Source organism: Paracoccus sp. TRP, assembly GCF_000185925.1.
GTDB lineage: Bacteria > Pseudomonadota > Alphaproteobacteria > Rhodobacterales > Rhodobacteraceae > Paracoccus > Paracoccus kondratievae.
The window spans coordinates 1-52,294 of the sequence record NZ_AEPN01000026.1 but is presented as its reverse complement, the minus strand read 5'-3'; the positions used below and the strand labels follow the sequence as shown (position 1 = coordinate 52,294).

General features: G+C 64.3%; 50 protein-coding genes and 1 pseudogene. 21 read left to right on the top strand and 30 right to left on the bottom strand.

Features of this window, described 5'->3' with window-relative positions; all coding sequences use genetic code 11:
- Positions 1-262, top strand: a 262-nt coding sequence (locus PARACOCCUSGL_RS22445; RefSeq protein ID WP_237701520.1) for a hypothetical protein, incomplete at its 5' end; no start/stop codon positions are given.
- 95 nt (positions 263-357) lie between these two features.
- Here the strand turns inward: PARACOCCUSGL_RS22445 and ychF are convergent.
- Positions 358-1,455, bottom strand: coding sequence for a redox-regulated ATPase YchF (gene ychF / locus PARACOCCUSGL_RS0114220; RefSeq protein ID WP_010397835.1), 1,098 nt, complete (start codon positions 1,453-1,455; stop codon positions 358-360).
- 126 nt (positions 1,456-1,581) lie between these two features.
- On the opposite strand from ychF, the gene trpA reads away from it, so the two are divergent.
- The 4 genes from trpA (at position 1,582) to PARACOCCUSGL_RS0114200 (ending at position 5,457) form a co-directional block, all read left to right on the top strand.
- Positions 1,582-2,379, top strand: a complete 798-nt coding sequence (trpA, locus tag PARACOCCUSGL_RS0114215; protein WP_010397833.1) for a tryptophan synthase subunit alpha — start codon at positions 1,582-1,584, stop codon at positions 2,377-2,379.
- A gap of 119 nt (positions 2,380-2,498) precedes the next feature.
- The gene (locus PARACOCCUSGL_RS0114210) at positions 2,499-3,116 is read left to right on the top strand and encodes a glutathione S-transferase family protein (protein WP_029372312.1); all 618 of its coding nucleotides are present in this window, start codon (positions 2,499-2,501) and stop codon (positions 3,114-3,116) included.
- 11 nt (positions 3,117-3,127) lie between these two features.
- Positions 3,128-4,657, top strand: a complete 1,530-nt coding sequence (locus PARACOCCUSGL_RS0114205; RefSeq protein WP_010397829.1) for a VOC family protein — start codon at positions 3,128-3,130, stop codon at positions 4,655-4,657.
- Between the two features lie 206 nt (positions 4,658-4,863).
- Positions 4,864-5,457 carry an NADPH-dependent FMN reductase gene (locus tag PARACOCCUSGL_RS0114200; RefSeq protein WP_010397827.1) on the top strand — a complete coding sequence of 198 codons (594 nt, stop codon included), beginning with the start codon at positions 4,864-4,866 and terminating at the stop codon, positions 5,455-5,457.
- Between the two features lie 30 nt (positions 5,458-5,487).
- Here PARACOCCUSGL_RS0114200 and PARACOCCUSGL_RS0114195 read toward each other — a convergent pair whose 3' ends face one another.
- Positions 5,488-5,889 carry a DUF1801 domain-containing protein gene (locus PARACOCCUSGL_RS0114195; protein ID WP_010397825.1) on the bottom strand — a complete coding sequence of 134 codons (402 nt, stop codon included), beginning with the start codon at positions 5,887-5,889 and terminating at the stop codon, positions 5,488-5,490.
- Positions 5,890-6,028: 139 nt separating this feature from the next.
- Positions 6,029-6,973: a ring-cleaving dioxygenase gene (locus tag PARACOCCUSGL_RS0114190; protein WP_010397823.1), complete on the bottom strand. Its 945-nt coding sequence runs from the start codon at positions 6,971-6,973 to the stop codon at positions 6,029-6,031.
- A gap of 119 nt (positions 6,974-7,092) precedes the next feature.
- Between PARACOCCUSGL_RS0114190 and PARACOCCUSGL_RS0114185 the strand changes: the two genes are divergently transcribed.
- The 3 genes from PARACOCCUSGL_RS0114185 (at position 7,093) to PARACOCCUSGL_RS0114175 (ending at position 10,903) form a co-directional block, all read left to right on the top strand.
- A complete protein-coding gene (locus PARACOCCUSGL_RS0114185) occupies positions 7,093-8,046 on the top strand; it encodes a LysR family transcriptional regulator (protein ID WP_010397821.1) in 954 nt (317 codons plus the stop codon).
- On the top strand, positions 8,043-9,062 hold the full coding sequence (locus PARACOCCUSGL_RS0114180; RefSeq protein ID WP_010397817.1) for an LLM class flavin-dependent oxidoreductase: 1,020 nt from the start codon (positions 8,043-8,045) through the stop codon (positions 9,060-9,062). The genes PARACOCCUSGL_RS0114185 and PARACOCCUSGL_RS0114180 overlap by 4 nt, the downstream gene beginning before the upstream one ends.
- 68 nt (positions 9,063-9,130) lie before the next feature.
- Positions 9,131-10,903 (top strand): monovalent cation:proton antiporter-2 (CPA2) family protein, encoded by a 1,773-nt coding sequence (locus tag PARACOCCUSGL_RS0114175; protein ID WP_010397815.1) that lies wholly within the window; start codon positions 9,131-9,133, stop codon positions 10,901-10,903.
- Here the strand turns inward: PARACOCCUSGL_RS0114175 and PARACOCCUSGL_RS0114170 are convergent.
- From PARACOCCUSGL_RS0114170 to PARACOCCUSGL_RS0114140, 7 genes are all read right to left on the bottom strand, one after another.
- Positions 10,900-11,463, bottom strand: coding sequence for a HutD family protein (locus PARACOCCUSGL_RS0114170; RefSeq protein WP_010397813.1), 564 nt, complete (start codon positions 11,461-11,463; stop codon positions 10,900-10,902). The two genes, PARACOCCUSGL_RS0114175 and PARACOCCUSGL_RS0114170, sit on opposite strands and share 4 nt — an antisense overlap.
- Positions 11,464-11,494: 31 nt before the next feature.
- Positions 11,495-12,523 carry an AbrB family transcriptional regulator gene (locus PARACOCCUSGL_RS0114165; RefSeq protein ID WP_010397811.1) on the bottom strand — a complete coding sequence of 343 codons (1,029 nt, stop codon included), beginning with the start codon at positions 12,521-12,523 and terminating at the stop codon, positions 11,495-11,497.
- 64 nt (positions 12,524-12,587) lie between these two features.
- Positions 12,588-14,357, bottom strand: a complete 1,770-nt coding sequence (locus tag PARACOCCUSGL_RS0114160; protein WP_010397809.1) for a biotin carboxylase N-terminal domain-containing protein — start codon at positions 14,355-14,357, stop codon at positions 12,588-12,590.
- Positions 14,354-15,907 (bottom strand): urea amidolyase family protein, encoded by a 1,554-nt coding sequence (locus tag PARACOCCUSGL_RS0114155; RefSeq protein ID WP_138918356.1) that lies wholly within the window; start codon positions 15,905-15,907, stop codon positions 14,354-14,356. Before PARACOCCUSGL_RS0114155 ends, PARACOCCUSGL_RS0114160 begins: the two co-directional genes overlap by 4 nt.
- Before the next feature lie 2 nt (positions 15,908-15,909).
- Entirely contained in the window at positions 15,910-16,701 is a 792-nt protein-coding gene (locus tag PARACOCCUSGL_RS0114150) for a putative hydro-lyase (RefSeq protein ID WP_010397804.1), read from the bottom strand.
- Positions 16,698-17,471, bottom strand: coding sequence for a LamB/YcsF family protein (locus PARACOCCUSGL_RS0114145; RefSeq protein ID WP_010397801.1), 774 nt, complete (start codon positions 17,469-17,471; stop codon positions 16,698-16,700). The genes PARACOCCUSGL_RS0114150 and PARACOCCUSGL_RS0114145 overlap by 4 nt, the downstream gene beginning before the upstream one ends.
- Before the next feature lie 55 nt (positions 17,472-17,526).
- On the bottom strand, positions 17,527-18,762 hold the full coding sequence (locus PARACOCCUSGL_RS0114140; RefSeq protein ID WP_010397799.1) for an NRAMP family divalent metal transporter: 1,236 nt from the start codon (positions 18,760-18,762) through the stop codon (positions 17,527-17,529).
- A 304-nt stretch (positions 18,763-19,066) separates the two neighbouring features.
- Between PARACOCCUSGL_RS0114140 and PARACOCCUSGL_RS0114135 the strand changes: the two genes are divergently transcribed.
- The 4 genes from PARACOCCUSGL_RS0114135 to PARACOCCUSGL_RS0114120 all read left to right on the top strand — a co-directional run bounded on the left by PARACOCCUSGL_RS0114135 (position 19,067) and on the right by PARACOCCUSGL_RS0114120 (position 24,239).
- Complete coding sequence (locus PARACOCCUSGL_RS0114135; RefSeq protein ID WP_010397796.1) at positions 19,067-19,744, top strand: GntR family transcriptional regulator; 678 nt, start codon at positions 19,067-19,069, stop codon at positions 19,742-19,744.
- A 106-nt stretch (positions 19,745-19,850) separates the two neighbouring features.
- A complete protein-coding gene (locus PARACOCCUSGL_RS0114130) occupies positions 19,851-21,047 on the top strand; it encodes an HPP family protein (RefSeq protein WP_010397794.1) in 1,197 nt (398 codons plus the stop codon).
- 135 nt (positions 21,048-21,182) lie between these two features.
- The gene (locus PARACOCCUSGL_RS0114125) at positions 21,183-22,145 is read left to right on the top strand and encodes a glycosyltransferase family 2 protein (RefSeq protein WP_010397792.1); all 963 of its coding nucleotides are present in this window, start codon (positions 21,183-21,185) and stop codon (positions 22,143-22,145) included.
- Positions 22,146-22,154: 9 nt separating this feature from the next.
- Positions 22,155-24,239, top strand: coding sequence for an NAD-dependent epimerase/dehydratase family protein (locus tag PARACOCCUSGL_RS0114120; protein WP_010397790.1), 2,085 nt, complete (start codon positions 22,155-22,157; stop codon positions 24,237-24,239).
- Here the strand turns inward: PARACOCCUSGL_RS0114120 and PARACOCCUSGL_RS0114115 are convergent, their stop codons facing one another.
- From PARACOCCUSGL_RS0114115 to PARACOCCUSGL_RS0114095, 5 genes are all read right to left on the bottom strand, one after another.
- A complete protein-coding gene (locus tag PARACOCCUSGL_RS0114115; RefSeq protein ID WP_010397788.1) occupies positions 24,240-24,752 on the bottom strand; it encodes an AmiS/UreI family transporter in 513 nt (170 codons plus the stop codon).
- Between the two features lie 135 nt (positions 24,753-24,887).
- Positions 24,888-25,826: a hypothetical protein gene (locus PARACOCCUSGL_RS0114110; protein ID WP_040602151.1), complete on the bottom strand. Its 939-nt coding sequence runs from the start codon at positions 25,824-25,826 to the stop codon at positions 24,888-24,890.
- A gap of 92 nt (positions 25,827-25,918) precedes the next feature.
- Entirely contained in the window at positions 25,919-27,013 is a 1,095-nt protein-coding gene (locus PARACOCCUSGL_RS0114105) for a DUF475 domain-containing protein (protein WP_010397784.1), read from the bottom strand.
- 134 nt (positions 27,014-27,147) lie between these two features.
- On the bottom strand, positions 27,148-28,578 hold the full coding sequence (locus PARACOCCUSGL_RS0114100) for a sensor histidine kinase (RefSeq protein WP_010397781.1): 1,431 nt from the start codon (positions 28,576-28,578) through the stop codon (positions 27,148-27,150).
- On the bottom strand, positions 28,575-29,246 hold the full coding sequence (locus PARACOCCUSGL_RS0114095; protein ID WP_010397778.1) for a response regulator transcription factor: 672 nt from the start codon (positions 29,244-29,246) through the stop codon (positions 28,575-28,577). Before PARACOCCUSGL_RS0114095 ends, PARACOCCUSGL_RS0114100 begins: the two co-directional genes overlap by 4 nt.
- 78 nt (positions 29,247-29,324) lie before the next feature.
- Here PARACOCCUSGL_RS0114095 and PARACOCCUSGL_RS0114090 point away from each other — a divergent pair, with 78 nt between their 5' ends.
- From PARACOCCUSGL_RS0114090 to PARACOCCUSGL_RS0114065, 6 genes are all read left to right on the top strand, one after another.
- On the top strand, positions 29,325-30,404 hold the full coding sequence (locus PARACOCCUSGL_RS0114090) for an ABC transporter substrate-binding protein (protein ID WP_227493392.1): 1,080 nt from the start codon (positions 29,325-29,327) through the stop codon (positions 30,402-30,404).
- Positions 30,405-30,588: 184 nt separating this feature from the next.
- Positions 30,589-31,530, top strand: coding sequence for a tripartite tricarboxylate transporter substrate binding protein (locus tag PARACOCCUSGL_RS0114085; RefSeq protein WP_029372301.1), 942 nt, complete (start codon positions 30,589-30,591; stop codon positions 31,528-31,530).
- Positions 31,527-32,021 carry a tripartite tricarboxylate transporter TctB family protein gene (locus PARACOCCUSGL_RS0114080; protein ID WP_010397771.1) on the top strand — a complete coding sequence of 165 codons (495 nt, stop codon included), beginning with the start codon at positions 31,527-31,529 and terminating at the stop codon, positions 32,019-32,021. The genes PARACOCCUSGL_RS0114085 and PARACOCCUSGL_RS0114080 overlap by 4 nt, the downstream gene beginning before the upstream one ends.
- A 3-nt stretch (positions 32,022-32,024) precedes the next feature.
- Positions 32,025-33,542: a tripartite tricarboxylate transporter permease gene (locus tag PARACOCCUSGL_RS0114075; RefSeq protein WP_010397769.1), complete on the top strand. Its 1,518-nt coding sequence runs from the start codon at positions 32,025-32,027 to the stop codon at positions 33,540-33,542.
- 154 nt (positions 33,543-33,696) lie between these two features.
- Positions 33,697-33,852, top strand: a complete 156-nt coding sequence (locus tag PARACOCCUSGL_RS22190) for a hypothetical protein (protein WP_010397767.1) — start codon at positions 33,697-33,699, stop codon at positions 33,850-33,852.
- 216 nt (positions 33,853-34,068) lie between these two features.
- On the top strand, positions 34,069-35,067 hold the full coding sequence (locus PARACOCCUSGL_RS0114065) for a glycosyltransferase (protein ID WP_010397765.1): 999 nt from the start codon (positions 34,069-34,071) through the stop codon (positions 35,065-35,067).
- Here PARACOCCUSGL_RS0114065 and PARACOCCUSGL_RS0114060 read toward each other — a convergent pair.
- From PARACOCCUSGL_RS0114060 to PARACOCCUSGL_RS0114030, 7 genes are read right to left on the bottom strand one after another with little or no spacing between them, the layout of a single operon-like run.
- The gene (locus PARACOCCUSGL_RS0114060) at positions 35,064-35,939 is read right to left on the bottom strand and encodes an alpha/beta hydrolase (RefSeq protein ID WP_010397763.1); all 876 of its coding nucleotides are present in this window, start codon (positions 35,937-35,939) and stop codon (positions 35,064-35,066) included. The two genes, PARACOCCUSGL_RS0114065 and PARACOCCUSGL_RS0114060, sit on opposite strands and share 4 nt — an antisense overlap.
- Positions 35,936-37,552 carry an ABC transporter ATP-binding protein gene (locus PARACOCCUSGL_RS0114055; protein ID WP_010397760.1) on the bottom strand — a complete coding sequence of 539 codons (1,617 nt, stop codon included), beginning with the start codon at positions 37,550-37,552 and terminating at the stop codon, positions 35,936-35,938. Before PARACOCCUSGL_RS0114055 ends, PARACOCCUSGL_RS0114060 begins: the two co-directional genes overlap by 4 nt.
- 3 nt (positions 37,553-37,555) lie before the next feature.
- Positions 37,556-38,374 (bottom strand): ABC transporter permease, encoded by an 819-nt coding sequence (locus PARACOCCUSGL_RS0114050; protein ID WP_010397757.1) that lies wholly within the window; start codon positions 38,372-38,374, stop codon positions 37,556-37,558.
- Positions 38,375-38,378: 4 nt separating this feature from the next.
- Entirely contained in the window at positions 38,379-39,359 is a 981-nt protein-coding gene (locus PARACOCCUSGL_RS0114045) for an ABC transporter permease (protein WP_010397755.1), read from the bottom strand.
- Positions 39,356-40,810: a carnitine 3-dehydrogenase gene (locus PARACOCCUSGL_RS0114040; protein WP_010397752.1), complete on the bottom strand. Its 1,455-nt coding sequence runs from the start codon at positions 40,808-40,810 to the stop codon at positions 39,356-39,358. Before PARACOCCUSGL_RS0114040 ends, PARACOCCUSGL_RS0114045 begins: the two co-directional genes overlap by 4 nt.
- On the bottom strand, positions 40,807-42,366 hold the full coding sequence (locus PARACOCCUSGL_RS0114035) for an ABC transporter substrate-binding protein (RefSeq protein WP_010397750.1): 1,560 nt from the start codon (positions 42,364-42,366) through the stop codon (positions 40,807-40,809). The genes PARACOCCUSGL_RS0114040 and PARACOCCUSGL_RS0114035 overlap by 4 nt, the downstream gene beginning before the upstream one ends.
- A gap of 45 nt (positions 42,367-42,411) precedes the next feature.
- The gene (locus PARACOCCUSGL_RS0114030; protein WP_010397748.1) at positions 42,412-43,299 is read right to left on the bottom strand and encodes a 3-keto-5-aminohexanoate cleavage protein; all 888 of its coding nucleotides are present in this window, start codon (positions 43,297-43,299) and stop codon (positions 42,412-42,414) included.
- Positions 43,300-43,386: 87 nt separating this feature from the next.
- Here PARACOCCUSGL_RS0114030 and PARACOCCUSGL_RS0114025 point away from each other — a divergent pair, with 87 nt between their 5' ends.
- Positions 43,387-44,340 carry a GlxA family transcriptional regulator gene (locus PARACOCCUSGL_RS0114025; RefSeq protein ID WP_010397745.1) on the top strand — a complete coding sequence of 318 codons (954 nt, stop codon included), beginning with the start codon at positions 43,387-43,389 and terminating at the stop codon, positions 44,338-44,340.
- Between the two features lie 4 nt (positions 44,341-44,344).
- On the opposite strand, the gene PARACOCCUSGL_RS0114020 is transcribed toward PARACOCCUSGL_RS0114025, so the two are convergent.
- On the bottom strand, positions 44,345-44,605 hold the full coding sequence (locus PARACOCCUSGL_RS0114020) for a DUF1127 domain-containing protein (protein WP_010397743.1): 261 nt from the start codon (positions 44,603-44,605) through the stop codon (positions 44,345-44,347).
- Between the two features lie 104 nt (positions 44,606-44,709).
- Here PARACOCCUSGL_RS0114020 and PARACOCCUSGL_RS0114015 point away from each other — a divergent pair, with 104 nt between their 5' ends.
- Complete coding sequence (locus PARACOCCUSGL_RS0114015; RefSeq protein WP_010397739.1) at positions 44,710-45,594, top strand: LysR substrate-binding domain-containing protein; 885 nt, start codon at positions 44,710-44,712, stop codon at positions 45,592-45,594.
- Here the strand turns inward: PARACOCCUSGL_RS0114015 and PARACOCCUSGL_RS20665 are convergent.
- Positions 45,591-46,040: a PACE efflux transporter gene (locus PARACOCCUSGL_RS20665; protein WP_010397736.1), complete on the bottom strand. Its 450-nt coding sequence runs from the start codon at positions 46,038-46,040 to the stop codon at positions 45,591-45,593. The two genes, PARACOCCUSGL_RS0114015 and PARACOCCUSGL_RS20665, sit on opposite strands and share 4 nt — an antisense overlap.
- Before the next feature lie 83 nt (positions 46,041-46,123).
- On the opposite strand from PARACOCCUSGL_RS20665, the gene PARACOCCUSGL_RS0114005 reads away from it, so the two are divergent.
- Complete coding sequence (locus tag PARACOCCUSGL_RS0114005; RefSeq protein ID WP_010397733.1) at positions 46,124-47,017, top strand: LysR family transcriptional regulator; 894 nt, start codon at positions 46,124-46,126, stop codon at positions 47,015-47,017.
- Between the two features lie 3 nt (positions 47,018-47,020).
- Here the strand turns inward: PARACOCCUSGL_RS0114005 and PARACOCCUSGL_RS0114000 are convergent, their stop codons facing one another.
- From PARACOCCUSGL_RS0114000 to PARACOCCUSGL_RS21535, 6 genes and pseudogenes are all read right to left on the bottom strand, one after another.
- Positions 47,021-48,568, bottom strand: a complete 1,548-nt coding sequence (locus tag PARACOCCUSGL_RS0114000; RefSeq protein ID WP_237701519.1) for an ABC transporter permease — start codon at positions 48,566-48,568, stop codon at positions 47,021-47,023.
- Complete coding sequence (locus tag PARACOCCUSGL_RS0113995; RefSeq protein ID WP_010397730.1) at positions 48,534-49,193, bottom strand: ATP-binding cassette domain-containing protein; 660 nt, start codon at positions 49,191-49,193, stop codon at positions 48,534-48,536. Before PARACOCCUSGL_RS0113995 ends, PARACOCCUSGL_RS0114000 begins: the two co-directional genes overlap by 35 nt.
- 9 nt (positions 49,194-49,202) lie before the next feature.
- The gene (locus PARACOCCUSGL_RS0113990; RefSeq protein WP_010397729.1) at positions 49,203-50,081 is read right to left on the bottom strand and encodes a putative selenate ABC transporter substrate-binding protein; all 879 of its coding nucleotides are present in this window, start codon (positions 50,079-50,081) and stop codon (positions 49,203-49,205) included.
- A 63-nt stretch (positions 50,082-50,144) separates the two neighbouring features.
- Complete coding sequence (selA, locus tag PARACOCCUSGL_RS0113985; RefSeq protein ID WP_010397728.1) at positions 50,145-51,530, bottom strand: L-seryl-tRNA(Sec) selenium transferase; 1,386 nt, start codon at positions 51,528-51,530, stop codon at positions 50,145-50,147.
- 62 nt (positions 51,531-51,592) lie between these two features.
- Entirely contained in the window at positions 51,593-51,721 is a 129-nt protein-coding gene (locus PARACOCCUSGL_RS22620) for a hypothetical protein (RefSeq protein WP_010397727.1), read from the bottom strand.
- A 115-nt stretch (positions 51,722-51,836) separates the two neighbouring features.
- Positions 51,837-51,953, bottom strand: a pseudogene (locus PARACOCCUSGL_RS21535) (ATP-binding protein); the annotation flags it as partial.
- Between the last annotated feature and the right edge of the window lie 341 nt (positions 51,954-52,294).

Below are 52,294 nucleotides of genomic sequence, written 5' to 3'. Positions count from 1 at the left end.
CCGGGTCACGTCTCGACGGAAATCAACATTCCTTGCCTTGAAAGCAGTACCTTCACCGTCAGAGCTTGCCGCCGGTCAGCTTGATGAGCAGGAACAGACCGCCACCGTCAGACAGTTTCCGGTCGTGATCAGTGGGTCTGACCGACCTGACCTTGGTGTCGATGGGCAGGTCTTCGGGGCATCGTTGGACTCCACTATGGGGAGAAGCACCCCCACGGTTGAACACGAGTACCCCCCAACTTTTCTGGATGCGGATAAATGACAGGAAACCTCAGCAGACCGGATTTAACTATATTTTAAATAATAATCTTAATTCAACGAGCACTGCTGAGGTTTACTGAACTCCGCAAGAAATCGTCAGGCGTTGAACAGGAAGTGCAGCACGTCGCCGTCCTGCACCACATAGGACTTGCCTTCGACACGCAGCTTGCCAGCCTCGCGCGCGCCGGCTTCGCCCTTGTAGGTGACATAATCCTCATAGGCGATGGTCTCGGCACGGATAAAGCCGCGCTCGAAATCGCCATGGATCACACCCGCCGCACGCGGGGCCGGCGTACCCTTGTGAATGGTCCAGGCGCGGGCCTCCTTGGGGCCGATGGTGAAATAGGTCTCAAGGCCCAGCAGCTTGTAGCCTTCGCGGATAAGACGGTCGAGACCGGCCTCATGCAGGCCCATTTCCTCAAGGAACATGGTCGCTTCCTCGGCGGGAAGCTGGCTGATCTCTTCCTCGATCCGGGCGGAAATCACCACATGACCCGCACCCTGCTCGGCCGCCATCTGCGCCACGCGGTCGGATTGAGAGTTGCCGGTTGCGGCCTTGTCCTCTTCGACGTTGCAGACGAAAAGCACCGGCTTTGCAGTCAGAAGCTGCAGCATGTCCCAAGCCTTGCGATCCTCATCCGCAACCTGAACGGTGCGGGCGGGCTTGCCCGATTCCAGCGCGGCCTGCGCGGCCTTGAGCAGCTTTTCCTGCGCCACGGCATCCTTGTCGCCACCCTTGAGCTTGCGCTGGATATTGGCCAGCCGGCGCTCGACAGATTCGAGGTCTGCAATCATCAGCTCGGTCTCGATGGTATCGGCATCGGCAAGAGGATCGACGCGGCCCTCGACATGGGTAACGTCGTCATCTTCGAAACAGCGCAGCACATGGGCTATGGCATCCACTTCGCGGATATTGGCCAGGAACTGGTTGCCCAACCCCTCGCCCTTGCTTGCGCCCTTTACCAGACCGGCAATGTCCACGAATGTGATGCGGGTCGGGATGATCTGCTTTGAGCCCGCGATCTCGGCCAGCTTGTCCAGCCGCGGGTCGGGCACCGCCACTTCGCCGACGTTCGGCTCGATGGTGCAGAAGGGAAAGTTCGCAGCCTGAGCGGCTGCGGTTTTCGTCAGCGCGTTGAACAGCGTCGATTTGCCCACGTTCGGCAGGCCGACGATCCCCATGCGAAAGCCCATGATGCACCCCTTTTTCCCGGAATTTCGCGCTTATTATGGGTCCATGACGCCCAAGTCCAGTGGCGGGCCGTTGATCTTGCCCCTCAAGCCGGGCTAGGGCTGTGCGGAACAAGAGGGAACAGGCGCATGACCAGAATCGACGACACTTTCGCGCGGCTGGCCGAAACCGGCGGCAAGGCCTTTGTCGCCTACATGATGGGCTGCGACCCGGATTTCGACCGCTCACTGGAAATCATGCGCGGCCTGCCCGACGCAGGCGTGGATATTATCGAGCTGGGCATGCCCTTTACCGACCCGATGGCGGATGGCGCCACGATCCAGGCGGCGGGCCAGCGTGCGCTGGCCGCTGGGGGCAGCGTCAGCCGGGTGCTGGAGATGGTGCGGGCCTTTCGCGCCGACAACAACAGCACCCCAATCGTGCTGATGGGTTATTACAACCCGATCTATGCGCGTGAAGGTGGCGTTCCGCGCTTTCTGGCCGATGCGGCCGAGGCCGGGGTTGACGGGCTGATCGTCGTCGACCTGCCGCCCGAGGAAGACGCCGAACTGTGCCTGCCCGCGCGCGAGGTGGGGCTGAACTTCATCCGCCTTGCTACGCCGACCACCGACGACCGTCGCCTGCCAGCGGTGGTCAAGAACACCAGCGGCTTTGTCTATTACGTCTCGGTCACCGGCATCACCGGCGGCCCCGCTGCCAATGCCGCCGAGGTCGCGCCCGAAGTCGCCCGCATCCGCGCCAGCGCCAACCTGCCAGTGGTGGTCGGCTTTGGCATCTCGACCCCCGAAGCGGCGCGGGCGGTGGCAAGCGTTGCCGATGGCTGCGTCGTCGGCTCGGCCATCGTCAGGCTGATCGGCGAGGGGCGCCCCGTGCCCGAGATCCTGTCCTTTGTCGCCGAACTGTCAGCCGGCGCGCATAGCGCCTGAGGGCTGAACCGCTCCTCCGTCGGCGCGTTCGATAGGGCAGAACACCACGTTCCCTCCCTTGCGGGTTGGAGAAACACGGTGCAACGCTATCTTGAACGCATCTGATGACGGAGGATTTCATGCCCACCCTGTTTTATCACGCCGGCGCATGTTCGCTTGCACCGCATATCGTGCTGGAATGGACCGGAACGCCCTATGAGGCTGTGGCGGTCGAGTTCGGCTCGCCCGAACTGTTGGCCGTGAACCCGGCCGGCGCCGTTCCGGTCCTGCGCGAGGACGACGGCTGGACCCTGACCCAGGCGGGCGCGATCCTGCATCACCTCGTGCGCAAGCACCCGCAGGCCGATCTGGGCGGCGGCGACGATCTGCACGCCTCGGCCGAATTTGACCGCTGGTCGAGCTTTTTCACCGGCGATTTGCATCCGGCCTTTTTCCCGGTCTTTACCCCCCGGCGCTATACCACCAGCCGCGAACAGGCCGACCACGACGCGGTACAAGAGGCCGGGCGCAAGCTGGTGCGCAAGCGGCTGGCGCAGCTTGATGCGCATCTTGAGGGGCGGGAATGGGTTCTGGACCGCCGCTCGGCGATCGACGCCTATGCTTTCCCGATGCTGCGTTGGGCCATGAAAGTGCTGCCCGAAGGCATCAGCGGCTGGGCCAATGTACAGGCCCTGCATGACCGTATTGCGGCCGATCCGGCCGTACAAACCGTTCTCGCCCGCGAAGAGAGCGCCTGAGGAGACAAACCATGCTGTCTGGCATCCATCACGTCACCGGCATTACCCGCCGGGTTCAGGCCAATGTCGATTTCTACGCCGGTTTTCTGGGCCTGCGTCTGGTCAAGCGCACCGGAGGCTATGAGGATGCCGAACAGCTGCACCTGTTTTATGGCGATGCGCTTGGCTCGCCCGGCTCTCTCATCACTTTTCTGGTGTGGGAGGACGGCGCACCCGGCCGCGTCGGCCATGGGCAGGTCTCGGAAATCGCGCTTGCCGTGCCCCCTGACAGCATCGGCGACTGGCTGACCCGCGCCATGACCGCGCGCGTGCCGGTCGAGGGGCCGCTGCGCGAACAGGGCGAAACCGTATTGCGGCTCAAGGACCCCGATGGCGTGATCGTCAAGCTGGTCGGGATAGCCCTGCCTGCGGCGGCTCCCCTGCCTGATCCGATCGCCCCGACGCGGCTGCGCGGCGTGACCATCCTGACCGAACAGCCCGTCGCGACACGTGAGTTTCTGACCCGCTTTGGCTATCAGCCCGGCGCGGCAGGCGGCGCGATCCAGCGTATGGAATCGGACACGGATATCATCGACGTCCGCGATGCCACCGGATTTTTCCCCGGCATCCCCGGCACCGGCATTCTGGATCACGTCGCCTTTCGCGCAGCCGATGCCGATGCGGTGCGTCAGATGCGGCTTGCGCTTAAGGGCACCGACGCGACCAGCGTGCACGACCGGAAATATTTCCTGTCGCTTTATGTGCGCGAACCGGCGGGGACACTTTTGGAATATGCGACCGACGCCCCCGGATTCACCGTGGACGAGGCCCCCGAACATCTGGGCGAGACGCTGTTCGTCCCGCCCCATGACGCGGCCCGCGCCGAAGATCTGCGCGTGATCCTGCCGCAATTCTCCCTTCCGGGAAAGGAAAGGCAACCGATGCGAGACCTGCATTTCGTCCATCGCTTTCACCGGCCGGACAGCCCGGACGGCAAAACCATCGTCCTGCTGCACGGTACCGGCGGTAATGAATCCGATCTGATGCCGCTTGCCCATCGCATGGCACCGAATGCCACGCTTTTGGGCGTGCGCGGCCGCTCATCCGAGGAAGGCATCAACCGCTGGTTCCGCCGCCATGACGCCGTGACCTATGATCAGGCCGATATCCGGGCCGAGGCCGAAGCTTTTGCCGGCTTCATCGCCGAGGCGGCGCGGGCCTATGATCTGGACCCGGCGGCGCTGACCTATCTGGGCTATTCGAACGGCGCGAACCTGCTTGGGGCGCTGATGCAGCTTTATCCCGGCCTGATCCGCAGTGCGGTCCTGCTGCGGGGCATTCAGGTGCTGGAAGAGCCCCCCACCCTTGAGCCGCAGGCGCTAAAGGACAGTCGCGTGCTGATGCTGACCGGTGCGCGTGACCCCTTTGCGCGCATGGCACCGGCGCTTGAACGGGCCTTGCAGGATGGCGGCGCGGCGCTTGAGGTGCAAACGCTCGACGCCGGGCACGAGCTGCAACCCGAGGATCTGGCACAGGGGAAAAGCTGGATCGACCGCGCCTGACAGGCACCCCGGGAATGACAGCGGCAGGCGGGTCAAAAGGCCCGCCTGTCCGTTTCTGCCCAGACATCAGGCCGTTCCAAAATATCGAACACTGTATCCGATGCCGGTTGGCTTGCCCGGAAACCCCGCAGGGGGCAGGTTAAGACCACGACAGTTATCCAAGGCCGCAACCGGCCCCCGAAAGATCATCACAAAGGATCACGAACATGACCCGCAAACCCCATATCGCCATTATCATCGGCTCGACCCGCGCCGCACGCTTTGCCGACAAACCCGCCGCCTGGCTGCTGGAGAATGCGCAAAAGCGCGAGGACATGACCTTTGAACTGGTCGATCTGCGCGACTATGACCTGCCGCTTTTTGACGAGGTCGCCTCGAACCTGTGGGTGCCGTCGCAGGACCCACGCGCGGTGAAATGGCAACAAAAGCTTGCCGAGTTCGACGGCTATATCTTTGTCACTGCGGAATATAACCACTCGGTCAGCGGCTCGCTCAAGAACGCGCTGGATCAGGCTTATAAGGAATGGAACCACAAACCGGCGGCAGCCATGGGTTATGGCGGCGTCGGTGCTGCCCGCGCCATCGAGCATTTGCGCGGCATCGCGGTCGAGTTGCAGATGGTGCCGCTGCGCCATGCCGTGCATCTGGGCGGGGGCGATTTCTTCAAGGTCTCGCCGCTGGGTGCCAATGGCGAGATGACCGAGGTCGAGGCGAACCTGCTGCCCTCGCTCAACGCCATGCTCGATGAACTGAACTGGTGGGCCGAGGCGACCATCGCCCAGCGTGCCAAAACCGCCTAAGGCGGTCAGATCAGCAAAAAGACGGGGCGGTCATTCTGGCCGCCCCTTTTTCTTGCTCTGGTTCAGGGCCACGGCGGCACGGATCAGCGCCTTCAGCGCCCCGGCGTCGATCTGGTCACCCGCGCGCAGATCGATGGCGCGGCGGGTGTTACCCTCCAGACCGGCGTTAAACAGACCCGAGGGATCCTCAAGCGACGCACCTCTGGCGAAGGTCATCTTGACCACCTGCCTATAGGTCTCGCCCGTGCAGATGATGCCGTCATGCGACCAGACCGGCACGCCGCGCCATTTCCATTCCTCGACCACCTCGGGATCGGCCTCGTGGATCAGGGTGCGCAACCGCGCCAGCGTCTCACCCCTCCAGTCCCCCAGCTCTGTGATCCGGGCGTCAATCAGCTCTGAGGCAGGCTGGTCCGTGTCCGGCTGGATCATTCCCCACTCCCCTATGTCCTGTTGCGTGTGCCAGGATGGAACCAAACACCCGCTGGCCGCAACCGTTCCCATCGGCGCCGGAACATATGAAAAAGGCCGCCGGATCGCTCCGACGGCCTTTCATGTCAGGGGGTACGTCTTAGTCCAGCGGTTTCAGTCGCGCCTCGATCATCGCGCGCTGACCTTCCAGGAAGGGCGGCAGCGACAGCGTTTCGCCAAGGCTCTCCAACGGCTCATCCACGGCGAAACCGGGGTCGTCGCTGGCGATCTCGAACAGGTTTCCACCCGGTTCGCGGAAATAGAGCGAGCGGAAATAGTAACGTTCGACCTCGCCCGAGTTTGGCACCCGCATATCGGACAGACGCCGCGCCCATTCGTGGATCGCCGGTTTGTCGGGCACGCGGAAAGCAACGTGATGCACCCCGCCCGCACCCGGACGCGCCACCGGCAGATCGGGCTGGACCGCAACATGCAGCTCGGCCGAAGGGCCGCCCTGCCCCATCTCATAGACATGGACCGTGCCCTGCCCGTCGGGGCTGGCATAGTCGCGGACCTTGCGCAGGCCCATGACCTGGGTCAGCACGAGCTCGGTCGGGGCAAGTTCAGGTACCGAAATGGTGATCGGCCCCAGCCCGTGGATCTGATGCTGCGCCGGCACCGGGCTTTTCTCCCAAGGCGCGGTCACGGCATCGGGTGCATCCTCGGTCAGACGGAAACGCTGGCCCTCGGGGTCCTCGAAATCAAGGCTCGCGCGACCGTCGAGGGATGCAATCTGCCCAAGGCTCAGCCCGCGGTCAGCCAGCCGCCCGGCCCAGAAGTCCAGACTGTCGCCCGCAACCCGCAATCCGGTGCGGCTGATCGAATGCGTCCCGCGCCGCTCAGGCGCTGCCGGCCAGTCAAAAAAGGTCAGGTCAGTGCCGGGACGGGCCAGCCCGTCAGCATAAAACAGGTGATAGGCGCTGGTATCGTCCTGATTGACGGTCTTTTTCACCAGCCTCAGCCCCAGCGTGTCGGTATAGAACCGTTTGTTGCCGGGCGCATTCGCCGTGATCGCCGTCAGGTGGTGAATTCCGGTGAGCTCCATGATGGGCCTCCTTTCTCTTGGCACCAATATCGGGCATGGGGGCCGTTTCCACCACAGCAGCGGCGGCGAACCTTGTGTTCGCCTATTGCGAACGCCGGCACAGCAGGTAAGCTTGCGCCATGCGCTATGACCTGAACGATCTTGAGACATTTCTGACGGTGATGGAGCTTGGCACCGTCACCGCCGCCGCCGCCCGTCTGAACCTGTCTAAATCTGTGGTCAGCAAGCGGATCACCGATCTTGAGGGCACGCTGGGCGCGGCGCTGTTTCGCCGCAACGCCGGCCGCATCACCCCGACCGAGGCCGCTTTGCGTCTGGCCGAACGTCTGCGCCCCGCGCTGACCGAGCTGATTGCCGCCGCCGAAAGCACCGCATGGGATATGGACGGGCTTGCCCCCTTGCGCGGCAGCCTGTCGATTGCCGCACCGATGACCTTTGGCGTGATGCATCTGGGTCCGATCATCGCCCGTTTCGCCGCCCTGAACCCCGAGCTTGAGATCAGCGTCGATTACGACGACCGCGCCCGGGACCTTGCGCGCGAGGGTTTCGACATCGGCATCCGCATCGGCAAAATGCGCGACAAGGCGCTGATGCAGCGCAAGCTGTGCGAAGATGAAAGCGTCGTCTGCGCCAGCCCCGCCTATCTGGAACGCAAGGGTCGGCCCCGGACACTGGCCGATCTGCGCGATCATGAGGTGATCGGCTACAGCCACCTGCCTAACAGCCAGCTATGGCAGTTTCAGGACCGCGACCGCTTTGTGTCCCCGGTCGTGCAGGGACGGCTGTCGATGAACAATGGCGAGGCGATCCGCGACATGGCGATCGGGGGGCTTGGTCTGGCCATCCTGCCCGGTTTCATCGCCGCGCCCGCGCTTGCCGACGGGCGGCTGGAGCGGGTGCTTGAGGGCTTTGACACAAGGCCGCTGCCCGTGGTCGCGGTCTGGCCCCCGGTTTCCCCCATGCCTGCCAAGCTGCGCCGGTTTGTCGACCATCTGGCAGCCGAGCTGCACCGCCCGCCATGGCAGGCCCCCCTGTCCCAGCATCCCCCCGCAACCACCGAGGCGACCCCGTGAAAAAGATCGGATTCCTGTCCTTTGGTCATTGGTCGGACGAACCCGGCTCACAAAGCCGCAGCGCACAGGACACGCTGCTGCAATCGATCGAGCTTGCGGTTGCGGCCGAGGAACTGGGCGCGGACGGTGCCTATTTCCGCGTCCATCACTACGCCCGCCAGCTTGCCTCGCCTTTCCCGCTGCTGGCGGCAGTGGGCGCGCGTACCAGCCGCATCGAGATCGGCACAGCCGTCATCGACATGCGCTATGAAAACCCGCTTTACATGGCAGAGAACGCCGGGGCTGCCGATCTGATTTCGCAGGGAAGACTGCAACTTGGCATCTCGCGCGGCTCACCCGAACAGGTAATCGAGGGCTGGCGCTATTTCGGCTATTCGCCCGCCGATGGTGAAAGCGATGCCGACATGGCCCGCCGCCATGCCGAGATGTTTCTGAACGTGATCGAAGGTCACGGCTTTGCCCGTCCGAACCCGCGCCCGATGTTTCCCAACCCGCCGGGCCTCTTGCGGATCGAGCCGCATTCGGCCGGTTTGCGTCAGCGCATCTGGTGGGGGGCGGCGTCGAACGATACCGCCCGCTGGGCGGCGCGGCTGGGGATGCATCTGCAAAGCTCGACCCTGAAAACCGATGAGACGGGCCAGCCATTTCACATCCAGCAGGCCGAACAGATCCGCGCCTTTCGCGAGGCATGGGCAGCGGCGGGGCATGAACATGAGCCGCGCGTTTCGGTCAGCCGCTCGATCTTTCCGCTGATCGACGACCGCGACCGCCGCTATTTCGGTCGCGGCGGGCAGGACAGCGACCAGGTCGGCTTTATCGAACGGACCCGCTCGATCTTTGGTCGCAACTACGCAGCCGAGCCCGACCGCCTGATCGAAGAGCTGCGCGCCGATGAGGCCATCGCCGAGGCTGACACCCTGCTTTTGACCGTGCCGAACCAGCTTGGCGTCGATTACAACGCCCATGTCATCGAGGCCGTGCTGAAACACATCGCCCCCGCGCTTGGTTGGCGCTGAGCATGGTGCTTTGTGATCGACAAGGCCCGGTATAGGCTGACCCGAAACAGAGCGCGAACGGAGGGTAAATGGCAACAGAGGTAACAGCCGCCGCCGAGGCGGCAGGGCATGGTGGCGGCCTGCCGCTGCTCAGCGTGGTGGTCTTGCTGGCGGCAGCGGTGCTGGCGGTCCCCCTGTTTCGCAAGATGGGCCTGGGCTCGGTCCTGGGCTATCTGGCGGCGGGGCTGGCGATCGGACCCTTTGGCCTTGGCTTTTTCCACGACCCACAGGCAATCATCCATGTCGCCGAACTGGGCGTGGTGCTGTTTCTGTTCGTTATCGGGCTGGAGATGCAGCCGTCGCGCATCTGGGCGATGCGGGGCGAGATATTCGTCCTTGGCTTTGCGCAGGTGCTGCTGGCCATCGCATTGCTGACCTGCGTGGGGCTGGCGCTGGGTTTCCCGGTCGCGGCCAGCTTTGTCTCGGGCACCGGCTTCGTGCTGACCTCGACCGCCATCGTCATGCAGATGCTGGCCGAGCGCAATGAAATCGCCCTGCCCAAAGGCCGCCGCATCATCGCCATCCTGTTGTTTGAGGATCTGGCCATCGTCCCCCTATTGGCAATGGTCGCCTTTCTGGCCCCGGGAGGAGAAGAGGTCACCCTGCCCCAGCGCCTTGCCGGCGTTGCCATCGGGCTGGGCTGCATCGCCGCGCTGGTTGCGGCGGGGCGCTATCTGCTGAACCCGATGTTCGCCTTTCTGGCGCGCTTTGGCGGGCGCGAGGTGATGACCGCCGCGGCGCTGCTGGTGGTGCTGGGCTCGGCACTGCTGATGCAATGGGGCGGGCTGTCGATGGCGATGGGCGCGTTCCTGGCCGGGGTGCTGTTGTCGGAATCAAGCTTTCGCCACCAGCTTGAAGCCGATGTCGAACCGTTCCGCGGCCTGCTTTTGGGCCTGTTCTTCCTTGGCGTCGGCATGGCGCTGGATTTGCGCATCATCGCCGGAAACTGGGCACTGATCGCAATCTGCGTGCCAGCCTATATGCTGTTGAAGATGCTGGTGATCTATTGCGTAGGCCGGACGCTGCGTGCCAGCCGGTCCGAGGCGCTGGAACGCGCGGTGCTGATGGCGCAGGGCGGCGAATTCGCCTTTGTGCTGTACTCCAGCGCCATGCAATTCGGCATTATCAACGGCCAGAACAACGCGGTGCTGACCGCCATTGTCATCGTCTCGATGGTGCTGACACCGCTGATGGTCATTCTGCATGATCGCCTGGCACCGAAACCCGCACCATCGCTTGACGGGGTCGAGGCCGCGCAGGGGTTAGAGGCACGGGTCCTGATGATCGGATTCGGCCGTATGGGTCAGATCATCAGCCAGCCGCTGATCGCGCGCGGCCACTCCATCTCGATCATCGAGAAGGACCCCCAGACCATCCGCGACGCCAATGAATTCGGCTTCAAGATCTGGTATGGCGACGGGGCGCGGCTGGACATCCTGCACTCTGCCGGGGCGGGGAACGCCAGCCTGATCATCGCCGTTCCCGGCGACCGCGAGGCCACCACCCGCATCGTCGAGCTGATCAAGCACGAATTCCCGCTGGTGCCGGTCATCGCCCGCGCCTTTGACCGCGAGCATGCGCTGGAACTGATCGAGGCCGGAGCCGATTTTCAGCTGCGCGAAACGCTGGAAAGCGCCTTTGTCATGGGACGCGAGGCGCTGTTGCAGCTGGGCGATGACCCTGACGAGGTCGACGAGGTCATGGAAGAGATCCGCGGCCGCGACGCCGAACGCTTCAAGATGGAATGCGTCGGCGGCATATTTGCCGGCCGCGATCTGTTGCTGAGCAACCGGGCCGATTAGGCGTCGTCGATCTCGATCAACCAAAGGTCAGGGGCGGGGCCGACCGGCAAGGCCGCCTCGGCCCCCTCACAATAAAGCGCATCCAGCGGCTCCAGCGCCATCGTCTTACCCGCGAATTCCAGCGTTACCGGCGCGGTGGCAAGTAGCAGCCGCCACTGCGGCGCGCCGGTGGCCTGCGTGCTTAGCCGTGTCAGCCGGTGGGTAAAGGCGCCGCGCCGGGTCATCACGTTCAGATCGATGATCGGCCCGGCCAGCAGCCGCGCCGAGGTCGGCACATCGGCGGCAAAGGCCATCGGTTCGGAATCAGGCGTCAGTTGCCGGGTCGGCGTACCCTGAACATGCAGCTCGATCCCCTCGCCGGTCAGCACGGCAAGCGTCCGGTCGATCTGGGGAAAGATCGAGAAATCACCGTCCTCGCTCACTCCGGCCATGCTGATACGCCAGCCGAAATCAGCCAGCCCCGCGCCGTGGGGGTGAACGGCGATCTCGACCGTCTCGCCCCGACCATTCTTCCACGGCATGCGGCGGTGTTCGGCGGCTTTCAGGATGCGATGGCTCATGCGGATACTCCCCTTTTTCCCTGGCCCGCGGCTAACGCCGTCCCAGCAGCTTACCCACCACCGGACCCAGCAGGATGACGATGATCATCCGCAGCAGATGGTGACTGACGACATAGGCCAGATCGGCCCCGGCGATCAGGGCAATGACCACCATCTCGGCCTGTCCGCCGGGCAAAAATGCCAGAAATGCGTCCAGCCCCGAGGCAAGACCCAGATGCACGATCGCCTCGATAAAGATCAGGCTGATCGCGGCCAGAAACAGCGCATAGACGATGCCCGCCGTCACATGCAGACGCAGTTCGCGCAGGGTAATGCCGGCGTATTTCACCCCCACCGCGATGCCGATGAAAAATTGCGCGGCCTGTATCATCTCGGCCGGAGGGCGATGCGTGATCAGCCCCGACAGCGACAGCGCCGCAGTCAGCACCATCGGCCCAAGGATCGAGGCCCCGAACAGGCCCAGCCGCTCGGCGACCTTCCAGCCGATCAGGCCCGCAGCAATCATCAACGCGATCTCGGTAAGGCCGGTGGCACGCATCGGCGCACCGGGGGGCTGGGACAGGTCCACACCCCACCATGTCGTCATGATCAGCGGCGCGACGGTGACGATCACCAGCACCCGAGTCGCATGGATCAGCGACAGGGCGCGGATATCACCGCCCGCCTCTTCGCCGAAAACCAGCATGTCCTGCAACCCGCCGGGCATTGCCCCGTACCATGCCGTCGCATGATCAAAACCAAAGACGCGGCGAAACAGCGGATAGCCGACCAGCGCGATCACCGCGATGAAGCCCGGCACGAACAGCAGCGAGGCAGCGACATCGGGCAACTCGGCCAGAACGCCGGGCGTGATCGAAGCACCGACCGCCACGCCAAGGATGGTGCGCATGAAGATGCCGAACTGTCCCGCCCCAGCCAAAGGCACGCCCACAAGCGCCGCGATCAGACAGGCCAGCATCGGGCCAAGCAGCATCGGCAACGGCAGATGCAGCAGCAGAAAGACCGCACCGCCAAAAGCGGCCAGCGCGAAGGTCAAAAGGCGGCGTTTCGGCAGGCTCATGATCTTTCCCGGCGGGCACCTTGACGCCGAATTGGCACGGCCCGCCGGGGAATGTCAAAGCGCCTTAGCTGATCCGCGCCAAGGGCGACCCAAAGGCAAGGACCGCGCCCTGTTCGGCGATCCGCGTCAGCTTGCCCGATTGATGGGCCTCGATACGGGTTTCCATCTTCATCGCCTCGATCACAGCGACAAGCTGACCCTCTTCGACCTCGGCCCCATCCTCGACCTGCCACAGCGTCAGCGTGCCGGGAACCGGGGCGGTCAGCACTGCGGCATCCACCTCGGCCTCGGCAACCTGCGGGACAGCAGCGCCCCCCGCCGGCAACGCGGCCAGCAGATTCGCTGGCAGGCCCAGTTCGTGCCGCTTGCCGTCGATTTCGACCGCAAGACGCAACAGCGGTGCCTGCGGGGCCGGGGCGACGCGGGCATGAGGCGCGACCGCCTTGGCCAAGGCGTCGGCAAAGTCGGTCTCGATCCAGCGGGTATGAACGCGGAAATCACCGCCCTCGGCGCGGAAATCGGACTGGTCCAGCACCGCGCGGGCGAAAGGCAGGACCGAGGCCACGCCTTCGATACGGAACTCGCGCAGCGCCCGCTGGGCCCGTTGCAGGGCCTCTTGCCGGGTCGCTCCGGTAACAATCAGCTTGGCCATCATCGAATCAAAGCTGCCCGGCACCACCGAACCCTGTGTCACGCCGCTGTCCAGCCGGATGCCCGGCCCAGAAGGGGCATCGAACACCTCGACCGGCCCGGGAGTGGGGAGGAACCCCCGGGCCGGATCTTCCGCATTGATGCGGAACTCGATGGCATGGCCGCGCGGCTCGGGCACCGATTCGTCGGCCAGCCGTGCACCCTGCGCGACGCGGATCATACCGCGGACCAGGTCGATACCGGTGGTTTCCTCGGTCACCGGATGTTCGACCTGCAGGCGGGTGTTGACCTCAAGAAATGAGATCGTGCCATTCGCGGACAGCAGATATTCGACCGTCCCCGCCCCCGAATAACCGGCATGAGCACAGATGGCGCGGGCGGAATCATGCAGCCGCGCGCGCTGGTCGTCACTCAGGAAGGGGGCCGGGGCCTCTTCGACCAGCTTCTGGTTGCGCCGTTGCAAGGAACAGTCACGGGTGCCGATCACCTTGACCGTGCCGTGCTTGTCGGCCAGCACCTGCACCTCGACATGGCGCGGACGGTCAAGGAATTGCTCGATGAAGCATTCACCACGACCAAAGGCTGTCAGCGCCTCGCGCGTTGCCGATTCGAAAAGCTCTTCGACCTCTTCCAGCCGCCATGCGACCTTCATACCGCGCCCGCCACCGCCGAAAGCGGCCTTGATGGCGATGGGCAGGCCGTGTTCGCGGGCAAACTCCAGCGCATCGGCTGCGCTTTCGACCGGGCCGGGCGTGCCGGCAACCAGTGGTGCACCAACGGATTCGGCAATGCGGCGGGCCTCGATCTTGTCGCCAAGCGCCTCGATCACGCTGGGGTCCGGACCGATCCAGATCATCCCGGCATCCTGCACAGCCTGGGCAAAATCCGCGCGCTCGGACAGGAAACCATAACCAGGATGGATCGCATCAGCCCCCGCCGCCCGGGCGATGGCGATGATCTTTTCCGCATCCAGATAGGTCTCGGCCGGGGTATCGCCGCCAAGGGCATGTGCCTGATCGGCCATGCGCACAAAGATCGCATCGCGGTCGGCATCGGCATAGACGGCGATGCTTTCGATACCCTCGTCACGGCAGGCGCGGATCACCCGGACGGCGATTTCGCCCCGGTTGGCGATCAGCAGGCGGCGGATCGGGCGGGTGGGGCCGGTGGCGAAAATGGTCATGCGGGCCTCTCTGGCGTGATGGGTGCGAAATCGGCGCGGGCGGTAAAGCGGATGCGGGCGCCGGGCGGGATCTGCCCGGCCAGATCCAGCGCCTCGGGGCGCAGGGTGGCAATGACCGGATAACCTCCGGTCAGGGGATGGTCGGCCAGAAACAGCACCGGCTGACCGGAATGGGGGATCTGGATCGCCCCGGTCTCGGTCCCTTCCGAGGGCAGCTCGGCCGCGTCCTCACGCGTGATCGCATCGCCCTGCAAACGAATGCCAACGCGCGAGCTTTGCGGCGTCACCAGCCATTCCTGCGTCAGGAAATGCCGGATCATTGCGGGCGTGAACCAATCGGCGCGAGGACCCAGCATCACGGGCAGTTCGACCAGATCACCGGGTTTGGGCAACTCGGGCTCAGTCCCCTCGGCCACCACGGCGACGGCCGAATGATCTTCGGGGGCAAGCACCGCACCCGCCGTAACGGGATCGGGGCCGACATGGGCCAGCGTATCAGTCGCGGCCGAGCCAAGAACCGGCGCAACCCGGAAACCGCCACGCAGGGCCAGATAGCTGCGCATCCCGGCCTGAGGCGGATCAATCGTGATCTCATCCCCCGCGTCCACGGCAAAGGCCGCGCCGCGCGGGATGGAATGTCCAGCCACGCTTGCCTGTCCCGCGCCGGTCAGCGCCAGGGTCATGGGCAGGTCGGCACATAGCCGGACAGGACCCAGCGTGATTTCAAGAACCGGCAGGTCCGAGGCATTGCCAACCGCGCGGTTTGCACGCCGAGCCGCGCCCATATCAAGCGCGCCCGAGGCCGAAACCCCCTGCCCGCCCTGACCGGGCCGTCCTTCGTCCTGAAAAACCATCGGAAAGGCGGTCGAGATCACGCGCAGCCCTTTGGCAGGCCGCGGCTGGGGAATCGCGGCAGAGGGGTGGACCTCGGCCCTTCGCGCCACGAAACGGCAGCGCACGCCGGGACGCAGCAGCGCGGGTGGATCGCGGTCCAGATCCCACATCGGCACTTCGGTCTGGCCAATCAGCTGCCAGCCGCCGGGGGTTTCCTTCGGATATACGCCGCAAAAACGCCCGGCCAGCGCCACCGAACCCGCAGGAATGCGGGTGCGCGGCGCAGGACGGCGCGGCAGATCGAAACGCGCATCATCGCAGGTCATATAGGCGAACCCGGGCGCAAAGCCGCAAAAGGCGACCTGCCAGGTGGCTTCTTGATGGGCTGTGATAACCTCGGCCTCGCTTAGCCCCATATGGGCGGCGACATCGGCCAGATCCTCGCCACCATAGGTCACGGGCAACTCGACCGTTTCGCTGGCGCGCGCATTGGGCGGCGTGCCGGGGGCGGGCTGGCGCGCCAGAATTGCGCTGGCCAGCCGACCATCGGCAAAAACGCCGGGGGCAGTGCGAATCATCAGCGTCCGCGCAGCCGGGATGATCTCGGCCACGCCGGGCACCGGATCGGCCAGCAGCGCGTCAAACAGCGCCAGCGTCTGATCCAGATCCTCAAGCTCGGCCAGAAATGTGCGGGGACCGACAGGCAGAAAACGCATGCTCATACCTGCCAATGCGTGTCCGGCACGTCGGTAATGAACATGTAGCCCGGCGCATGGGTAATGGCAAAGGGCGGTTTCGACGCCATGACCGCTGCCTGCGGGGTCACGCCGCAGGCCCAGAACACCGGCACTTCGCCCGGCCTGACCTCGACCGGATCGCCGAAATCGGGCCGCGCAAGATCGGCGATGCCCAAGGCCTCGGGCGCGCCGATATGGACAGGCGCACCATGTACCGCCGGGGTACGGCCCGAGATCATCGCCGCCTCGGCCACGCGCGCAGCCGGGATGGGGCGCATCGAGACGACCATCTTGCCCTGCAACCGCCCCGCCGGCCGGCAATCGCGGTCGGTCAGAAACATCGGTACGTTGCAGCCCTGCGAGATGTGGCGGATCTCGATCCCTGCCTGTTGCAGCGGGGTTTCAAAGGTGAACGAGCAGCCGATCAGAAAGGTGACCAGATCGGGATGCTCGGCCCATGCTGCGGTCGCGTCGGGGGTTTCTTCGACCAGCTCACCGTCACGCCAGATGCGATAAAGCGGGATATCGGTACGCAGATCAGCGTCCGAAGCCAAAGCCGTACGGTGGCTGCCGGGGTCGGTCACGTCCAGCACCGGGCAGGGCTTGGGGTTACGCTGCGCATAAAGCAGGAAATCCCAGGCCCAGTCCCTGGGCAGCGAGATCATGTTGCACTGGGTGAACCCCGGTGCCATGCCCGCGGTCGGACGCGCAGCGCCTTCGCGGCAGGCCAGCCGGGCCGCACGGGCCAAGGCAGGATCGGGCAGCAACGTCATGCCGCGCCCCCCGCGGCCGGGGCAATCGCTACCCCACCCGCCAGCAGCACCTCGCGGATACGGGCAGCCATGGCCACCGCCCCGGGACTGTCGCCATGCACGCAAATGCTGTCAGCATGAAGATGCAGGGTCGAACCGTCTGCCGCCTCGATCTTGCCCTCGGTGGCAAGGCGCAACATGCGTGCAGCGACCGCCTCGGGGTCGTGCAGGACCGCCCCCGCCTCGCGGCGTGAGACCAGCTGGCCATCGGGACGATAGGCGCGGTCGGCAAAGGCTTCGGCAATGGTGGGCAGCCCCGCTTCGGCCGCTTGCGTCAGGATCTGCGACCCGGCAAGGCCCATCATGGCAAGCCCCGGATCAACGGCCTTGATCCCCTCGATCACCGCCGCGCCCTGTTTGGGATCAACGGCGATGGTGTTGTAAAGCGCGCCATGCGGCTTGACGTAGCTGACGCGGGTGCCGGCGCTGGCACAGATGCCTTGCAGCGCGCCGATCTGATAGATCACATCCGCGACCAGCTCGGCATGGGTCACATCCATCGGGCGGCGACCAAAGCCTACACGGTCGGGATAGGAAACATGAGCCCCGACCGCCACGCCACGCGCCGCCGCCTCACGCACGGTGGCAAGGATGGTCAGCGGATCGCCGGCGTGAAAGCCGCAGGCAACATTGGCCGAGCTGACGATGCCCAGCATTGTGGCGTCATCGCCCATCTTCCAGGCGCCATAGCCTTCCCCCAGATCACTGTTCAGGTCGATGTTGCGGGTCATGTGTTCCTCCGGGAATTCGGGCGGCAGGCCCGGACGGGCCCACCGCGATCATGGTTCAGGCGCCCAGGAAGGCAAAGATCGGGCCGATGGATTTGATGCCCATATACCAGGTCAGGGCGCAGACCAGCGCGCTGGCGACAAGCAGCGGCCGGTTATAGATATGCCCGCCCATCAGATCGGCGCGCGCAAAACCGATATAGGTAAAGATGGTCAGGCCGATGGGCAGGATCAGCCCGTTGAAACCGCCGACAAAGACCAGAATGGCGGCCGGCGCGGTGCCAAGCGACAGATAGACCGCCAGCGAGATGGCGATAAAGATCACCGTGGCGATGTTGCGGTCACGATCGCTCATATTGCGGAAGGCAACGAGGAAGCTGACCGAAGTATAGGCCGCGCCGATGACCGAGGTGATGGCGGCAGCCCAGAAGATCAGGCCAAAGATCCGCATGCCCCAATCGCCCAGCACCACGGCAAAAGCCTGCGCGGCGGGGTTCGCAGCCTGACCCGACAGATCCAGCGTCACGCCCGAGGCGACGACGCCAAGAATGGCGAGGAACAGCACGAAACGCATCACGCCGGTCACCGCGATCCCGGTCAGCGAGGCGCGGGTGACGGCGGCAAGATTGTGCTCGCCCACCAGCCCCTTGTCCAGCAGGCGATGCGCGCCGGAATAGGTGATATAGCCGCCCACAGTGCCGCCCACGATGGTGGTAATGGTCGCGAAATCGACGATCTCGGGCAGCACCATCTGGCGCAGCGCCTCGCCCACCGGTGGGTTCGACACAAAGGCGACGATCAGCGTCATCACGATCATCAACAGCCCCAGCGCGATCAGCGAACGGTCAAGCAGCAGCCCCGCCCGGCGCGACAGAAAGATACCGATGGCCAGCGCCGCCGACAGTGCACCGCCGATCTTGGGCTCAAGCCCGAACATCGCGTTCAGACCAAGCCCCGCCCCGGCGATATTGCCGATGTTAAAGGCCAGCCCGCCGATCAGCACCAGAATCGCCAGCAGATAGCCCGAGCCGGGGATCGCCGCATTGGCGGTGTCCGAGGCATTGCGCCGCGTCAGCGCGGTGATGCGCCAGATGTTCAGCTGCACCACAAAGTCGATCAGGATCGACGCAAGAATGGCAAAGGCAAAGGCAGCGCCCAGCTTTGCCGTAAAAGTCGCGGTCTGGGTGATGAAACCCGGCCCGATGGCCGAAGTCGCCATCAGGAAGATCGCCGCCATGAACCCACCGCGCGCGGCGGCTGAGGCGGCAGAGGGGGAGTTGACGGATTCGGCCATCGGTCTTGCTCCTGCTGCAAGGGTGGAGTGCGTCTTGGGAATACCTGAATGTGAATTCAACAAGACAATCCGTCAACGATAATTTGACATTCCATGCGATATTGTTGAACATTTTTGTTCGCAGACAAGAACGATTTGCCCATATGCTGGGCATTTTGCCAGTTTTTTGTCCCATCTCCTGATACTGTTCCCGCTTGCGCAGGACCAGAAAAACCGTCGAATCGTCGTACGATGCCTTGTCTGCCCTGCGCCTCTCGGCCAAGATCGCCGGACCTTTCTCGCACGAGCCCCAGACCGCCAGTCCATGACCAAGGAACCCGCCGCGCCAGCGGACAGCCGCGACTCTTCCCTAAGCCTTGCCGAGGGCATCGCTGCCCGGCTGCGCGATCAGGTCACCGGCGGGACCCTGGTGCCCGGCCAGCGCCTGTCCGAGGCACGGCTTGCGGCCGAACTTGAAATCTCGCGCAATACGCTGCGCGAGGTATTCCGTCTGCTGACCCGCGAAGGCATCCTCAGGCATAAGCCGAACCGGGGGGTTTTCGTCGCGGTACCCTCGATGGCCTCGATCCTTGATATCTATCGCGTGCGGCGGCTGATCGAGGTGCCGGCCCTTGCGCAGGCGTGGCCCGGCCATGCCGCCGTCACCCGCATGCATAACGCGGTGGAACAGGCGAAAGAGCTGCAAAAGATCCCCGATTGGCGCGGCGTTGGCAGCGCCAATATGGAATTTCACGCCGCGATCGTCGCCCTGACCGACAGCCCGCGACTGATCCAGTTCTTTACCCAGATCATCGCCGAGCTGCGGCTGGCCTTTGGTCTGCTCGACAGCCCCGAACTGCTGCACCAGCCCTATATCCCCCGCAATGCCGAAATTCTGGGCAAACTTGAGCGTGGGGACCCCGCCGCAGCCGCACGGATGCTTGATGATTACCTGAACCAATCCGAACGCGCTGTGCTGGAGGCCTTTGCCCGTCTGGGCTGAGGTCATTGCCGCTCAGCCCTTCCGGGGACTTGCAACCTGCCCGTTCCTGCGACAATTAGGCGCATCGGAAGCCCGTTTTCCGGGCAGGCGCGAAGGATCAACCCAGATGACCAGACCGGCCGGGGCCGTGCTGCATCAGATTGCGCAGGCACTTGGGCCGGCGATTGCGCCCGGCTCGGCGCGCGAGGCACTGCGGGCGGGTATCGGCGCATTGGCAGGGCTGGGCATCTCGGGCCTGTTTTTGCTGTCCCCGGCGATTGACCTGCAGCTGGGACTTTACATGATCGCCCCGTTTGGTGCGACCTCGGTGCTGGTCTTTGCCGTGCCGAACAGCCCGCTGGCGCAGCCCTGGTCGGCAGTGGTCGGCAATGCGATCGCCGCGGCCGTCGGCGTGCTTGCCTGTATGCTGACGTCTGACACGGCGCTTTGCATTGCGCTGGCTGTCGGGGCGACGATCACGGCAATGATCCTTTTGCGGGCGGTGCATCCCCCGGCGGGTGCTGTCGCCATGACAGCGGCGCTAAGCCCCGATGCAATCCGCGAGCTTGGCTTTCACTTTGTGCTGGCCCCGGTTCTGGCCGGGACGGTCGCGCTGGTCGGCTTTGCGATGATCTATGCCCGGCTGACCGGGCGGCGCTATCCTTTTCGCCAGTTCGACGAGCCGGGACCACATGGCACCGCCGATCACCCGGCGATGGAGCGGCTGGGCCTGTCCCGAGAGGAACTGACCGAGATCCTGCAACGCTATCGCCAGTCCCTGAACCTGGGGGTCGAGGATCTGGCCCGGCTGATCGGAGCCGCCGAATTGCAGGCAGCCACCCATCATACCGGCCCGCTGACAGCGGCGGATGTGATGTCGCGCGACCTTGTCACCGTGTCGCCTCAGACCCGGCTGGTGCAGGTCGCCGATATCTTTCGCCGCCACGGCTTTACCTCACTGCCGGTGGTCGAGGATGACAATCAGTTTCGCGGCGTCATCTTTCAGCTGCATCTGATCCGCCGCGCGCGCGAGGACGCCTTTCGTCACGACCGCCGGTTCCTGTCCGCCATGTCGGACCTGCTGAACCCGCGCCGCTCGAACCCCACCCGCGCCCATGAGATCATGCAGACCGATTCTCCGCATGTTGCGCCCGATACGCCCATCGCGGCGCTGCTGCCGCTGCTTGCCTCGGGGGAATGCGACGCGGTGCCGGTGCTGGACGGGCCGCGAATTGTCGGCATCGTGACCCAGACCGACCTGATCTCGGCGCTGGCCCGCCAAAGCCTGCGACAGGAACTGGCCGCGCCCGACATCACCCCCTAGTCGGCGCAGATCGCCCGGCGATGTGCGATCCGGCACAGTCACACACCGGAACATGACGATAACGACAGGTCCTGCCGCATTGTAGAGCAAGCGGCGGCGCGGCTAGCTTCGCCGCAGCATCAGACCGGGGGAATCATGGGCGAACCGACACTTGGTGCGGTAGCCATCGGCCGCAACGAAGGCGACAGGCTCAGGGCCTGCCTGCGCTCGCTGGTGCCCCTGTGCCAGCGGGTCGTTTATGTTGACAGCGGATCGGGCGACGACAGCGTTGCCTTTGCCCGCAGCCTTGGCGTTACAGTGGTCGAGCTGGACCGCAACCGCCCATTCACCGCCGCCCGCGCCCGCAATGCCGGGTTCGAGGCGCTGCTGCAGGGCGGAGAGCTTGATCTTGTGCAATTCATCGACGGCGATTGCCGGGTCGAGGCCGACTGGCTCGGGGCCGGTGCCGCCGCCTTGCAGGACGACCCCGAACTTGGCCTGGTGACCGGCTGGCGCTCTGAGATCCGCCCAACGGCATCTGTCTATAACCAGATGTGCGAGGTGGACTGGCACCGCCCCGCCGGCCCCATCGCCACCTGTGGTGGCGACATGATGGTGCGCGTCGCGGCCTTTCGTCAGATCGGCGGCTTTGACCCGGGCGTAATCGCGGCCGAAGACGACGAATTCTGCCTGCGTCTTGCCAAGGCAGGCTGGAAGCTGTTGCGCCTGCCCAAGCAAATGACCTGGCATGACGCCGACATGACCCGTTTTGGCCAGTGGTGGAAACGCACCATCCGCAATGGCCACGGCTTTGCGCAGGTCGGCGCGATGCACCCGCCGCATTTCCGCCGCGAAAAGCTGCGGGTCTGGGTCTATGGGCTGGTGCTGCCACTGCTGTTCCTTTTGGGGCTATTTGTCAGCGGCTGGTTGTCAGTGGCTGTGCTGGCGCTTTACGCCCTGTCCTTCTGGAAGACATGGCGCGGACTAAAAGACCGGCCTATGGCGGTAGAACAGGCCGCGCTGCTGACGCTGGCCAAGATCCCCAGCCTTTGGGGAATGCTGACCTATTTCCGCCGCCGTCAGCGCGGCGATGACATGCATATTATCGAGTACAAATAGGGGTTTGCCATGACTTCGGAGCTGCGCGTCGGAATCATCGGGGCCGGCTATATCGCCTCGTGGCACGCCGATGCGATCAAGGCCGCGCCGGGTGCGCGCCTGGTCGCCGTCTGTGACCCGGCCGGCGACGCGGCCGGGGCACTGGCCGCCAGCCACGGCATCGCCGCCTTTACCGATCTGGACCAGATGATCGCGGCCGGAGTCTGTGACGTGGTTCATATCCTGACCCCTCCGAACCTGCATTGCGACCTGGCGGTGAAATGCCTGGGTGCAGGGCTGCATGTGCTGGTTGAAAAACCCGTCGCCCTGTCGGTGGCCGAAATCGACACCATGCGCGCCGCAGCCGATGCCGCTGGCCGTCAGCTTGGCGCCTGCCACAACTTTCTTGGCCTGCCCGGTTATGGCCGGCTCAGGCAGGCGGTGCAGGCAGGTGATCTGGGGCTGGTCTCAAGCGCACAGATCAACTGGGCACTGCCGCTGGTTCCGCTGCGCTCGGGTCCCTATGGGCTGTGGATGCTGCGCGAGACGCAGAACCTGCTGCGTGAACTGGGCCCGCATCCGTTTTCCTTTGCGGTGGACCTGTTCGGCCCACTTGAGATCGAACATGTCAGCCTTGGCCAATGGATCACCCTGCCCGGCGGCGACAAGCGCCCGCAAAGCTGGCGCATCCTTGCCCGCGCCGGTCAGGTGGATGTGACGATCAACCTGTCGCTGGTCGAAACCTTTGACGACCGCTCGGTCTGCCTGCGCGGCTCGGCCGGGATGGCGCGGCTGGATTATGCGGCGGACGCGCTGGTCATCACCCGCGACAACACCGCAGATCTGGTGCTGAACCCGCTGATCAAAGAGATGTCACGTGCCGGGTCGCATCTGCGCGAAGGGCTGCGCAATGCCTTCCGGCAGGCTGCATCCCTGAACCAGAAAAGCCCTTATGGTCTAAGTTTCCGCGCCACGATCTCGGCCTTTTACGACGGCATCCGCGCGGGCGAGCCTGATCCGCGCTTTGCCCCCGCATCGGCCCAAGACGTAATGCAGGGCATCGACGACGCGCTGGCACGCCTGCCCGCCCTGCCCGCTGCGCCGGCCCGCCCCGCCGGGATGCCGCAGCCCCGCGTCATGGTAATCGGCGGCACCGGCTTTATTGGCCGCAACCTGACCCGCAGGCTGGTTGAGCGTGGCCATGAGGTGCGCGTGCTGTCCCGCGGCGGGAACGGACCCTTTGCCGACTTGGCCGATCACGTCCAGACTGTCGGCGTTTCGCTGCGCGACGAGGACGCGCTGACCGAGGCGATGCAGGGTATGGACTGCGTTTTCAACCTTGCAAAATCGACCGACAAAAGCTGGCAGGCCGCGCTGGAGAACGACGTCGCCACGACCGAGCACATCGGCCGCACCGCGCTTCGCGCAGGGGTCGGACGCCTGATCCACACCGGCACCATCGCCTCATATGATATGTCCGACCCTGCCCGTACGATCACCGAGGCGACCGATTTCGGCGAAATGGAAAGCCGTAACATCTATGCCCGTTCAAAGGCCGAGGGCGAACGACGGTTGCTTGCCATGCAGGCGCAGGGCCTGCGGCTGGTCATCGCCCGTCCCGGCATCGTGCTGGGCGACGGCGGTCCGTTGCAGCATTGGGGCATCGGGCGCTGGCATGGCGCCGGTGCGGTCAGGCTGTGGGGCAATGGCCGCAATATCCTGCCCTTTGTGCTGGCCGATGATGTCTCGGACGGGCTGATCGCGATGATGGAACGCGACGAGGCCATCGGCGAAAGTTTCAACCTGATCGGTGAGCCGATGTTTACCGGCCGCGACTATTTCAAGGCCATCCATCGCCGCACCGGGGCCAGGATCGGGGTCAGCGGCTCAAACCTGACTGCGCTATGGCTGGTCGATGCAGCGAAACAGGGGCTCAAACGCTACGCCCTGCGCCGCCCTGACGCCGCACCCGCATCCCGCGCGGATTGGAAGTCACGCGGCCATCTGTCGCCTTTCGACAACGCCAAGCCCAAGCGCCTGCTGGATTGGCAGCCCGAAAGCGACCGCGAGGCCTTCTGGCGCCGCGCCATAGATGAGGCGCATCTGTTCCGGTGATCAGATCAGCCCATCAAGCAGCAGAAACCCCGGCAGCCAGCCGGTAAATATCCCCGCCAGCAGCGTGACCCACGCCGTCTGGCGCTGGATCGGCCGGCCAAGTGCCAGCAGCATGAAGTACATAAACCACAGAACACTCCAGACAGCCCAGTTAGCGGCCAGCCACAGTTCGGTCCCCGAACCTGCCGCCGCAAGTGCGCGCAGGAAAACCGGCACAGTGGTTACGGCAACGAACAGGCTGAACCAGCCAAGCCCGCGCCCGTCTACACCGCTAAGCCGGTTATAGGCGACCCACAGGTAGGTGGTGCAGAACAACAGGCTTAGCGCGCCATTGCGGATGCTGGCGGCGCTGGCGCCCGCGCCAAAGGCGTCATGCAGCACCGCCGCCCCTGAAACCAGCGCGGTGATAATGTTGATGACGACGATCTCACGATCGGCAATACGGCCCATCAGCCACAGCCCGTTCAGAAACAGAACGGCACCGACATAGAACAGCACGAACCCGGTAAGCATCGAACCTCCTGCGCAGGGCTGACCGCCGATCGGGCAGTTGCCCGCCATGCAATCAGTCATGCCTGCCAAGAAGGCAGAATCAGCGCCGGATCAACGGGGTTATTTTCAATCCAGCGTAAAATCAGCGTTCGGATTTCATGGATTAATGCCAGTCAAAGGCTCGGCCAGGACCACTTCCCACACCAGTTCCTGCATGTGCCGCGCCAATTCCGGCGAAGGCGCATCGGCGGGGGTGCCATCGGCACGCAGCAACTGATGCGGCAGGCCGACCGGGCTTTTGCCGTAAAGCACCGCATAATGGGTCAACGCCACCAGATAGATGCCCAGATCATTAGGATGGATCGTATCAAGCGAGCCGTCGGGATTGCGGGCAAAAAGATCCTCGCGCGAGGTCAGCTCAGCGATACCGCCCGCCTCGGCCTCGGCCACCAGACGCGCCATCACCTGCCCGGCGGGGATCAGCCAGACCGGTCTGCCCGCCGCCCGCGTGGCGGGCCAAAGCAGTCCGGGCTTCCACATGGTTTCCAGATCATCTGGCAGACGCCCCAACCATTCGGGCCGATCGTCCAGCGCATGCCAGCTTTCATACAGAAAGATCTGGGTATCGGGATTGCCTGCCGCGGCCTCGGCCGCCCATTTCCCGGCGTGTGCACTGCTGTCTTTGTAACGCAGCGCATCCTTGAGCCGCACCATCTCGGTCATGACAAAGGCGTCGTATTCCCCCGATTTCAGCGCCTCATGCGCATCACGGTAATGCGGGGTGGCGTTCTCTTGCTCAAAACCGCTGATCGCCCCGCTACCCTGAAAATGTTCGCTCAGCGCCGTGCCCCAGCCCAATTGCAGCGCATAATCATGCCCCTGCCCGGCCAGTTGCGCCAGCATGGCCGGCATGTCGCGCCCCACAAGGCTGTGGCCCAGATGATAGACCCGCAACGGCCCCGATGGCAGCACCCGGCCAGACTGGTAAAGCGCCTGCACATCGGCATCGTCATCCGCCGCTGCCCGTTGCACATGACGCCAGTAAAGCAGCGCCGCCACGGCAATCACGACCAGAAAAGCAACCAGATAGCGCATGTCGCCCCCGTCCCGAACCAGTGACAGGATAGCAAAAGGGCCGCCACCCCGAAAGGCGGCGACCCCGAAAGGCATATATGAGGCGGGGCGTTTTAGCCCTCGGCCTCGGAGTTTTTGCGGTTCCAGCGGATCGAGGACCAGAGCGAGATACCGATCAGCGTCGCGCCGCCAAGACCGGTCACGACCTCCGGGATATGCACGAGCGGTTGCACGAACATGATCACCGACAGGGCGACGATTGCATAAAAGGCGCCATGTTCCAGAAAGCGGTATTCGGACAGCGTCCCGCGCTCGACCAGCATGATGGTCATCGAGCGGACATACATCGCGCCGATACCCAGACCGATGGCGATGACGAACAGGTTGTGGGTCAGCGCAAAGGCACCGATCACCCCGTCAAAGCTGAATGAGGCGTCCAGAACCTCAAGGTAAAGGAACGCGCCCAGACCGCCCTTGGCCCCGGCCTGCAAGGTCTGCTGCGAACTGTCCAAAAGACCGCCCAGCACCTCGACCAGCAAAAAGGTCAGAAGGCCCCAGATCGCGGATTGAAAGAACACCTGCGATTCGGCCCCCTCCAGAAAGCGCGAAAAGATCAGCACCGTCACCAGCACAACCGCGACCTCGATGCCGCGGATGGTGGCATAGCGCTGCATGCGGTCCTCAAGCCAGCGGACCCAGTGCACATCCTTTTCGTGGTCAAAGAAGAAGCTCAGGCCGACCATCATCAGGAAGGTGCCGCCAAAAGCCGCGATAGGCAGATGGGCATCCTGCATGATCCGGGAATATTCGTCGGGCTGGGTCGCAGCCAGGATCATCGCCTGCCACGGGCCGATATTGGCAGCAATGACGACGATCAGCAGCGGAAAGATCACCCGCATGCCGAAAACCGCGATGACGATACCCCAGGTCAGAAAGCGGCGCTGCCACTTCGGGGTCATCTCTTTCAGCTTGTTGGCGTTGACGATAGCGTTGTCGAAGGAAAGCGAGATTTCCAGCACCGCAAGCACGGCACAGATAAAAAAGACCGTCAGTGCACCACCGACAGTACCTGTGGTCTGCCATCCCAGCACCGCGCCAAGCGCGAGACCAAGGAAGGTGACAATGAACGACCATTTGAAATATTGCAGGGTCGGACGATGGGTTCCATTCGTCGAGCCCGCCGCAGACGGGGTGTTTCCTTGCTGCATGTCAGAACAAGATCCAGGCGGCTGGTAAAAGATCGATGCCGACATCACGAACGTGCCGCCACGTCCGCCAGAGGGGCCCGGACATCAAACTGCGTTCACGAGGACGCGAACGGGCGAAAGATGGCGAATCACAGTCACGATTGCAAGGGTTTCCCATCAATCGCGGCATTTTCCTGCGCGAAGAATTCGCTCGCCAACACCGGCAAGGCGATCTGCGCCAGCAGCCCACCACCGCCCGCGCCTTCGCCCAAAGTCAGCCTGCCCCCGAAAAGACTGGAAATTTCCAGCGCCACCGGCAGGCCCAGCCCCATGCCCGGCCCGGTCGTCTCACCCCGGCTGAAACGGCTGACGGCGGCGGCACGCGCCCCGGTCGGGATGCCGGGGCCGTTGTCCTCGACCTCCAGAACCGCCGCGCCGCCGTCGCGCCTGACGCGGACAGTCACCACCGCCGCCCGTCCTGCGTGAAGCAGCGCGTTCGAGATCAGGTTGCTCAGTGCCTCGCCCAGCAACAGGGGTTCGGCCCGGACCAGCAACGACCCCTCGCCCTCAAAGCCAAGGTCGATCCCGGCCTCGGCTGCGGCGGGGATATGTTCGGCGGTCAGATCGCGGGCCAGAGCCACCAGATCCAGCGGGGCGGCCAAAGCCGCGCCCTCGGCGGTATCCACCCGAGCCAGCAGCAAAAGCTGGGCAAGGATACGTTCTGCATGGGCCACCGCGGCATCGCCCTTGGCGGCAGCGGCCTGCGCCTCGGGCAGGGTCGCGGCCCGTGCCGCCAGCGCCAGCTGGGTGCGTACCACAGTCAGGGGCGTTCTGAGCTGATGCCCGGCATTGCCGGTGAAATTGCGCATCCCGTCCAGCGCCGCCCCCAACCGGCGCATGAACCCGTTGACCGTCGCGACCAGCCCGCGCACCTCGGATGGCACCTGCGTCCCGATCGGGCTCAGGTCATCGGGGCTGCGGGCCGCGATCTCTTCGCTCAGCCGGTAAAGCGGGCGCAGGGACAGGGTCACCGCGATCCAGACGATCAGCGCCGCCCCGGCAATCATCAGCCCCAGCCGCAGGGCCGAGCGCATCAGGATTGCCCGCGTCAGTTCGCGCCGGGCATTTGTGGTCTCGGCCACGGTGACCACAAAGGGCACCTCGTCGATCCCGGTCGAGGCGGCACGGGCAAGGCTTGCCACCCGCACCGGCTCGCCCCGGAAAACATCATCGGCATAGGCCGGTCCGCTGCCCGGACGCGCCGGTGCCATGGGCAGATCGCCATAGCCAGTTACGATATGGCCCGGCGGACCATCGACGCGGTAAAACACCCGGTCCTGCGCGGCGGAACTTAGCATCTCCAGCGCGCCATAAGGGATCTCGATGGCGATACGGCCGTTTTCGTCAAGCGAGGCGCGCTCGGCAATGACAAGGGCCGAGCCCGCCAGCACCCGGTCGGCCAGCGCGTTGGCCATGCGCACCGCCTCGCGCCAGGTGTCGATCAGGGCCGCCGTTCCCAGCACCAGCGTCGCCAGCAACAGCCACGCAAGCAGGCGGCGACGCAGGGAAAAGGGCCGCCGGATCAAGGCGCCGCCCGGTCAAGGAAATAGCCGATGCCGCGCGCGGTGCGTACCGTCAGCCCGGCCGGAGCCAGCCGCTTGCGCAGCCGACTGACATATTGCTCGATCGCATTCGCGGACAGGTCATCCTCAAGCGAGGTCAGCGACTGCACAATGGCGTCGCGCGTCACCACCTTGCCGGCGCGCATGATCAGCAGCTCCAGCAACCCGCGTTCCCGCGCCGGCAGGTCCAGAGGCTGCCCCGCCAGCATGAAGCTGCGTGCCGTCTGGTCCAGCACCAGATCGCCAAAGCTGACGGTCGAGTTGCGCAGCCCCGCCTGACGCCGCAGAAGCGAGCGGATGCGGGCCTCGAACTCTCCGATGTCAAAGGGTTTGATCAGGTAGTCGTCGGCGCCAAGGTCAAGGCCGCGCACCCGCTCTTCGGGCGCGCCACGGGCGGTCAGGATCATCACCGCCGCCGGGTTGCGCCGCGCGCGCATTGCCCGCAGGACCTCCAGCCCGTCCATCTGGGGCAGGTTCAGATCCAGGATCACCAGATCAAAGCTTTCCGCCGCCGCCAGCGCCTCGGCCGAGGCCCCGTCATGGACCACATCCACCGCATAGCCTGACTGCCGCAAAAGGGCGGTCAGCCCCTCGGCCAGCGACAGGTTGTCCTCGACAAGCAGGATGCGCATGGTTTCCCCCTTGCGACGCACCCTAGCGGCGCAAGGCAGACTTGTGAACGGCCCACCGCTTTGGCAAAGTCGCAGATCATGCGCCTGTTCGACCGTATCATGCCAGCCATCGCCACGGCACTTACGCTGTGGGCAGGCGGCGTGTCCGCGCAGGTTACCCTGTTCCCGGCCCCCGACGATCAGACGCAAGAGCTGTCGATCTATTCCTCGCTCGACAATGATCTGGCCGCACCGCTGATTGCGGCCTTTCAGGCCCGGCACCCGGACGTCACGGTGCGTTATGAAAACCTGCTGACGACCGAGCTGCACGACCGCATCGTGGCCGAGACCAGATCAGGCACAGGAACGGCGGATTTTGCCTTTTCCTCGGCCATGGATCTGCAGGTCAAACTGGCCAACGACGGCTATGCCCGCGCGGTCGAGACCCCGGACACGCCCGACTGGCCCGATTGGGCAAACTGGCGCGACACCGCCTATGCGCTGACCTTTGAACCCGCGGTCTTTGCCTATCACAAGCCCAGCTTTGCCGGGCGCGAACCTCCGGCCACACGCGCCGATCTGATGCGCTGGATGGCCGAACACCCGGCCGGGGCGCGGGGCCGGATCGGCACCTATGACGTGGCGCGCTCGGGCGTGGGCTATCTGTTTCTGGCCCGCGATCAGGAGCTTTATCCAAATATCTGGTCGGTGGTGCGTGCCATGGGCCGGGCAGAGGTGCAGCAATTCCCGACCTCGGCCGATCTGCTGGAACGGATCGCCGACGGACGGCTGGCGGTGGGCTATAACCTGCTGGGCTCATATGCCGCCGACTGGGCGCGGCGCCATCCCGACGTGGGTGTGATCCTGCCGCGCGACTTTACTGTCGTCGTCTCACGCGTGGCGCTGGTGCCTGCGGCGGCGCGTCAGCCCGGGCTTGGCGCGGATTTCCTGGCCTTTCTGATGTCGCCCGAGGGGCAGGGCCTGCTGTCACGTACTCTGCGGCTGTCAGCGGTCAGCCTTGAGGTCTCGGGCCAGCCGGGACCGGCGGGCGGCATGCAGGATCTGGCCGGGCTGCGGCTGAAGCCGGTGCCGGTCAGTCCCGGCCTGCTCGCCTATCTGGATCAGGCGACACGGGCGAGCCTGCTTGGCCGCTGGAACAGTGCTTTGGCCGGGCAATAGCGCCGACGACGATTTTCGCCACCATGTCAGGTCCATGACAGCTTTCTGTGCTGGAAAGGTGACAGGACCCGCCTGCGCGCGGGTTCAGGAGGACGTCCGCATTCCGGGAGAAATGCGGGCCAAAGCCAGAAAAACGAATGATGGGACCGGCGCCGATGCGTCCGGCCCGATGCGGAGGAAGACCATGAAGCAATTCGTTCTTGCCAGCCTGTTTGCGGCGGCCACTGCCCTGCCGGCCATGGCCGATTACACCATCATCGCGCCCGCCAACCCCGGCGGCGGCTGGGACCAGACCGCGCGCACCATGCAGACCGTGATGCAAGAAGAAGGCATCTCGAAATCGGTGCAGGTACAGAACGTGCCCGGCGCCGGCGGCACCATCGGGCTGGCGCAATTCGCCAACCAGAACAAGGGCAACCCCGACACGCTGATCGTCGGCGGCTATGTCATGGTCGGCGCGATCCTGACCAACAATTCGCCCGTTTCGCTTAAGGATGTGACGCCCATCGCCCGCCTGACCGGCGAATATGAGGCGATCGTGGTTCCCGCCGCCTCGCCCATCCAGGACATCAACGGCCTAGTCGAGGCGCTGAAGGCTGATCCCGGCGCGGTCAGCTGGGCCGGTGGCTCGGCCGGTGGCACCGACCATATCGCCGTTGGCCTGATCGCCAAAGCCGCAGGCGTCGATCCGACCAAGATCAACTACATCGCTTATTCCGGTGGCGGCGAGGCTCTGGCCGCGATCCTTGGCAATCAGGTGACTGCGGGCATTTCCTCTCTGGGCGAGTTCGAGGCCCAGATCCAGGCTGGCACCCTGCGCCTTCTGGCCGTCACCTCGCCCGAGCGGCTTGAAGGCGTCGATGCCCCGACCCTGCAAGAGGCCGGTCTGGACGTCACGCTTGAGAACTGGCGCATGGTCGCCGCTGCCCCCGGCCTGAGCGACGAGCAGAAGGCCAAGGTGACCGCCGATGTCGAAAAAATGGTGAAATCCGAAAACTGGCAGAAACAGCTGGCCGACAAGGGCTGGATGGACACATATCTGGCCGGTCCCGAATTCGAGGCCCAGCTTGAAAAAGACGTGGCCGCGACCGGCGCCATCCTCAAGGACATCGGTCTGGTGAAATGAGCGTATCTCGCCATGAACCGCCGCGCCGCCGTGATACGGCGGCGCTCATCGTCGCCGCCGGTCTGGTGGTGATCGGGGCCGTGCTGCTGTGGGACAGCAGCCGGCTTGCCGATCTGGGCGGCTATTCGGGCGTCGGCCCGGCCAGCGTGCCGCGCGTGGTGGGCGTGGCGCTGATCGGTCTGGCCATCTGGACCGCCGTCGAGGCCATGCGCGGCGATTTCCCCTTGCGTGCACCACAGAACATCCCGCCGGTGCTGTGGATCGTGGCGGGTCTGGCGGCACAGCTGATTCTGCTGAATCTAGCGGGCTTTTCCATCGCCACGGGGCTGCTCTTTGCCTTTACCGCCCGGGCCTTTGGCAAGCGCAATCTGGCCATGACCATCCCGATCGGCATCGCCGTTTCCTTTGTGGTCTGGACGATTTTCTCGCAACTTCTGATGCTGCACCTGCCTGCCGGGCCGCTTGAGCATCTGGTCTTTCCGCGGGGCTGAGCGATGAGTGCATTCGAATTTCTTCTGCAAGGCCTGGCCACGGCCGCCGACCCGATGATGCTGCTTTACGCACTGGTCGGGGTGACGCTTGGGACCGCTGTCGGCGTTCTGCCCGGCATCGGCCCCGCGCTGACCGTGGCGCTGCTGTTGCCTGTCACCTATCGGCTGGACCCGGCCGGATCGCTGATCATGTTCGCCGGCATCTATTACGGCGGCATGTACGGCGGCTCGACCACCTCGATCCTGCTCAACACCCCGGGCGAAAGCGCCTCGATCATCACCGCGCTCGAAGGGAACAAGATGGCCCGCAAGGGGCGCGGCGGCCCCGCGCTGGCCACCGCCGCCATCGGCTCATTCATCGCCGGGCTGATCGCGACGCTGCTGCTGGCCTTTCTGGCACCCACTATCGTCAAGGTGGCGCTGGTTTTTGGTGCGCGCGAATATTTCGCGCTGATGGTGCTGGCCTTTGTCACCGTCTCGGCCGCATTTGGCGATTCTGCCCTGCGCGGGCTGACGTCGCTGTTTCTGGGGCTGGCGCTGGCCTGTGTCGGTATCGACCAGCTGACCGGACAGGCACGGCTGTCCTTTGGCGTACCCGAACTGCTTGACGGTATCGAGGTCACGACCATGGCCGTCGCCATGTTCGCCGTGGGCGAGGCATTGTTCATCGCCGGTCAGCGCGTGCAGGTCGATGAGGAGGTCACAGCGGTTCGCGGCTCGATCTGGATGAGCCGCAAGGACTGGGCCCGCTCGTGGAAACCGTGGCTGCGCGGCACGTTCATCGGCTTTCCCATCGGTGCCATGCCTGCAGGCGGGGCCGAGATCGGCACCTTCCTGTCCTATGCCGCCGAGAAAAAGCTGACCAGACACCCCGAAGAGTTCGGCCACGGTGCAATCGAGGGCGTTGCCGGTCCCGAGGCCGCGAACAACGCCAGCGCCGCCGGTACCCTGGTGCCGCTGCTGACGCTGGGCCTGCCGACCTCGGCCACCGCGGCGATCATGCTGGCCGGGTTCCAGCAGTTCGGCCTGCAACCGGGACCGCTGCTGTTTGCCACCAACCCGACGCTGGTCTGGGGGCTGATCGCCTCGCTTCTGATCGCGAACGCGATGCTTCTGGTGCTGAACCTGCCGATGATCGGTCTGTGGGTCAAGCTGCTCAAGGTGCCGAAACCGTGGCTCTATGCGGGCATCCTGCTGTTTGCCACGCTGGGCACCATCGGGGCCAACCCCTCAAGCTTTGAACTGGGGCTGTTGCTTGCCTTTGGTGTGCTCGGCTATCTGATGCGGCTCTTTGGCTATCCGATCGCGCCGATCGTTGTCGGCCTGATCCTTGGCCCGATGGCCGAGCAGCAGTTGCGCCGGGCCTTGTCGATCAGCCAGGGCGACTGGCTTTACCTGATCCAGTCACCGATCGCGGCCACCCTGCTGGCCATCGCCGCACTGGCGCTGATCGTACCGCTGATCCTGCGCGCACGCGGCGAGGGCGAGATGCTGAGCCAGCTTGCCGCCGAAGAGGACTGATCCAAAGGACCAGCCCTTTTTCCGAACCAAGGCCGCCCGCCATGTCCTGACCGCATGGCGGGCTTGCCATTTTGCTGCGTTGCAGAACAGCCGTCATGGCCCCATCTGTCTGGTTCGACAGTTCGACAGATTCACATGACACACAGGCCGTAAAATGCACCGCGCCCTTCACTCGCTTACCTCGGTTCTTTCGACCATCCGGGCCGCCATCGCCGTCGCCTCGGCGACCGAGGCACATCGTCACCCCGCCGCCGCAGACCTGCGCCGTCTGGGTATCGACGAAGCCCGCTTTGCCAAGATCCATCTCTGATACCTTGCCGAAAGGCGCGGCGCCCCCTGGCGCCCGCGCCTGACAGGCACCGCCGGGCAGTTCCCCCGGTCAAAGGGACAGGGCGTAACATCTGCATATCACACAAATGCAGGTGCCCGAGCTTGTTCCCGGGACGATCATCCGGTATCTATCCCCGGCAATACGGTCCGGGGCGCAGTGGCAGCCGTGGGCGTAGCCCTGAACAGCAAGCCGGATATGCGTCCCACCCACGATCCGCCCGCCACATCAGCCTTGTCCCGCCAGACCATCGCCGCGCTTGTCGTCACCCACAACCGGCTTGACCGGCTGCGCGAGACGCTAACGCGACTGCTTGCCGAGGATCTGGATCAGATCCTTGTTTTTGACAACGCCTCGGGCGACGGTACGCGCGACTATCTGGACGCAATGGACGATCCGCGGCTGATCGTCATACATCACCCTGAAAATCTTGGGGGCGCAGGCGGTTTTTCCCGTGGCCTGCGCCTGTTGGTCAAAGGTTACGACCCTGACTGGGTTGTTCTGATGGATGACGACGGACGCCCCGCTCCCGGCCAGATCGCCCGTTTTCGCAGCCTTGATCTAAGCGGCTGGGACGCGCTTGGCGCCGCGGTGCTGACACCTTCGGGTCAGGTGTGCGAGATGAACCGCCCCTATCGCAACCCGTTCTGGCACCTGCCCGAGTTTCTGCGCACCCTGACCCGGGGCCGCAAGGGCTTTCATCTGGGTAATGACAACTATCGCGCCGATGCCGCGCCGGTCGGGATCGACATGACCTCATTTGTCGGTCTGTTTCTGTCGCGCGCCAGCATTTCCCGCGCCGGATATCCCGATGAGCGGCTGTTCATCTATGGCGACGACCAGCTTTACACGCTGGAAATGCGGCGCAAGGGGCTGCGCATCGGCTTTTTGCCCGCGGTCCGGTTTGAGCATGACACCGGCTCGATCCAGCCCGGCGGGCATCTGGTGCTGCGCCCGCTGTGGAAGGTCTATTACATGTACCGCAACGCGCTTATGGCCTATCGCGTGGCGGCGGGGCCCTGGTTCTGGCCATTGCTGCCAGTGCTGGCGCTGAAATGGCTGCGGCAGGCACGGCGCTATGGCCCCGACGCGGGGCGCTATCGCACAATCCTGCGGCAAGCCTTCATGGACGGGTTGTTGCGCAGGCTGGACCGGCCGCATGCCCAAGTCGTCGCGATGGCGGAAAAGCCGGACTAACCGCGCACCGCAAACCGCATGATCGCCGACAGGATGGCCTGAAAGCTGCGCCGCGCCCGGTCGCTTTCGCGTCGGGCACGCAGATAGCCATGAGGCAATTCAGGCTCATTGCGCCAGTCGGCGGCAACACCGGCTGCGCGCAGCCGCTGCACATAATCCCGTGCGTCATCGCGCAGGGGATCGACATCGGCGCTGACGACAAAAGCAGGGGCTACACCGGCCAGATCCTCGACCTGCAGGGGCAAAGCCAAGGGATCAACCGGCCCATCGCCATGCAAGGCCGCGTGATAGGTGGCCAGATCCTCGGTCCGTAGCAGCGGCGCCCCGGCATTTTCGCGATAAGAGGGCGCGCTGCCATCTCCGCCAAGCCCCGGATAGATCAGCACCTGCCCCAAGGGCTGGCGCTGCCCGCGCCGCGACAGGCACAGCGCAGCGGAAAGCATCCCACCCGCACTGTCGCCCGCGATCACCGCCGGACGGTCCAGAGCATCCCAGACCGCCTGCACGTCCTGGATCTGGGCTGGCCAGCGATGTTCGGGCGCAAGGCGGTAGTCGATGGCGATAACCTGCAGGCCGGTCGCATCGGCGATTTCGGCACAAACATCGTCATGGCTGTCCAGCCCGCCGACCACAAAGCCGCCGCCATGCACATAGACGACCGAAATCGCGCTATCCGCACCATAAACGCGGCAGGGCACGCCGCCGATACGGCGATCCCCGACCACAAGGCCCGGAGGGCGCGGGCCGCGAAAGACCGCGCACATCGCGTCGTAAAAGCGGCGGTTATCAGCGGCGCTGGCGCCATTCGCCTCGGGCGGATAGGCGGCCTCGGTCCGGGCGATAAAGCCTAGCACCTGCGGGTCCGAAATCATGGCTCATCACCTGCAACGCGGCCCTCGGCGATGCGGTGGGTCAGCCAATCCGGGTCCATCTGCGGAACCGATGCCAGCAGCTCGCGCGTGTAATCATGGCGCGGCGGGTCCAGAACGTCGGGCTTGGGACCGCGATCCATGACCCGGCCACCCTTCATCACCACCACCTCATCGGCAATGGCGCGCACCGTGGCAATGTCATGGGTGATGAACATATAGCTGACCCCGGTTTCGTCCTGTACCTTGCTGAGCAGGCGTAAGATCCCCTCGGCCACCAACTGGTCAAGGGCGCTTGTCACCTCGTCGCAAATGATGAACTCGGGGTCGGCGGCCAGGGCGCGCGCAATGCCGATACGCTGCTTTTGCCCGCCCGACAGCTCACCCGGCAGGCGGTCCAGGAAACGCGCGGGGTCCAGCTCGATCTGCTCCATCAGCTCCATCAGCCGGGTCTCGCGCGCCTTTCCGGTCAGGCCCAGATAGAACTGCAAGGGGCGCGACAGGATCTGACGGATGGTCTGGCGCGGGTTCAGCGCCGTATCGGCCATCTGATAGATCATCTGCACCGCCCGCTTTTGCTCAAGCGTGCGCTGCGCGAGACGCGGCGGCAAAGCGGTACCGTTCAGCGAGATGCTGCCCAGCCGCGGCGGCAGCAGCCCGGTGATGACCCGCGCCGTTGTCGACTTGCCCGAGCCGGATTCGCCCACCACTGCCACCGTTGCCCCGCGCGGGATGTCAAAGCTGACGTCCGAAAGCACATCTAGCGTGGAATAGCCCGCCGTCACCTCGCGGATACTGATCGCCGGCGCGCTGGCCTGAGGCAGGGCACGCTCGGGCCGGCGGAACTCGCGCACCGCCCAAAGCGAGCGGGTATAGTCCTGCTTTGGTGCCCCGATCATCTGACGGGTCGGGGCCTCTTCGACCTCGCGGCCGTGGCGCATGACCTTGATGCGATCGGCCATCTGGGCCACCACCGCAAGGTCATGGGTGATATAGATGGCCGCCGTTCCGGTTGTCTCGACCGCCTCGCGGATCGCGGCAAGAACGCCGATCTGCGTGGTGACGTCCAAGGCCGTCGTCGGCTCGTCAAAGACGATCAGGTCAGGCTTGCAGGCCATCGCCATGGCGACCATCGCCCGCTGCAACTGCCCGCCCGAGACCTGATGCGGAAACCGCAGGCCGAAATGTTCGGGATCTGGCAGATGCATTGCGGCGTAAAGCTGGCGGGCAAAGTTTTCAGACTCTGCACGGCTTGCTGTGTGATGGATCGCCGGCCCCTCGCAAAACTGGTCAAGCAACCGCCACGCCGGGTTGAAACTGGCCGCCGCAGACTGCGCAACATAGGCAACGCGGCGACCGCGAAAGGCGCGGCGCTGGCGCTCGGGCAATTGCAGCAGGTCGGTGCCGTCAAAAAGCACCCGCCCGCCCGCAAAACGCAGCCCGCCCTGGACAAAACCCAGCGCAGCAAGACCCAGCGTCGATTTCCCCGCGCCGGATTCGCCGATCAGGCCGACCACCTCACCCCGTGCGACCTTCAGATCGACGCCGTGCAGAATCGGGGTCCAGCCTTCCTCGCCCCGCGCCTCGACCTTCAGGTTTTCGATGTTCAGCAGCATGGTTCAGTCCTTCAGACCCGAGGCGCGGTGCAGCATCCAGTCCACCACGAAATTGACCGAAACCGTCAGCACCGCGATGCAGGCAGCCGGCAAGAGCGGGGTGATATCGCCAAAGGTGATCAGCGCCGCATTGTCGCGCACCATCGCACCCCAGTCCGCCATGGGCGGCGGCAGGCCAAGCCCCAGAAAGGACAGGGCCGAGATGGTCAGAAAGACAAAGCAGAAGCGCAAGCCGAATTCGGCAATCAGCGGGGCCGAGATATTGGGCAGCACCTCACGCGTGATCGTCCACCAGATACCCTCACCCCGCAGATGCGCGGCCTCGACGTAATCCATCACCATGACATTCATCGCCGTGGCCCGGGCAAGGCGAAAGACCCGGGTGGAATCCAGAACTGCAACCACCGCGATCAGGTTCATCACCCCCGGCCCCAACGCTGAAAGCGCCAGCAGCGTCAGGATCAGCGCGGGCACCGCCATCAGCACATCGACGAGGCGCGACAGCACCAGATCGACCCAGCCACCCAGCGCCGCCGCCAAAAGCCCGGCGATGGCCCCGATACCAAAGGCCAGCGCGGTCGTGACCAGCGCGACGCCCACGGTATTGCGCGCGCCCCAGATCAGCCGCGACAGCATGTCCCGGCCAAGCGTGTCGGTGCCAAAGGGATAGGTCGCGCTCCACGGTTCGAACTGCGCGCCGACGATCTGCGCCTCGCCATAGGGGGCGAACAGCGGCGCAAAAAGTGCAATCACCGCATAGGCAAGGATGACCAGCACCCCAAGGATTGCCGTCGGCGGCATGGTTTTCAGCATCCGCATCATGGCGTCACCTCGGATGCAGCAGGCGCGGGTTCGTGGCGATTGCCAGAACATCGGCCAGCAGGTTCAAAAGGATATAGACGGCGGCAAAGATCAGCGCACAGGCCTGAACCACCGGAATGTCGCGGTTGGTGACACTGTCCACCATCAGCTGGCCCAGTCCGGGATAGACAAAGACCACCTCGACAATGACGACGCCGGTGATCAGCCATGCGATGTTCAGCGCCACCACATTGACGATCGGGGCAAGGGCGTTCGGCAGCGCGTGCCGCGTCACCACCCTCCAGCGCGAAACACCCTTGAGCCGTGCCATCGTCACATAGGGCGCACCCAACACGTTGACGACGGCCGCCCGCGTCATGCGCATCATATGCGCGGTCACCACCAGAACCAGCGTGATCGCGGGCAGGAAGGCGCGGCTCAGCATCTCGCCCAGCCGGGGTGAGGCGCCGGGATCAGCGATCGAGGGCAACCAGCCCATACGGACCGACAGCCAGAACATCAGGATATAGGCGATGAAGAATTCGGGAAACGAGATCGCCGAAAGCGTCGCCACATTGGCGATGCGGTCAAACCAGCTGCCGCGCCACAGGGCGGACAGCAGGCCAAGCCCCACCGCCACCGGCACCGCGATCACAGCGGCATAGGCGGCAAGAAACAGCGTATTGCCCAGCCGCGCCGCCAAAAGTTCGGCCACCGGCCTGCCATTGGCGAGCGAGCGGCCAAAATCGCCCGAAAGCACGCCCCCGACCCAGTCGAGATAGCGCCAGATCAGGGGCTGATCGAGGCCAAGTTCGCGCCGGAAAGCTGCAACCGTCTCGGGCGTGGCGGACTGGCCCAGCACCTGCTGGGCGATATCGCCGGGCAGCAGGCTGACGGCCAGAAAGATCAGCACCGAGATGACGAACAGTGTAAATACCCCGATGCCCAGCCGCCCCACGATCATCCGCAGGATGGGCCGCTGTCGCCGGGCGGCGGGGGCGCTCATGCCGTTGCCTCCTTCTGGCGGACAGAACGGATGCCCGCGCCGGCATGGTCGGGATGGGGGGCCGTATCCTGCGCCGCCACCCGGTCAAGCGCCTCAAGCAGCGTGGGCGGCATCGGGATGGTGCGCCCCTCGTCCGTATCTACATGCAAGAGCATATGCTCACCCGTCGCGGCCTCGGTCCCGTCCTCGCGCAGGATGGCGTGATGCAGACGGAACCGCTTGGCGTCATGCCCCAGCAGCCGGGTCTCGACCGTCAGCAGCTCGCCGGCCTTTACCTCGGCCAGATGGCGGATATGGGTTTCAACCGTATAGGCCGAGCGACCCTGCGCACGGTATTCCGCATCCAGCCCGATATGGATCAGAAAGGCATCGGTCGCGTCACCCAGCACCTGAAGATAACGGAACTCGGTCATATGGCCGTTGTAATCGACCCAGCCACCGGCGACGCGGGCCTGATGAAGACGCAGGGGATAGCCTTCGGCCCGGGCCGGGGCGCGCGCATAGAAACCGTCCTCTTGCGCCCGGACAGTCTGGCCGACGCCCCAATCATTGGCCTTGAGCGCATGAAAGATGCCGACAAGGTTGTCGTCACGGATCCGCTCTAGCTCGCGGATACTGTGATGACCCGATTGCGCGTCGGATTGACCGGCGATGCGGTCGATCAGCGCGTCATCAAGGTCGGGCACATCCATCAGCTTGGTCCAGGGCCATTTCAGCGCCGGGCCGAACTGGCCAAGGAAATGACGCATCCCGGCTTCGCCCCCGGCGATGCGATAGGTCTCGAACAGGCCCATCTGCGCCCAGCGCAGACCAAAGCCAAAACGGATGATATCGTCGATCTCTTTGGTGGTTGCGATACCGTCATTGACCAGCCACAGGGCCTCGCGCCAGACCGCTTCCAGCAGGCGGTCACCGATATGGGCATCAATCTCGCGCGCGATCTGGACCGGCTTCATGCCGATAGCGGTCAGGATTTCGCAGGCGCGGGCCGCCGCCTCTCCGCCACCCACGACCTCGACCACCGGCAAAAGATAGACCGGATTGAAAGGATGGGCGACAAGGATACGATCAGGCAGACGCGCACCCTGCCGCAGTTCCGAGGGTTTGAAACCCGAGGTTGATGAGCCGATCAGCGCCGTTTCAGGCGCTGCATCCTCGATCTCGGCAATGATGCGATGCTTGAGATCCAGCCGCTCGGGCACGCTTTCCTGAATGTAATCGGCTTCCCGGACCGCCTCGGCCACCGAGCCCGCCCAATGGATGCGCCCCGGCCGGGGCAAAGGCGCCTGAAACAACGCCTCCCATGCCCGGGTTGCGTTCGCCAGCACCTCTGCGATGATGCGCTGCGCCTCGGGGTGGGGATCATAGACCGCGACATCATAACCCGAGAGGATAAAGCGGGCGATCCAGCCCCCGCCGATGACTCCGCCGCCGATTGCCGCAATCTTCATGCCTGCCACCACCGTTCCACGATCTTCCAGCCATCGAGGAAGCGGTTCGACGCCACCTCGCCATGCGCGACCTTGTCATTGGCCACGTCGATATAGTTCACAAAAATCGGGATGATCGTCCCGCCATCCTGAGAGACCAGCCCCTGCATTTCGCGATACATCTCGGCGCGCAGGCTTTCATCCAGTTCGGCCCGCGCCTTTAGCAGCAGCTCGTTGAAACGCTGGTTATCCCAGTGGCTTTCGTTCCATTCGGCCCCTTTGGCATAGACAAGGCTGAACATGTCATCCTCGGTCGGGCGACCGTTCCAGTAGCTGACGCAGAAGGGCTTTTTCAGCCAGACATTCGACCAGTAGCCGTCGTCCGGCTCACGCTTGACGGTCAGGTCGATGCCCGCCGCCTTGGCCGATTGCTGGAACAGCTGCACCATGTCGAGCGCCCCGACCGAGGCCGCGTCCGAGGCCGAGATCTCGACCTTCAGGCCCTCCATCCCCGCCTGTTTCAGGTAATGCCTGGCCTTATCCGGATCATAGCTGTTCTGGGCCAGATCGGCGGCATAAAAGCGGTTCGCCGGAGCGATGGGGCTGTCATTGGCGATCTGGCCATGACCGCGCAGCACCTTGTCCAGAACCTCTTGCCGGTCGATGGCATATTTCAGCGCCAGCCGCACATTCGGATCGGTAAAGGGCCCCTGATCACAGAACATCGGCATGGTGTAATGGGCGGTGCCCGTCACCTCGACCAGCTGCAGGCCGGGGCGGCGCTGCAACAGGTGCAGCGTGGCCAGATCAGGCGAGTTGATGACATCGACTTCGCCCGTCATCAGCGCATTCTGGCGGGCGGTGGCGTCGTTGATGGTCAGCAACACCGCCTCGTCAAACCAGGCGCGGTCGGGTTTCCAGTAGTCATCGCGGCGCTTCAGCGTGATGCGCACGCCCGGCTCAAAGTTTTCCAGCACATAGCCGCCGGTTCCCAGGCCGGACTGCCAGTCCAGCGTGCCATCCTCATTCGCGGGCATGATGACAAAGTGATAATCCGAGGTCATATAGGCAAAGTCGGCATTGCCCGAGACCAGTTCAAAGATCACCACATTGTCGCCGTCAGCACGGATATCCTTGACCTGTTCAAGCGAGCCCTTGGCACCGGATTTGGTCTGATCGCCGCGGTGGTGGTTGAACGAGGCGATAACATCCCGCGCCGTCAGCTTGCGCCCGTCGGAAAAGGTCACGCCGTCCTTCAGCCGGAAGGTCCAGACACGGGCCTCGGCATCCGGCTCGAACTCGGCCAGTTCGGGGACGGCACGGCCCTTGGCGTCGATCTCGACCAGGTTGTTGCAGACCGCCAGCATCGCCGTCACCACCGGCCCCGCCGCGTAGGTCGCAGGGTCCAGCGTGTCCGAGGTCGCGCCGCCCAGATGGCCGATGCGCAGCCTGCCGCCACGCTTGGCCGTTTGGGCATATGCGCCGCACGGCAGGATCAGCCCCGCCGCAGCCATCCCCGCCGCGCCGGCCAGAACCCCGCGGCGGGTCAGCCCTTGCCTCGTCAGATTGATACTCATGATGGACCCCCTGTCTTGATGTTATGAATTGGTTCGGTCTGTGGCTCAGCGCCGGGTCAGTTTCAGCTTTTCGCGCACCTCCTGCGGTCCAAGGATCCGGCAGCCCATGGCGGTCAGGATGGTGGTCGCACGCTCGACCAGATCGCCGTTACTGGCCAGCACACCCTTGTCCAGCCAGATGTTGTCCTCAAGCCCGACCCGGACATTGCCGCCGGCCAAAGCGGCCTGTGCCACATAAGGCAGCTGCATCCGCCCGATCGAGAACATCGAATAGACCCAGCCGGGCGGGATGTTGTTCACCATCGCCATCAGGCTGTTGGGATCAGATGGCGCGCCATAGGGGATACCCATGCACAGCTGGATCATCACCGGATCGTCAATCAGCCCCTCATCGACCAGCGTCCTGGCAAGCCACAGATGGCCGGTGTCAAAAACCTCGATCTCGGGGCGGACGCCCGCGGCCTGAATGCGTGCAGCCATGGCGCGCAGGGTGCCGGGGGTGTTCGTCATGACGTAATCGGCTTCGGCAAAGTTCATCGTGCCGCAGTCAAGTGTGCAGATCTCGGGCAGCAACTCTTCGACATGCACCAGACGCTCACTTGCGCCGACGATGTCGGATTGCGGCGACAGGGGCAGGGGCGCTTCGGCCGAGCCAAGCACGATATCGCCGCCCATCCCCGCCGTCAGGTTCAGCACCACGTCGACCTCGGCCGAGCGCACACGGTCCACCACCTCGCGGTACAGCGCGGGATCGCGCGACGGGGCGCCGGTTTCGGGGTTGCGCACATGCACATGGGCAATGGCCGCGCCCGCTTTCGCCGCCTCGATGCAGGAATCGGCGATTTCTTTGGGCGTGATCGGCACCAGATTCGATTTCTTGTGGCTCTGACCCGAACCCGTCACCGCACAGGTGATGAAGACGTCACGGTTCATTAGTAACTCCGGCAATTTATGGCTTGGAAATCAACGTGACAGCAAATTTGCTGGCATGATTGGCTGATTTCGCCATAATCTTTGCCTATGCCGTCAAAATCTCCGCTGCATCTGACCTTTCTGCTGTTCGATGGATTTTCGAACATGGTGCTGGCCAGCGCCATCGAGCCCCTGCGGGCGGCGCGCGACCTTTCGGGGCAGCGGCTGTTTTCCTGGCAGATCACATCGCTTGACGGAGGGCCGGTGACCAGTTCGTCGCGGCTGGCGATCTCGGTCGATCTGCCGCTGGATCGGGTAGGGGCAACGGATGCGCTGATTCTCGTATCGGGCTACGGAATGCGCGACCATCTGCAGCGCGATTCGGCGCAGGCAGTACTGCGCAAGGCACGTGGCCTGCCGGTCGTGGGTGGTATCGATACCGGGGCCTGGCTGCTGGCACGGCTGGGGCTGCTTGCCGGACGCCGCGCCGCCATTCACTGGATGGAGCGTGAGGCGCTGGCCGAGGCATTTCCAGAAATCACAGTGGTTCCAGACCCTTATGCCACCGATGGCAATATCGTCACCTGCGGAGGCGCGCAAAGCGTGCTCAGCTGGTCGTTGGACCTGATCGGCGCGCAGGCAGGTGAGGCGCTGCGCTTTGACGTGGCGAATATGTTTGGCCGGGTCATGGGACGCAGCACCGACCCGGTCGAGTGGCAATTGCCCAGCCGGATGACTGACAGCGCGCTGCCATCTTCGCTGCAGCGCGCCATCGTTGCCATGCGTGAGACGGCCGAGCAGCCGTTGCCCCTGCCCCGGATTGCCGAGCGTGCGGCCCTGTCCACGCGCAGCATGGATCGGCTTTTTCACGCCCATCTGGGCCTGTCGGCAGGCGGATATTACCGGCAGATCCGGCTGTCCCACGCCCGGGCACTGGCTTTGGAAACCCGGCTGACGCTGGGCGAAATCGCCTCGCGTACCGGGTTTTCATCAGCAGCGACCCTGGCGCGGGCCTATCGCCGCGCTTTTGGGGAAACGGTGCGCAAAAGCGCCCCGCGCTAAGGTGCTACCAAAGGTGACGACGCAGAGCGTCGCCCTCTTGCGGGACCGGAGTGGTATCGCTGCGTGCATCAGACGCGCCGATATCGCGCAAAAGATGGGGCGGCAGTTCGGCCAGCGCCTTGCGGGTTTCGGGATGATCCAGCGCCGCCATGCGGTCAGGGCATGAGGATAGGCCGGGCTTATCCCGGCGCAATACACCGAACAGCATCCTGGCCAGTCCCGAGAACAGCGGACGTTGACGCTCGCATGCAAGATTGTCGGACATTTAAGTCCTCCTTTCGGTGATCGTTATTGAACAATGACCTGATCATGCTAGGTTTCCTCGACGATGGCCAACAAAGCCTCAGTACGCTTTCATAAGGCAGGCTTATGTCTATTCCCCCGCTTGCCGCCCTGCGCGCCTTTGAGGCGGTGGCGCGGCACCTGAGCTTTACCCGCGCCGCACAGGAGCTGGGCATGACCCAGGCGGCAGTCAGCTATCAGATCCGCCTGCTGGAAGAGCGGCTGGGCATGCCGCTGTTTCTGCGCAAACCGCGCGGAATCACCCTGACCGAAACGGGGGCATTGTTTGCCCGCCCGAGCATTGATGCCTTTGACATGCTGCGCGAGGCTTTTGCCGATCCTTCGGCAGATTCGGTCTCGACCCTGTCGATCTCGACCGTGCCGACTTTTGCCGGGGCCTGGCTGTCGCCGCGGCTGGGCAAATTCCAGATGAACCACCCCAACCTTGCCGTCAGACTGGAGACCAGCGACAATCTGGTCGATTTCGGGCGCGAGGATATCAGCGTGGCGATCCGCGCTGGTGACGGAGACTGGCCCGGGCTGGAATCACATTTCCTTATGTCGATCGAGTACACGCCCATGCTGTCGCCTGAACTGGCGAAAAAGCATGACCTGCGTGAACCCGCCGATCTGCTGAAACTGCCGCTGCTGGATCGGGTTGACCCGAACTGGGCGGTGTGGATGCGCGCGGCAGGGGTGGATTTCTGGGAAACGCCGCCGCGCCCCGGCCTGACCCTGTCGACAGACCTGCACGAGGCGCGGGCGGCGCTGGAGGGTTACGGCGTGGCACTGCTGACGCCGCGCTTTTTCCGGTTTGAGCTGGCAACCGGCAGCCTGATCCAGCCCTTTCCGCTGGTGGCGCAGAACGGCCGCAGCTTTTGGCTGGTCTATCCCAAAGGCCGCCGCAACCGTCCCGCTATCCGCAAGTTCCGCGCCTTTCTGCTGGACGAAATATCCTGCGATCCGGCCTAGGCCGGCTGACCCTGCCCGGGCCGGTGATCGTGGGGCAACGGAAACAGCCGGTCGTAAGCGATGTTAAAGACAAAGTTATAGACCAGATAGAACGCCACGATGAACAGATCGAGCATGAGCGTCTGCCACAGCGTCATGCCCAGATACCACGCCATCGGCGGCAACAGCATGATCAGCAAACCCAGCTCGAACAGCATCGTATGCAACAGGCGGTGGTGAACCGCCTTTTGGACATGCCCGACCCAGCGCCGCATGGCATGGTCGAAACCAAGGTTGAAGACAAAATTCCAGACCGTCGCCGCCGTCGCCGCGCCTACGCCGACGACGCCCATGTCGAGCATCGGTTTGTCATAGATCCAGGCGGTCAGCGGGGTGACAATCACCAGACCGATCAGCTCGAAGCTGATGGCGTGCCGTACGCGGTCTGGAAAACTGCGCATCGTCATAATGATTCCTCGTTATTGCTTGATGCGCTTTCTATCTGTATTTCCCGGAATACCAAGTTAGATACCATCTGATTTTCTGATAGATGACTGTCACACTGGATCAATTGCAGGCTTTTGTCGCCACCGCCGAAAGCGGCTCGTTCTCGGCCGCCGGACGGGCGCTGCGCAAGGCTCAGTCGGCAATCAGCACACAGGTATCGAACCTTGAAGACGACCTTGGGATCGAACTTTTCAGCCGCCAGGGCCGCAACCCGGTCCTGACCCCGGCCGGCGAACGGCTGCTTGCCGAAGCACGGGTGGTGCTGGACCGGCGCGAGCATCTGATTGGTGTCGCCGCCAGTTTCACCGCCCATGTCGAGCATCGGCTGGTCGTTGCCGTGGACGAGCTTTATCCGGAAAAGCCTCTGGCTGCACTATTTGCCGATTTCGCCGCCCACTTCCCGCATGTAGAGCTGGAGCTGCTGTTTCCGATGATGGAGGACGTCAGCCGGCTGGTGCTGGATGGCAAGGCCGATATCGGCGTGATGTGGCGGCAGGAGATTCTGCCGGCCGAGATCGGCTTTCACACGCTGGGCTGGGTGCCGCTGCAACTGGTCTGCGGCAAGAATCACCCTTTGGCCAATGGCGCGATTGATTTCGAAGAACTCAAGCGACACCGCCAGCTTATGGTTGCGGTCCGCAGCGAAGGCCCGGAAAAACAGCGCCTGCGCACCGCGGCCGAGGTCTGGTGGGTCGAAAGCCACTGGGTGATCCTGCAACTGGTCCGGCAGGGTATCGGCTGGGCTTTGGTCCCTGACCATATCATCGAGAACTCTCCCGTCCGCGAGGATCTGGTCATACCGCCGCTGCGTTTTGACGGGGCCGACTGGCCGGTTGCGCTGGAGATGGTCTGGCACAAGCAGCGGCCCAGCGGACCGGCGGCGCGATGGTTGCGCGAACGCTTTGCCGCCATGCGCATCAGCGGCCTGCCGGGTTAAGACCTAGCAATAGGGCCGGGTCGAAACCGCCCCGACCCGCAGCCTGCGCCGCAGCGCCCGCGACCCCCAGTCGACCAGCGCCGTCAGCAGCATCATCGCCACGACCAGCACCGCCGCGCGATCAAAACGCAAGGTGGCAATGGCACTATCGACATAAAAGCCCAGCGTGGCGATGCCCAGAATGCCCAGGATCATGCTTTCACGCAGGATGATCTCGCCGCGATAGAACAGATAAGCGACCAGCCCGGACGAAACACGCGGCACCAGCTCATAGGCATATAGCCCGGCGCCCTTCGGGCGGTCGGGACGCAGGCCGGGCACGATCCTTGTCGCCTCCCGGCCGATCAAATGGGCGATGATCGCGCCATTGTGCAGCCCCAGCGCCAGCACCGCCGGCAGCATCGAGGGGCCAAAGACCTGCACCCCGACAAAGACCAGCATATATTCCGGGGTAGAGCGCAGGATCACCAGCACCACATGGCCAAAGCCCGAGCCGATCCTGCCAGCCAATGCCGGAACGATCAGCGGAAAGGCAAAAAGCGCGATGATGCCGCACAGAACAAAGGCCAGATAGCTGACCAGCACCGTCGCCCATGCCCCCGGCAGCACCTCGTGTGAGACGAGCCGCCACAGCCAGTCGCCAAAGGCGCGCCAAGTTCCGGCCGCGCCCGGATCAGCGCCTCGCAGAGGGGCCGGGACCATATCGACCCCGATCAGCTGCCACAGACCGGCAGCCGAGACCGGCCCTTGCGACAGTGAGGCGAGATAGGCCAGCGCGCCCAGAACATAAAGCGGCACCAGCCTGCGACGCAGCCACAGCGACTGGCTGAGGATCAGCGCATAGATCAGCAAAAGCACGGCCGCCGCACCGTCGTAACGGCCTTGTTTGAACAGGGTATCAAGCTCAAACCCCAGCGTCGGCAGGCCGACAAAGCCCAGCACCGCGCTGGAGCGGATGCCGCATTCGATACGATAGCAGAAATAGCTCCAGAATGCCGGCAGGCTGGGCACCAGCCGCGCATAGATCAGCCCCGAAAGAGTCATTCCGCGCCCGGGCAGGGCGTCGCGCGGGCGCGGGTCAGCCTCGTCAAGGATTTCGCCAAACACCTTGGCAAATATGCCGCTATAGGACAGCGCCAAGGCCAGCACCGCCGCGATGGGTTCGGGCCCGGTCACCGTCATGATGAACAGCGCCCAGATCAGCTCATGCACGCTGCGCAGGGACAGCGACAGCATCCTGACCGCACGCCAGCGCCAAAGCAGTGCCATGGCAAAGCCCGCAACCGCGCCAATGGCGACGCCGCCAAAGGCCACGGTCAGCGTCAACAGCAGCGCCTGCCCCAGGTTTTCCAGCGCCGCGAAATCGGGGCGGGCAAAGCCCATCGCCAGTGCCTTGAGCACCGCCCCGGGGGACGGCGCGCTGATCTGCAAATCGGCCGCGAACAGTGCCAGCGCGGCCAGCGTCAGCGCGATCCAGACGACCTGCAACCGGCGCAGGGACGGCTTGGCCTCGCGCTCAGCGGGCATAGAGATGGTCGATGTCGGCAGCATTCTGTTCGCCTGCCGGCATGTCAAAGATGATGCGCCGGTCCTTTAGCCCGACCAGTCGCGTGCAATATGCCTGCGCCAGCCCGACATCATGCAGCGAGATCACCGAAGTCGGAAAACGTGAGATCAGCGTCGCCAGCACCTCAGGTGCCTGCTTTTCATCCAGCGCCGAGACAGGCTCATCCGCCAGCAGCACCTCGCCACCGCCATGAATGGCCCGCGCCACGGCGGTGCGCTGGCGCTGCCCGCCCGAAAGCCGCTCGACCGGCTGATCAACCGGCGGCTCAAGCCCCAGTTCGCGGGTCAGTTCGGCAACTTCGGCCCGGTCGCGACGAAAGGGACGCAACAGCGTGACCAGATTGTATAGCGCCGAATGACGATGCAGGCGGCCCATATGGACGTTGTGAAAAAGGCTTAGCTGCGGGACCAGCGCATTGTCCTGGGGGACCAGTGCCACCTCTTTTCCCGCGACCATGGCCTTTTCGCGGATCGCCGCCAGCAGCGTCGATTTGCCCGCCCCGCTGCGGCCAAGCAGTGCCACACGCTCACCCTGCCGGATCGTCAGGGTAACGTTTTCCAGCACCACAGCGGGGCCATAGGACAGGGTTTGCCCACGCAGCTCGATCATGGGCGACCTTTAGTCCAAAAGATCAAGCTGGCGCGCGACCTCTTCGATGGGCTGGTAATCGGCATTGCTCGCCGCGATAAAGCGGCTGCGCGGAAAGGCGCCAAGGATCTCGGGGTCATCCATCCCAAGGATCGCCGTGGTCAGCCGCTCGGTAAAGCCCGCGCCAAATTTCTCATCAGCATCGCCGCGCAGGGTAAAATTGTAGTCGGGATAGGCCGGAGTGCGCCAGATCACCGGGACCTCGGCCGGATCGACCTGCCCCTTGGCCACCATGTCGTCATAGGCGGTGAAGTTGACCGCGCCGATCTCATAGGCGCCGCTTTGCACCAGCTCGACGGTTTTGGTGTGATCGCCCGAAAACCCGACCCGGGAAAAGAACTCTTCCGGCGCCACCCCGGTGTTCCGCCTGATCTCATATTCCGGCATCAACCGGCCCGAAGTCGAGGTCTTGGCACCAAAGGTAAAGCTGCGCCCCTTGGCGGCCATGGGGAAGTCCGGCCCCTCAGTCAGGCCGGTCGCCTTATTGGCAATGAAATAGCTGACGAAACGCGCATCCTCTTCGCCCTGCGCAATGGCGACCGAGCCTGGCAGCGCCAGCCGCGCCTGCACGCCCGACAATCCGCCGAACCACGCAAGCTGGATCTGATCGTTGCGAAAGGCCACTACAGCGGCAGGGTAGGATTTCACCGGAACGAACTCGACCGGAACGCCCAGCTTGTCGGACAGATATTCGGCAACCTTGGTGAAGCGGCCCATCAGCTTGGTTGCGTCCTCGTCGGGGATGGCCGAAAAGCGCAGCACCTCGGCAGCGCGGCTGGCAAGCGGGGCAAGCGCCGCAGCGGTGGCCAGGCCCCCGACGAGTTGCCGGCGATTAAGACGGAATTCCATGGTTCGTCCTCCTGTCCAAGGAAGGGTTGGGATGCGCCCTTTGCCACACTAACCGCAACTGACTCAAGCCGAAGGCGCGACGAGAGTCAGTCGGCCCAGCTGAGCAAGAAAGGGCTCTGCGTTTTCAAGACAGCGCAGATCCAGCAGGAACCGGTCCTTGTGGATCCGCCCGATCACCGGCAGTGGCAGTTCGCGAAACGCCCGCGCGATAGCTTGGGCCGAAACGCCGCCGATCCCGTCAAAAGCCAGCCCCGCGCTTGGCAGCAGATCCACCGGCCGCGCCCCGCTGCCGATCTGGCTAAGGCATTCGATGACCGAGACCCCGGCCCACCCGGCAACCGCCGTCCCGACCTGCGGGCACAACCATTCGGCCAGGGCACGGATCTCATCCGTGGGGCGGGTCAAAAGGCGCAGGGTCGGGATCTCGGCCCGGGCGCGTTCAGGATCGCAGTGGCTTTGCAGTGTTGCGGTCAGCGCGGCAAGGATGATCTTGTCCACCCTCAGCGCCCGTTTCAGCGGGTTGGCGCGCATACGGGCGATCAGCTCACGCGAACCGGCGATGATGCCGCATTGTGGCCCCCCCAAAAGCTTGTCACCGCTAAAGGTGACCGCATCAGCCCCATCACTGATCGCTTGCCGCGCCGTCGGCTCGGCAGGCAACCCAAAAGCGCCCAGATCCAGCAACGAGCCGCTACCAAGATCAATCAGGAAGGGGATGCCCTGCCGCCGCGCGAGTGCTGCCAGATCGGCCTGAGGCACCTCGGCCGTAAAGCCCTCGATTGCGTAATTGCTGGCATGAACCTTCATGAAGGCGGCAGTTTCTTCGTTCACAGCCTGAGCATAGTCACGCAGATGGGTGCGGTTGGTGGTGCCGACCTCGTGCAAGCGGCAGCCCGCGCGGGCCATCACATCAGGGACGCGGAATGCGCCGCCGATCTCGACCAGCTCGCCACGAGAAACGACGACCTCGCGCCCCAGCGCCAGTGTGTTCAGCATCAGCATGACCGCCGCGGCATTGTTGTTCACCACGGTCGCGGCCTCGGCCCCGGTCAGGCGGCAGATCAACGCCTCGACATGGCTGTCGCGGTCGCCGCGTGTGCCCTGATCAAGGTCGTATTCCAGATTGGTCGCGCTGATCATCGCCTGACAGGCCGCCTCGGCAGCCCGCTGCGACAGCAGGGCACGGCCCAGATTGGTATGGTTGACCGTGCCCGTCAGGTTCAGCACCGGTCGGAGCGAGGGCTCGGCCTGCTCTGCCAGCCGCTCGGCACATTCGGTTAGCAGATTGCCGGCTGCTGCCTGACCCTGTCCGATCGCCCGCCGCCGGTCCTGAAGCAGGCTGCGCAGCGTCTCGACCACGGCGTCGCGTCCGTGATTGGCGATAAGGCGCAGGATCTCGTCCTGACGCAAGAGTTTGTCGATCGAAGGCAGGGCGCTGCGAGGATCCATGGCTGTTCTGATCTTGCTGGGAACGGGCTGCGCGTGGGGTTCCAGAGCATGCCCCCGCCGCGTCAACTTGCGGTCTTGGGGGCGGGCTTGTCAATCTTGGGGGCCAACCCATGTCGCAGGCCGATCTGCATCACGACCATGGCGCCCTTGTCGGGGTCTATCGCCGCATGTGCTGTCAATCGGCGTTGCATGGTGGCCCCTTATCGGCGTCGCAAAGGGACCCCTCTGGCGATGTGGTGAGCAGGCCCGTGGCGGCGTAGCTTTCCATCTGGCCCAGCCGACGCGGGCCTGCGTTTTGGAGGTCGGTCAGGCTCGTGTATTGATGCGCCAGCTGTCGTTTCCGGTTTCGACGATGTCGCAATGGTGAGTGAGACGGTCGAGCAGCGCGGTGGTCATCTTCGCGTCTCCGAAGACGGTCGGCCATCCTGCGCTCACTAGTGGACAAGATCGTGCTGACGCCGGGGGAGGATCGGATCGAGATCGACGTTCAGGGCGATCTTGCCGGAATCCTTACGCTTTCGGCGCAACGCAAAAACCCCGCGGCGGATGCAGCGGGGTCGCAATTATCGTTGGTTGCGGGGGCAGGATTTGCGAACTGTTTCGCAATGTCCAAAACAATCATCCCACCCTGCCCGACAATAGTACCTTGAGTTCTTGCCAGTAAAGCATACTCAACTGCGCGCCCTGCTTCGCCAAACCCAATCCGCCCCGCCGTAGCTTGCCGCATAGATGAAGACTAGGTCGTGTTGACAAAAGGGATTCCT

Bases quoted from the DNA above. Each gene is read 5' to 3' on its own strand.
- ychF (WP_010397835.1), bottom strand. From the start codon at position 1,455: ATGGGCTTTCGCATGGGGATCGTCGGCCTGCCGAACGTGGGCAAATCG.
- trpA (WP_010397833.1), top strand. From the start codon at position 1,582: ATGACCAGAATCGACGACACTTTCGCGCGGCTGGCCGAAACCGGCGGC.
- PARACOCCUSGL_RS0114210 (WP_029372312.1), top strand. From the start codon at position 2,499: ATGCCCACCCTGTTTTATCACGCCGGCGCATGTTCGCTTGCACCGCAT.
- PARACOCCUSGL_RS0114205 (WP_010397829.1), top strand. From the start codon at position 3,128: ATGCTGTCTGGCATCCATCACGTCACCGGCATTACCCGCCGGGTTCAG.
- PARACOCCUSGL_RS0114200 (WP_010397827.1), top strand. From the start codon at position 4,864: ATGACCCGCAAACCCCATATCGCCATTATCATCGGCTCGACCCGCGCC.
- PARACOCCUSGL_RS0114195 (WP_010397825.1), bottom strand. From the start codon at position 5,889: ATGATCCAGCCGGACACGGACCAGCCTGCCTCAGAGCTGATTGACGCC.
- PARACOCCUSGL_RS0114190 (WP_010397823.1), bottom strand. From the start codon at position 6,973: ATGGAGCTCACCGGAATTCACCACCTGACGGCGATCACGGCGAATGCG.
- PARACOCCUSGL_RS0114185 (WP_010397821.1), top strand. From the start codon at position 7,093: ATGCGCTATGACCTGAACGATCTTGAGACATTTCTGACGGTGATGGAG.
- PARACOCCUSGL_RS0114175 (WP_010397815.1), top strand. From the start codon at position 9,131: ATGGCAACAGAGGTAACAGCCGCCGCCGAGGCGGCAGGGCATGGTGGC.
- PARACOCCUSGL_RS0114170 (WP_010397813.1), bottom strand. From the start codon at position 11,463: ATGAGCCATCGCATCCTGAAAGCCGCCGAACACCGCCGCATGCCGTGG.
- PARACOCCUSGL_RS0114165 (WP_010397811.1), bottom strand. From the start codon at position 12,523: ATGAGCCTGCCGAAACGCCGCCTTTTGACCTTCGCGCTGGCCGCTTTT.
- PARACOCCUSGL_RS0114160 (WP_010397809.1), bottom strand. From the start codon at position 14,357: ATGACCATTTTCGCCACCGGCCCCACCCGCCCGATCCGCCGCCTGCTG.
- PARACOCCUSGL_RS0114155 (WP_138918356.1), bottom strand. From the start codon at position 15,907: ATGCGTTTTCTGCCTGTCGGTCCCCGCACATTTCTGGCCGAGCTTGAG.
- PARACOCCUSGL_RS0114150 (WP_010397804.1), bottom strand. From the start codon at position 16,701: ATGACGTTGCTGCCCGATCCTGCCTTGGCCCGTGCGGCCCGGCTGGCC.
- PARACOCCUSGL_RS0114145 (WP_010397801.1), bottom strand. From the start codon at position 17,471: ATGACCCGCAACATCGACCTGAACAGTGATCTGGGGGAAGGCTATGGC.
- PARACOCCUSGL_RS0114140 (WP_010397799.1), bottom strand. From the start codon at position 18,762: ATGGCCGAATCCGTCAACTCCCCCTCTGCCGCCTCAGCCGCCGCGCGC.
- PARACOCCUSGL_RS0114135 (WP_010397796.1), top strand. From the start codon at position 19,067: ATGACCAAGGAACCCGCCGCGCCAGCGGACAGCCGCGACTCTTCCCTA.
- PARACOCCUSGL_RS0114130 (WP_010397794.1), top strand. From the start codon at position 19,851: ATGACCAGACCGGCCGGGGCCGTGCTGCATCAGATTGCGCAGGCACTT.
- PARACOCCUSGL_RS0114125 (WP_010397792.1), top strand. From the start codon at position 21,183: ATGGGCGAACCGACACTTGGTGCGGTAGCCATCGGCCGCAACGAAGGC.
- PARACOCCUSGL_RS0114120 (WP_010397790.1), top strand. From the start codon at position 22,155: ATGACTTCGGAGCTGCGCGTCGGAATCATCGGGGCCGGCTATATCGCC.
- PARACOCCUSGL_RS0114115 (WP_010397788.1), bottom strand. From the start codon at position 24,752: ATGCTTACCGGGTTCGTGCTGTTCTATGTCGGTGCCGTTCTGTTTCTG.
- PARACOCCUSGL_RS0114110 (WP_040602151.1), bottom strand. From the start codon at position 25,826: ATGCGCTATCTGGTTGCTTTTCTGGTCGTGATTGCCGTGGCGGCGCTG.
- PARACOCCUSGL_RS0114105 (WP_010397784.1), bottom strand. From the start codon at position 27,013: ATGCAGCAAGGAAACACCCCGTCTGCGGCGGGCTCGACGAATGGAACC.
- PARACOCCUSGL_RS0114095 (WP_010397778.1), bottom strand. From the start codon at position 29,246: ATGCGCATCCTGCTTGTCGAGGACAACCTGTCGCTGGCCGAGGGGCTG.
- PARACOCCUSGL_RS0114090 (WP_227493392.1), top strand. From the start codon at position 29,325: ATGCGCCTGTTCGACCGTATCATGCCAGCCATCGCCACGGCACTTACG.
- PARACOCCUSGL_RS0114085 (WP_029372301.1), top strand. From the start codon at position 30,589: ATGAAGCAATTCGTTCTTGCCAGCCTGTTTGCGGCGGCCACTGCCCTG.
- PARACOCCUSGL_RS0114080 (WP_010397771.1), top strand. From the start codon at position 31,527: ATGAGCGTATCTCGCCATGAACCGCCGCGCCGCCGTGATACGGCGGCG.
- PARACOCCUSGL_RS0114075 (WP_010397769.1), top strand. From the start codon at position 32,025: ATGAGTGCATTCGAATTTCTTCTGCAAGGCCTGGCCACGGCCGCCGAC.
- PARACOCCUSGL_RS22190 (WP_010397767.1), top strand. From the start codon at position 33,697: ATGCACCGCGCCCTTCACTCGCTTACCTCGGTTCTTTCGACCATCCGG.
- PARACOCCUSGL_RS0114065 (WP_010397765.1), top strand. From the start codon at position 34,069: ATGCGTCCCACCCACGATCCGCCCGCCACATCAGCCTTGTCCCGCCAG.
- PARACOCCUSGL_RS0114060 (WP_010397763.1), bottom strand. From the start codon at position 35,939: ATGATTTCGGACCCGCAGGTGCTAGGCTTTATCGCCCGGACCGAGGCC.
- PARACOCCUSGL_RS0114055 (WP_010397760.1), bottom strand. From the start codon at position 37,552: ATGCTGCTGAACATCGAAAACCTGAAGGTCGAGGCGCGGGGCGAGGAA.
- PARACOCCUSGL_RS0114050 (WP_010397757.1), bottom strand. From the start codon at position 38,374: ATGATGCGGATGCTGAAAACCATGCCGCCGACGGCAATCCTTGGGGTG.
- PARACOCCUSGL_RS0114045 (WP_010397755.1), bottom strand. From the start codon at position 39,359: ATGAGCGCCCCCGCCGCCCGGCGACAGCGGCCCATCCTGCGGATGATC.
- PARACOCCUSGL_RS0114040 (WP_010397752.1), bottom strand. From the start codon at position 40,810: ATGAAGATTGCGGCAATCGGCGGCGGAGTCATCGGCGGGGGCTGGATC.
- PARACOCCUSGL_RS0114035 (WP_010397750.1), bottom strand. From the start codon at position 42,366: ATGAGTATCAATCTGACGAGGCAAGGGCTGACCCGCCGCGGGGTTCTG.
- PARACOCCUSGL_RS0114030 (WP_010397748.1), bottom strand. From the start codon at position 43,299: ATGAACCGTGACGTCTTCATCACCTGTGCGGTGACGGGTTCGGGTCAG.
- PARACOCCUSGL_RS0114025 (WP_010397745.1), top strand. From the start codon at position 43,387: ATGCCGTCAAAATCTCCGCTGCATCTGACCTTTCTGCTGTTCGATGGA.
- PARACOCCUSGL_RS0114020 (WP_010397743.1), bottom strand. From the start codon at position 44,605: ATGTCCGACAATCTTGCATGCGAGCGTCAACGTCCGCTGTTCTCGGGA.
- PARACOCCUSGL_RS0114015 (WP_010397739.1), top strand. From the start codon at position 44,710: ATGTCTATTCCCCCGCTTGCCGCCCTGCGCGCCTTTGAGGCGGTGGCG.
- PARACOCCUSGL_RS20665 (WP_010397736.1), bottom strand. From the start codon at position 46,040: ATGACGATGCGCAGTTTTCCAGACCGCGTACGGCACGCCATCAGCTTC.
- PARACOCCUSGL_RS0114005 (WP_010397733.1), top strand. From the start codon at position 46,124: ATGACTGTCACACTGGATCAATTGCAGGCTTTTGTCGCCACCGCCGAA.
- PARACOCCUSGL_RS0114000 (WP_237701519.1), bottom strand. From the start codon at position 48,568: ATGCTGCCGACATCGACCATCTCTATGCCCGCTGAGCGCGAGGCCAAG.
- PARACOCCUSGL_RS0113995 (WP_010397730.1), bottom strand. From the start codon at position 49,193: ATGATCGAGCTGCGTGGGCAAACCCTGTCCTATGGCCCCGCTGTGGTG.
- PARACOCCUSGL_RS0113990 (WP_010397729.1), bottom strand. From the start codon at position 50,081: ATGGAATTCCGTCTTAATCGCCGGCAACTCGTCGGGGGCCTGGCCACC.
- selA (WP_010397728.1), bottom strand. From the start codon at position 51,530: ATGGATCCTCGCAGCGCCCTGCCTTCGATCGACAAACTCTTGCGTCAG.
- PARACOCCUSGL_RS22620 (WP_010397727.1), bottom strand. From the start codon at position 51,721: ATGCAACGCCGATTGACAGCACATGCGGCGATAGACCCCGACAAGGGC.